The organism is Streptomyces vilmorinianum, from assembly GCF_005517195.1.
Classification (GTDB): Bacteria; Actinomycetota; Actinomycetes; order Streptomycetales; family Streptomycetaceae; genus Streptomyces; species Streptomyces vilmorinianum.
This window is the reverse complement of record NZ_CP040244.1, coordinates 7,355,340-7,413,010: the sequence shown is the minus strand read 5'-3', so window position 1 is coordinate 7,413,010 and position 57,671 is coordinate 7,355,340. Positions and strand designations below refer to the sequence as shown.

47 protein-coding genes, 3 rRNA genes and 1 riboswitch (2 of these 51 cut by a window edge) are annotated in these 57,671 nt (G+C 70.6%); of the genes, 19 read left to right on the top strand and 31 right to left on the bottom strand.

What is annotated here, in order from left to right; translation table 11 throughout:
* On the top strand, positions 1-412 hold the final stretch of the coding sequence (locus FDM97_RS34475) for a PP2C family protein-serine/threonine phosphatase (RefSeq protein ID WP_137994389.1). 794 nt of this gene lie to the left of the window's left edge; only the last 412 of its 1,206 coding nucleotides appear in the window; its start codon lies off the left edge, out of view; it ends in the stop codon at positions 410-412.
* Positions 413-632: 220 nt separating this feature from the next.
* Positions 633-780: riboswitch (cyclic di-AMP (ydaO/yuaA leader) on the top strand.
* A gap of 11 nt (positions 781-791) precedes the next feature.
* Positions 792-1,892 carry a M23 family metallopeptidase gene (locus FDM97_RS34470; RefSeq protein ID WP_137994388.1) on the top strand — a complete coding sequence of 367 codons (1,101 nt, stop codon included), beginning with the start codon at positions 792-794 and terminating at the stop codon, positions 1,890-1,892.
* A gap of 229 nt (positions 1,893-2,121) precedes the next feature.
* On the opposite strand, the gene FDM97_RS34465 is transcribed toward FDM97_RS34470, so the two are convergent.
* From FDM97_RS34465 to FDM97_RS34450, 4 genes are all read right to left on the bottom strand, one after another.
* The gene (locus FDM97_RS34465) at positions 2,122-3,435 is read right to left on the bottom strand and encodes a PrsW family intramembrane metalloprotease (RefSeq protein ID WP_137994387.1); all 1,314 of its coding nucleotides are present in this window, start codon (positions 3,433-3,435) and stop codon (positions 2,122-2,124) included.
* 44 nt (positions 3,436-3,479) lie between these two features.
* The gene (gene trmB / locus FDM97_RS34460; RefSeq protein WP_254706000.1) at positions 3,480-4,199 is read right to left on the bottom strand and encodes a tRNA (guanosine(46)-N7)-methyltransferase TrmB; all 720 of its coding nucleotides are present in this window, start codon (positions 4,197-4,199) and stop codon (positions 3,480-3,482) included.
* A 192-nt stretch (positions 4,200-4,391) separates the two neighbouring features.
* Positions 4,392-5,582 (bottom strand): L-2-hydroxyglutarate oxidase, encoded by a 1,191-nt coding sequence (gene lhgO / locus FDM97_RS34455; RefSeq protein WP_137995201.1) that lies wholly within the window; start codon positions 5,580-5,582, stop codon positions 4,392-4,394.
* 75 nt (positions 5,583-5,657) lie between these two features.
* Positions 5,658-7,115, bottom strand: a complete 1,458-nt coding sequence (locus FDM97_RS34450; protein ID WP_137994385.1) for an MFS transporter — start codon at positions 7,113-7,115, stop codon at positions 5,658-5,660.
* Between the two features lie 602 nt (positions 7,116-7,717).
* Here FDM97_RS34450 and FDM97_RS34445 point away from each other — a divergent pair.
* The 3 genes from FDM97_RS34445 to FDM97_RS34435 all read left to right on the top strand — a co-directional run bounded on the left by FDM97_RS34445 (position 7,718) and on the right by FDM97_RS34435 (position 13,789).
* A complete protein-coding gene (locus tag FDM97_RS34445; protein ID WP_137994384.1) occupies positions 7,718-9,829 on the top strand; it encodes an asparagine synthase-related protein in 2,112 nt (703 codons plus the stop codon).
* Between the two features lie 120 nt (positions 9,830-9,949).
* Positions 9,950-10,540, top strand: coding sequence for a Uma2 family endonuclease (locus tag FDM97_RS34440; RefSeq protein WP_432816293.1), 591 nt, complete (start codon positions 9,950-9,952; stop codon positions 10,538-10,540).
* A gap of 60 nt (positions 10,541-10,600) precedes the next feature.
* On the top strand, positions 10,601-13,789 hold the full coding sequence (locus tag FDM97_RS34435; protein ID WP_137994382.1) for an ATP-binding protein: 3,189 nt from the start codon (positions 10,601-10,603) through the stop codon (positions 13,787-13,789).
* Positions 13,790-13,828: 39 nt separating this feature from the next.
* Here the strand turns inward: FDM97_RS34435 and FDM97_RS34430 are convergent, their stop codons facing one another.
* Positions 13,829-15,820, bottom strand: coding sequence for a sigma-70 family RNA polymerase sigma factor (locus tag FDM97_RS34430; protein ID WP_137994381.1), 1,992 nt, complete (start codon positions 15,818-15,820; stop codon positions 13,829-13,831).
* 215 nt (positions 15,821-16,035) lie between these two features.
* Positions 16,036-16,800 carry a TetR/AcrR family transcriptional regulator gene (locus tag FDM97_RS34425; RefSeq protein ID WP_137994380.1) on the bottom strand — a complete coding sequence of 255 codons (765 nt, stop codon included), beginning with the start codon at positions 16,798-16,800 and terminating at the stop codon, positions 16,036-16,038.
* Between the two features lie 354 nt (positions 16,801-17,154).
* Here FDM97_RS34425 and FDM97_RS34420 point away from each other — a divergent pair, with 354 nt between their 5' ends.
* Both FDM97_RS34420 and FDM97_RS34415 read left to right on the top strand, forming a co-directional pair.
* Positions 17,155-18,519: an NAD(P)/FAD-dependent oxidoreductase gene (locus FDM97_RS34420; protein ID WP_137994379.1), complete on the top strand. Its 1,365-nt coding sequence runs from the start codon at positions 17,155-17,157 to the stop codon at positions 18,517-18,519.
* A 107-nt stretch (positions 18,520-18,626) separates the two neighbouring features.
* The gene (locus FDM97_RS34415; protein WP_137994378.1) at positions 18,627-20,264 is read left to right on the top strand and encodes an ATP-binding SpoIIE family protein phosphatase; all 1,638 of its coding nucleotides are present in this window, start codon (positions 18,627-18,629) and stop codon (positions 20,262-20,264) included.
* On the opposite strand, the gene FDM97_RS34410 is transcribed toward FDM97_RS34415, so the two are convergent.
* Positions 20,261-21,523 carry an MFS transporter gene (locus FDM97_RS34410; RefSeq protein ID WP_175439343.1) on the bottom strand — a complete coding sequence of 421 codons (1,263 nt, stop codon included), beginning with the start codon at positions 21,521-21,523 and terminating at the stop codon, positions 20,261-20,263. The two genes, FDM97_RS34415 and FDM97_RS34410, sit on opposite strands and share 4 nt — an antisense overlap.
* 156 nt (positions 21,524-21,679) lie before the next feature.
* Here FDM97_RS34410 and FDM97_RS34405 point away from each other — a divergent pair, with 156 nt between their 5' ends.
* The 5 genes from FDM97_RS34405 to FDM97_RS34385 all read left to right on the top strand — a co-directional run bounded on the left by FDM97_RS34405 (position 21,680) and on the right by FDM97_RS34385 (position 28,654).
* Complete coding sequence (locus FDM97_RS34405; RefSeq protein ID WP_137994376.1) at positions 21,680-22,219, top strand: MarR family winged helix-turn-helix transcriptional regulator; 540 nt, start codon at positions 21,680-21,682, stop codon at positions 22,217-22,219.
* Between the two features lie 664 nt (positions 22,220-22,883).
* Positions 22,884-24,409 (top strand): 16S ribosomal RNA (locus FDM97_RS34400).
* 286 nt (positions 24,410-24,695) lie between these two features.
* Positions 24,696-27,817, top strand: a 23S ribosomal RNA gene (locus FDM97_RS34395).
* Positions 27,818-27,896: 79 nt separating this feature from the next.
* Positions 27,897-28,013 (top strand): 5S ribosomal RNA (gene rrf, locus FDM97_RS34390).
* The 16S, 23S and 5S rRNA genes sit together here, the layout of an rRNA operon.
* Positions 28,014-28,099: 86 nt before the next feature.
* Positions 28,100-28,654, top strand: coding sequence for a Uma2 family endonuclease (locus FDM97_RS34385; RefSeq protein WP_254705861.1), 555 nt, complete (start codon positions 28,100-28,102; stop codon positions 28,652-28,654).
* On the opposite strand, the gene FDM97_RS34380 is transcribed toward FDM97_RS34385, so the two are convergent.
* From FDM97_RS34380 to FDM97_RS34365, 4 genes are read right to left on the bottom strand one after another with little or no spacing between them, the layout of a single operon-like run.
* Positions 28,648-29,313 carry a response regulator gene (locus tag FDM97_RS34380; protein ID WP_137994375.1) on the bottom strand — a complete coding sequence of 222 codons (666 nt, stop codon included), beginning with the start codon at positions 29,311-29,313 and terminating at the stop codon, positions 28,648-28,650. The two genes, FDM97_RS34385 and FDM97_RS34380, sit on opposite strands and share 7 nt — an antisense overlap.
* Entirely contained in the window at positions 29,310-30,536 is a 1,227-nt protein-coding gene (locus FDM97_RS34375; protein ID WP_137994374.1) for a sensor histidine kinase, read from the bottom strand. The genes FDM97_RS34380 and FDM97_RS34375 overlap by 4 nt, the downstream gene beginning before the upstream one ends.
* A gap of 10 nt (positions 30,537-30,546) precedes the next feature.
* A complete protein-coding gene (locus tag FDM97_RS34370; RefSeq protein ID WP_137994373.1) occupies positions 30,547-31,320 on the bottom strand; it encodes an ABC transporter permease in 774 nt (257 codons plus the stop codon).
* Positions 31,317-32,219 (bottom strand): ATP-binding cassette domain-containing protein, encoded by a 903-nt coding sequence (locus FDM97_RS34365; protein WP_137994372.1) that lies wholly within the window; start codon positions 32,217-32,219, stop codon positions 31,317-31,319. Before FDM97_RS34365 ends, FDM97_RS34370 begins: the two co-directional genes overlap by 4 nt.
* 134 nt (positions 32,220-32,353) lie before the next feature.
* Here FDM97_RS34365 and FDM97_RS34360 point away from each other — a divergent pair, with 134 nt between their 5' ends.
* Positions 32,354-32,911 carry a GNAT family N-acetyltransferase gene (locus FDM97_RS34360; RefSeq protein ID WP_137994371.1) on the top strand — a complete coding sequence of 186 codons (558 nt, stop codon included), beginning with the start codon at positions 32,354-32,356 and terminating at the stop codon, positions 32,909-32,911.
* Between the two features lie 22 nt (positions 32,912-32,933).
* Here FDM97_RS34360 and FDM97_RS34355 read toward each other — a convergent pair whose 3' ends face one another.
* The 7 genes from FDM97_RS34355 to FDM97_RS34325 form a co-directional block, all read right to left on the bottom strand.
* The gene (locus FDM97_RS34355; RefSeq protein WP_137994370.1) at positions 32,934-34,433 is read right to left on the bottom strand and encodes a P-loop NTPase family protein; all 1,500 of its coding nucleotides are present in this window, start codon (positions 34,431-34,433) and stop codon (positions 32,934-32,936) included.
* 1 nt (position 34,434) lies between these two features.
* Positions 34,435-35,829 carry an ATP-binding protein gene (locus FDM97_RS34350; RefSeq protein WP_137994369.1) on the bottom strand — a complete coding sequence of 465 codons (1,395 nt, stop codon included), beginning with the start codon at positions 35,827-35,829 and terminating at the stop codon, positions 34,435-34,437.
* Between the two features lie 20 nt (positions 35,830-35,849).
* The gene (locus FDM97_RS34345; protein ID WP_137994368.1) at positions 35,850-37,403 is read right to left on the bottom strand and encodes an SCO6880 family protein; all 1,554 of its coding nucleotides are present in this window, start codon (positions 37,401-37,403) and stop codon (positions 35,850-35,852) included.
* On the bottom strand, positions 37,400-38,740 hold the full coding sequence (locus FDM97_RS34340) for a hypothetical protein (RefSeq protein ID WP_137994367.1): 1,341 nt from the start codon (positions 38,738-38,740) through the stop codon (positions 37,400-37,402). Before FDM97_RS34340 ends, FDM97_RS34345 begins: the two co-directional genes overlap by 4 nt.
* A complete protein-coding gene (locus tag FDM97_RS34335; RefSeq protein ID WP_137994366.1) occupies positions 38,730-39,581 on the bottom strand; it encodes a hypothetical protein in 852 nt (283 codons plus the stop codon). The genes FDM97_RS34340 and FDM97_RS34335 overlap by 11 nt, the downstream gene beginning before the upstream one ends.
* A gap of 104 nt (positions 39,582-39,685) precedes the next feature.
* A complete protein-coding gene (locus FDM97_RS34330; protein ID WP_024757447.1) occupies positions 39,686-39,994 on the bottom strand; it encodes a hypothetical protein in 309 nt (102 codons plus the stop codon).
* A 315-nt stretch (positions 39,995-40,309) separates the two neighbouring features.
* Positions 40,310-40,993 carry a hypothetical protein gene (locus tag FDM97_RS34325; RefSeq protein WP_137994365.1) on the bottom strand — a complete coding sequence of 228 codons (684 nt, stop codon included), beginning with the start codon at positions 40,991-40,993 and terminating at the stop codon, positions 40,310-40,312.
* Between the two features lie 171 nt (positions 40,994-41,164).
* Between FDM97_RS34325 and FDM97_RS34320 the strand changes: the two genes are divergently transcribed.
* Both FDM97_RS34320 and FDM97_RS34315 read left to right on the top strand, forming a co-directional pair.
* The gene (locus FDM97_RS34320) at positions 41,165-42,193 is read left to right on the top strand and encodes a C40 family peptidase (RefSeq protein WP_137994364.1); all 1,029 of its coding nucleotides are present in this window, start codon (positions 41,165-41,167) and stop codon (positions 42,191-42,193) included.
* Between the two features lie 193 nt (positions 42,194-42,386).
* Positions 42,387-43,109, top strand: a complete 723-nt coding sequence (locus tag FDM97_RS34315) for a phosphatase PAP2 family protein (protein WP_137994363.1) — start codon at positions 42,387-42,389, stop codon at positions 43,107-43,109.
* 15 nt (positions 43,110-43,124) lie between these two features.
* Here FDM97_RS34315 and FDM97_RS36120 read toward each other — a convergent pair whose 3' ends face one another.
* Positions 43,125-43,274, bottom strand: coding sequence for a hypothetical protein (locus FDM97_RS36120; RefSeq protein WP_175439341.1), 150 nt, complete (start codon positions 43,272-43,274; stop codon positions 43,125-43,127).
* 100 nt (positions 43,275-43,374) lie between these two features.
* Between FDM97_RS36120 and FDM97_RS34310 the strand changes: the two genes are divergently transcribed.
* Both FDM97_RS34310 and FDM97_RS34305 read left to right on the top strand, forming a co-directional pair.
* The gene (locus FDM97_RS34310; protein ID WP_137994362.1) at positions 43,375-44,196 is read left to right on the top strand and encodes an SCO4651 family lipoprotein; all 822 of its coding nucleotides are present in this window, start codon (positions 43,375-43,377) and stop codon (positions 44,194-44,196) included.
* 98 nt (positions 44,197-44,294) lie between these two features.
* Positions 44,295-44,489, top strand: coding sequence for a hypothetical protein (locus FDM97_RS34305; protein ID WP_137994361.1), 195 nt, complete (start codon positions 44,295-44,297; stop codon positions 44,487-44,489).
* Positions 44,490-44,491: 2 nt separating this feature from the next.
* Here the strand turns inward: FDM97_RS34305 and FDM97_RS34300 are convergent, their stop codons facing one another.
* The gene (locus tag FDM97_RS34300) at positions 44,492-44,842 is read right to left on the bottom strand and encodes a metal-sensitive transcriptional regulator (RefSeq protein WP_137994360.1); all 351 of its coding nucleotides are present in this window, start codon (positions 44,840-44,842) and stop codon (positions 44,492-44,494) included.
* A gap of 192 nt (positions 44,843-45,034) precedes the next feature.
* Here FDM97_RS34300 and FDM97_RS34295 point away from each other — a divergent pair, with 192 nt between their 5' ends.
* Positions 45,035-45,655: a DUF47 domain-containing protein gene (locus FDM97_RS34295; protein ID WP_137994359.1), complete on the top strand. Its 621-nt coding sequence runs from the start codon at positions 45,035-45,037 to the stop codon at positions 45,653-45,655.
* A gap of 5 nt (positions 45,656-45,660) precedes the next feature.
* Positions 45,661-46,659 (top strand): inorganic phosphate transporter, encoded by a 999-nt coding sequence (locus FDM97_RS34290; RefSeq protein ID WP_137994358.1) that lies wholly within the window; start codon positions 45,661-45,663, stop codon positions 46,657-46,659.
* A gap of 228 nt (positions 46,660-46,887) precedes the next feature.
* Here FDM97_RS34290 and pstB read toward each other — a convergent pair whose 3' ends face one another.
* From pstB to mshD, 11 genes are all read right to left on the bottom strand, one after another.
* On the bottom strand, positions 46,888-47,664 hold the full coding sequence (gene pstB, locus FDM97_RS34285) for a phosphate ABC transporter ATP-binding protein PstB (protein WP_137994357.1): 777 nt from the start codon (positions 47,662-47,664) through the stop codon (positions 46,888-46,890).
* Between the two features lie 27 nt (positions 47,665-47,691).
* Positions 47,692-48,768, bottom strand: a complete 1,077-nt coding sequence (gene pstA / locus FDM97_RS34280) for a phosphate ABC transporter permease PstA (RefSeq protein ID WP_137995199.1) — start codon at positions 48,766-48,768, stop codon at positions 47,692-47,694.
* Positions 48,768-49,745 (bottom strand): phosphate ABC transporter permease subunit PstC, encoded by a 978-nt coding sequence (gene pstC / locus FDM97_RS34275; RefSeq protein ID WP_137994356.1) that lies wholly within the window; start codon positions 49,743-49,745, stop codon positions 48,768-48,770. Before pstC ends, pstA begins: the two co-directional genes overlap by 1 nt.
* Before the next feature lie 112 nt (positions 49,746-49,857).
* Positions 49,858-50,997: a phosphate ABC transporter substrate-binding protein PstS gene (gene pstS, locus FDM97_RS34270; RefSeq protein ID WP_137994355.1), complete on the bottom strand. Its 1,140-nt coding sequence runs from the start codon at positions 50,995-50,997 to the stop codon at positions 49,858-49,860.
* A 251-nt stretch (positions 50,998-51,248) separates the two neighbouring features.
* Positions 51,249-51,632: an NUDIX hydrolase gene (locus FDM97_RS34265; RefSeq protein ID WP_137995198.1), complete on the bottom strand. Its 384-nt coding sequence runs from the start codon at positions 51,630-51,632 to the stop codon at positions 51,249-51,251.
* Between the two features lie 65 nt (positions 51,633-51,697).
* Positions 51,698-52,729, bottom strand: coding sequence for a CHAD domain-containing protein (locus FDM97_RS34260; RefSeq protein ID WP_137994354.1), 1,032 nt, complete (start codon positions 52,727-52,729; stop codon positions 51,698-51,700).
* Positions 52,716-55,043, bottom strand: coding sequence for an RNA degradosome polyphosphate kinase (locus tag FDM97_RS34255; RefSeq protein ID WP_175439339.1), 2,328 nt, complete (start codon positions 55,041-55,043; stop codon positions 52,716-52,718). Before FDM97_RS34255 ends, FDM97_RS34260 begins: the two co-directional genes overlap by 14 nt.
* A 227-nt stretch (positions 55,044-55,270) precedes the next feature.
* A complete protein-coding gene (locus tag FDM97_RS34250; RefSeq protein WP_137994353.1) occupies positions 55,271-56,191 on the bottom strand; it encodes an ABC transporter permease in 921 nt (306 codons plus the stop codon).
* Positions 56,188-57,045 (bottom strand): ABC transporter ATP-binding protein, encoded by an 858-nt coding sequence (locus tag FDM97_RS34245; protein WP_137994352.1) that lies wholly within the window; start codon positions 57,043-57,045, stop codon positions 56,188-56,190. Before FDM97_RS34245 ends, FDM97_RS34250 begins: the two co-directional genes overlap by 4 nt.
* Positions 57,042-57,428, bottom strand: a complete 387-nt coding sequence (locus FDM97_RS34240; protein WP_137994351.1) for a GntR family transcriptional regulator — start codon at positions 57,426-57,428, stop codon at positions 57,042-57,044. Before FDM97_RS34240 ends, FDM97_RS34245 begins: the two co-directional genes overlap by 4 nt.
* Before the next feature lie 112 nt (positions 57,429-57,540).
* Positions 57,541-57,671, bottom strand: partial view of a mycothiol synthase gene (gene mshD, locus FDM97_RS34235; protein ID WP_137994350.1) — the 3' portion only. Its footprint extends 796 nt past the window's final position; 131 of the gene's 927 nt are visible here — the last part of the coding sequence; its start codon lies beyond the right edge, outside the window — the gene reads right to left on this strand; the stop codon is at positions 57,541-57,543.

The window sequence follows — 57,671 nt, the reverse complement described above, 5'->3', positions numbered from 1 at the left end:
CGACGGGCTCGTACGGGTGGTCAACCGCGGCCACCCCGAGCCGCTGCTGCTGTACGCGGACGGGGGCCTGGAGCTCCTGGAGCCGAGCGAGCCGGCGCTGCCGCTCGGCATGGGCGAGCTGGCCGCGTGGCCGGACCGGGCCGACGAGACGCCGTACCCGCCGGGCGCCACGCTGCTCCTCTACACCGACGGGCTCTCCGAGGCGCGCGACGCCGAGGGCACCTTCTACGATCCCGGCGAGCGGCTCTCGGGGCGGATCTTCCCCGGGCCCGAGGAGCTCCTCGACGCGCTCGTCGACGACGTCCGCCGGTACACGGGCGGGGGTTCGACGGACGACATGGCGCTGCTCGCGGTGAGCCGGCCGGCGGCGGGGCAGCCGCCGCGGCGCCGGACGATGCCCGTGGTGCCGTAGCCATCGTCACCATCTGTAGTGGAGGTATACCGCTCCGATAACAATTGATCCGCCGTCAGTTCTGGAGGGATGGAAAGGTCTGTACTGAAGCGGGATCAAATCGGGCTGTAGTGGCGCAATTTTGCGAATGATCAACGGGAACAGCTTGGAATCGGGCCCTCGTGTCTATTAACGTTCGATAACGCAGCGCGGTCGTCCCAGCCGTCGCAAGAGACGGCACCGTGCGCACGCGCCGAATCCTGAAAAGGAACCGGGGAACCACTACTTGGGGTGAATCGGGCACTTTCGCACCTGTGCGACAGCGCCCGTAGGAGACCTTCCTGCTCCGAACCCGTCAGCTAACCCGGTAGGCGAGAAGGAAGGAAAGGAGTACGCCTCCGTGGCGTCCAACACCCCTGCCGCCGAAGGTACTTTCGACGGGTTCAACGCGTTCGGTGCTTCGGGCGCCGCCGGGACGGATGACGACGCGACGGCGTGGGGTGAGTGGAACCCCACCGAGGACTCCCTTCGCCAGCAGGCCCGTTCCGGTGGCCGCCACCGGGTCGTGAAGCAGCGCTCGGGCTTCGCCCGCTCCTCCACCGTCCTCGGTGTCGGTGTCATCGCGGCCGTCGGCGCGGGAGGCATGGCCACCGCCAAGGACAAGCCCCCGGTCTCGATCTCCCTCCCCGACCTCAACCTTCCGGACGCCTCCGAACTGCCGGGCGTCGGCGAGCTCATCTCGGGCGAGGACGAGGACGCGAACGGCACGGGCTCCGGGACCAACAACCTGCAGCCGCTCACCGCCTCGCTCACGCTTCCGGCCGACGCGGCCGGGAAGTCCGACGGCGACTCCGCGTCGGCGGCCACCGCCGACGCCGGCGAGGCGCTGCGCGCCCGCATTCTCCAGCAGGCCGAGCAGCAGCAGGCCTCCGCCGACGCCGCCGAGAAGGCCGCGGCGGAGAAGGCGGCCGCCGAGAAGGCCGCGGCCGAGGCTGCGGCCCAGGCGGAAGCGGCCGAGCAGGCGGCGGCCGAGGCGAAGCGGAAGGCCGAGGAGGAGGCCGCGGCGAAGGCCGAGGCCGAGCGCCTGGCCAAGCTCGCCGCGAGCTACGCGCTGCCCACCTCCTCGTACACCCTCACCTCGACGTACGGCCAGTCCGGCTCCATGTGGTCCTCCGGCTACCACACCGGCCTCGACTTCGCGGCGCCCACCGGCACCCCGGTCAAGGCGGTGCACGGCGGCACGATCACGTCGGCGGGCTGGTCCGGCTCCTACGGCTACCGGATCGTCCTGGAGCTGGAGGACGGTACGGAGGTCTGGTACGCGCACCTGTCCTCGATGACGGCGAGCGTGGGCCAGACGGTGGGCACCGGCGACACGATCGGCCGCGTCGGCGCGACCGGCAACGTGACCGGCCCGCACCTGCACCTGGAGGTCCACACCCCGGGCGGCGACGGCATCGACCCGGCGGCCTGGCTGGCCGGCAAGGGCCTGTCGGTCTGAGTTCCCCCGCTGTGGGCCGGCTTGGCCCGGCTTGGCCCGCCGTGGCCCGCAGTGGCCCGGCTTGGCGTGGCCGACTTGGCATGGCCGCAGGGCCTGCCCGGCCCGGACCGCAGTCGATCCATGGCGCACACCCCTGACTCCGGCAGTCCTGTCGACACCCCCCCCGACGCCAGGGCTGCCGGACCGGCCTGCTCACCGCGGCCGCATGTCCAGCGGCGGCTAGCGGCGGCTAGCTGCGGTACGGGTTGTAGCCGCCGTAGTCCAGATACTGCGGCGGCGCCCACACCCGGCCGGTCGCCCGCGCCGCGTACGTCAGCGCGGGCGAGGCGACCGCCTTGCGCTGCCAGAGATGGTGGAGCAGCTCCTGCTCGCGCGCGGTGAAGTCCGGGCCGGCCGCGCCGCGCTGGGCGCGGTGGCGCAGAAAGGCCAGGGTCGTCGCGAACGCCTCGTACTCCCCGACCGTCGCGGCGGCCGGCCGCCCGTACGTGCGGGCGGCGAAGTCGCGGGCCATCGAGCGGGCCCGCATCGAGGAGAGCGCGAGCGGTTCGGCGGGCGAGAGCCAGCCGGCCGCCGCGTACGCCGGGAGCTGCCCGGATATCGTGCGCAGTTCCCGCTGCCGGCTCCATATCGCCAGCCAGGTCAGCAGGCCGAAGGCGGGCACCATGAACAGCCCGTACACGGCGATGAAGCCGAGCGGGCCGAAGGTCGTCGAGCCGTTCCACAGGGCGTGCATGCCCATGGCGAGGACGAGTCCGGCCACGGGGAACAGGATCCGCCGGACCCGCGCGCGGCGGGCGGCGAGCGCGGCGAAGCCGAAGCCGAGGCCGGTGAGCACGGTGAAGAGCGGATGCGCGAACGGCGACATCACGATGCGTACGAAGAAGGTGCCGGCGGTCACGGAGCCGAGACCGGACGAGCCGAACTCCTGGTCCTCGCCGAAGGCGTTGCCGAGGTAGAGGATGTTCTCGGTGAAGGCGAAGCCGGTGGCGGTGAAACCGGCGACGACGACTCCGTCGACCAGGCCGGTGAAGTCCCGTCTGCGGAAGAGGAAGAGCAGGAGAACCGCCGCCGCCTTCGCGCTCTCCTCGACGACGGGCGCGACGACGGTGGCGCCGAGGGTGTCGGCGGAAGCCGGGTCGGCGGTGGCGGTCGCGATCCAGCGGACCGCGAAGGAGTTGGCGAGGATCGCGACGAGCGCGGCGGCGAAGGCGCCCCAGGCGAAGGCGAAGATCAGATTCCGCCAGGGGCCCGGCTCGACGCGGTCGAGCCAGCGGAACGCGGCCATCAGCAGCGGGACGGGCAGGACGGCAAGGCCCAGTCCGACGAGGAAGCCCTCGGTGCCGGTCTGCTCCCGTACCAGCGCGAGGATCACCAGCGCGCAGAGCGCGAGCAGCGTGATCACGGCGACGGCCCGGACCACCTTGCTGCGCCAGAAGGCGCGACGAGGCCGGTAGCGCCAATGGGCGCGGTCCGGGACGCCCGCGAAGGCCGGCTCCTCGGTGTCCCGGGCCGGGACGGGGACGTCGTTCGACACGTTCGACACGTCAGCGACCCTAACGAGGAGGACTGACACCCCGCGAGGGAGTTCTACTTCCTGTGGAAAAGCAGGTCGTGCACGAGGTGGCCCTTGTCGAGACCCTGCCCCTCGAAGCGGGTGAGGGGGCGGAAGGCCGGGCGGGGCGCGTAGCCGCCGTCGGCCTGGGTGTTCTCGAAGTCGGGGTGCGCGGAGAGCACCTCGAGCATCTGCTCGGCGTACTCCTCCCAGTCCGTGGCGCAGTGCAGGACGGCACCGGGCTTCATCCGGGTCGCGAGGAGGGTGAGGAACTCGGGCTGGATGAGGCGCCGCTTGTGGTGGCGCTTCTTGGGCCAGGGGTCCGGGAAGTAGACGCGGCAGCCGTCGAGGGCGTCGGAGGCGAGCATCTCGCGGAGCAGGATGATCGCGTCGCCGTTGGCGACCCGGACGTTCTCGAGGCCGTTCCGGTCGGCGAGACCGAGGAGATTGCCCTGGCCGGGGGTGTGTACGTCGACGGCTAGGATGCCGGTGCCGGCGTCGGCGGCGGCCATCTGGGCCGTGGCCTCGCCCATGCCGAAGCCGATCTCCAGGACGACGGGCAGACCGCCGAACATCTCGTTCAGATCGAGGATCCGCTTGCCGTCGATGTCCAGGCCCCAGTCGGGCCACCGCTTGAGCATGGCCTCGGCCTGACCGGCGGTGACGCGGCTGCGACGCGGCTGGAAACTGCGGATCCGCCGCTCGTGGTGCGACCCGGCGGGATCGGGCAGGGGCCCTTCCCCGGCGGCGAACATCCGGCTTCCGCGCCGGGCGGGCTGCGTGGCGGTTTCTCGAGACTCAGACACAATGCCCCGATTCTACGGCGTCCCCCCGAGCCCCTGCGGGGCCCGCAGGGGGAAGGCCCCCGACGCCCGGCGGGGCCCGGGGCGCAGCCCCGGGGCAGCAAGCCCCCGCCAGCCCCCCGGGCAGAGTTGCGGGGGTGGGGGCTACAACAGGGCCAGGGCCCTTCGGGCCACCTCGCGGCCGATGGGGAGCGATGCCGTCGCCGCCGGGCTCGGCGCGTTCAGGACGTGCACCGTCCTCGGCGCCTCGCGGATCAGGAAGTCGTCCACCAGCGTCCCGTCCCGCAGCACCGCCTGCGCCCGCACCCCCGCCGGTGCCCGCCGCAGGCCCTTCTCCTCCACCGCCGGCAGCAGCCTGCGCACCGCCTCCGTGAAGGCCCGCTTCGACAGCGACCGGCGCAGCTCACCCGCTCCGTACCGCCAGTGCTCCCGCGCGATCTGCCACGACCCCGGCCAGGCCAGCGTCCCCGCCACCTCGCCGGGCCGCACGACCGACCAGCCGTATCCCTCCCGTGCCAGCGCCGGCACCGCGTTCGGTCCGACATGCACGCCGCCGTCGACGCCCCGCGTCAGATGGACCCCCAGGAAGGGGAAGGCCGGGTCCGGCACCGGGTACACCAGGCCGCGGACCAGCGAAGGGTCCGCCAGCTCGTAGTACTCACCGCGGAACGGGACGATCCGCATGCCCGGGTCGTCGCCCGCGAGCCGGGCGACCCGGTCGCAGTGCAGCCCCGCGCAGTTCACCAGGGCCCGCCCCCGCACCACCGTCCCGGCGGCCGTGCGGACGGCGACACCCCACGGCCGCCGGTCGACCGCGGTGACCTCGGAGCCGTACAGGATCCGCGCCCCGGAGGCCTCGGCGAGCTGCGCCGCCACCGCCCCGTAGTCGCAGATCCCGGTCGTGCCGACGTGGATCGCGGCCAGGCCCCGCACCCTCGGCTCGTACGCGGTGATCTGCGCGGGCCCCAGCTCCCGCACCGGGATGCCGTTCTCCCGGCCGCGCTGCACGAGCGCGTGGAGCCGGGGCAGCTCGTCGCGCCCGGTGGCGACGATGAGCTTGCCCGTGACCTCGTACGGGAGGCCGTACTCGGCGCAGAACTTGACCATCTCGGCCGCGCCCGCGACCGCGAACCGTGCCTTCAGGGACCCCGGGCGGTAGTAGATCCCGCTGTGGATCACCCCGCTGTTCCGCCCGGTCTGGTGGCGGGCCGGGCCTGGCTCCTTCTCCAGGACCGTGACGCGGGTGCCGGGCGCGGCGCGTGTCAGGGCGTACGCCGTCGACAGACCGACGATCCCGCCGCCGATCACGAGCACGTCACAGTCCACGTCCCGCACGGACACCTGCACCACCTCCCACCCCGATAGTGCACTGGCCCACTGACAAAGCCGTTAAACCCGGTGGGACACGCGTCACGCCGGGGCCACGAGCAGCGGACGCGCCCGCTCGCGCAGCTCCATGACCCGCGGCTCGTCCCCGTACGGTTCGAGCCGGTGGAGCAGGTCCCGTACGTACTCGGTGGTGCGGGCCGACGAGATCCGGCCCGCGACCTCCACCGCGCGCGTGCCGGCCGCGCACGCCGCGTCCAGATTGCCCGACTCCAGCTCGGCGACCGCCGACACCACGAGCCGCAGCCCGTGTGAGCGGACGAACTCCTCCGTGGGCCGGGACAGCGCCTGCTCGGTGAAGCGGCGCACCTGGCGCGGGGCCTTCAGGTCCCGGTAGCACTCGGCGGCGTCCGCGCAGAACCGGTCGTACGAGTAGAAGCCCAGCCAGGTCGGGTCCGGGTCGCCGTCGCGCGAGCGCTCCAGCCAGCCCTCGGCGGCCTTGAGCGCGGCCGCCGCGGCCGTCCCGTCGTTGGCCTTCGCGTGTGCACGGGCCTCGACGAGCCGGAAGAAGGACATGGTGCGGGCGGTGGCGAGCCCGCGGTTGCGCTCAAGGGCGGCCTGGGCGAGGTCCACGCCCTCGTCGGCGAAGCCCCGGTAGGTGGCCTGGAGCGACATGGAGGCGAGGACGTATCCGCCGAGCGGCACGTCGGCGGCGGCGCGGGCCAGGCGCAGCGCCTGGATGTAGTAGCGCTGGGCGGCCTCCTGCTGGCCGGTGTCGAAGGCCATCCAGCCGGCCAGCCGGGTCAGCTCCGCGGTCGCGCCGAACAGGGCCCTGCCGACCTCGTCCGAGTACGAGCCGAGCAGCAGCGGCGCGGCGTCGACACGTAAGCACTCCGGCACCATCGAGGAACGCCAGTCGCCGCCCCCGTACTTGGAGTCCCAGCGGCGCGCGTCCTCGGCGGCCTCGCGGAGCTTGGCGACGTCGCTGTGCCCCACGCGCGGGTGGGGGCCGGTCTCGGGCCCGTCGGCCGCCGGGGCGGCGTCTGGTCCGTCGGCGGGTTCCAGCAGGCGCTCCACGGAGGAGTCGGCGGGCGTGATCAGCCAGCGGGAGGCGGGGGTCGCGTACGCGCTCACCGCGAAGGAGCCGGCCAGCGACTGCCAGATCCCGCCACCGCCGGCCCGTCGCCCGGCGAGATCAAGCCGGTACAGGTCGGTCGCCGAGCGGACGGCCTCGCCCACGTCGCGCGGGAAGGCGAGACCCACCTCGGGCGCCGGGTCGGCGTCCGCGAGGCCGATCTCGTGCAGCGGCACGGGGCGGCCGAGCTTCTGGCCGATCGCGGCGGCGATCAGGTGCGGGGCGGCGCCCTGCGGCACCATGCCCTTCGACACCCACCGGGCCACCGACGTCTTGTCGTAACGAAGTGTCAGACCACGCTGCGCGCCGAGGTCGTTGACGCGCCGGGCGAGGCCGGCGTTGCTGATTCCCGCGAGGGCGAGAACCGTGCCGAGCTTTTCGTTCGGCCCGCGTTGCTCCCTGGACATGACGCCACCCCTCGACACCCAGACGGCCGCCACGACGCCGGGCATAGGCGTGCGGCATTCGTAAACACAGCGTAGTTCGCCGCATCCCGACCGTTAAGGGGCGGAGTTCCGTATGGCGGGATTGTTGTGGGAACAGACGGATGGCCGACAGATGGCGTAGCGGCGTCGGCGGATCGGGCGCCGCCCGGCGCCCGTGGGGCGGCTTGGGGCGCGTGCTCCGGGTGTGTGGCCGTGCGCCCACTCGTGCGCTCTCGCCCGGTCGCCGGGGGAGCGCTTCCATGAGTGCTGCGTGGGTCGGCCCATCCGGCTGTGGACCGGTGGGCTGGGGGACACCGTCGCCCCAATCCCCGCGGGCGGCGGACGGCTCCGGGAGGCGGAAAGCGCCTCCCGGACTGCCGGGAGACCCGCACTCTTCGGGGCGTTTGAGTCGCCTGAGGCGCCGGGGCGCCGCCGAGAATGGCCGAATGACGACGGTGGTCGCGGCGGTGCCAACTGTCCCATGCCAGGGGCGCATTCGCCTTTTCGCGTGCGACCCCGGAGCCCCTCCTGTGCGCCGTTGTCGTGGCAGCATGTTCCTCCACTGAACTGACGTGGAGGCGCCGATGCGATGGCTGGTGGGCTGGAGCAGTGTCGCCGCGAGCTTCGGAACGGTCGGTGCCGTGGGGGGCGCGGCATCCGAGGGGCGCACCGTGCACCCCGTGGGCGCACAGCTTCTGTGGGGTGACCCCGATCCGTTGTGGGCGGTCGGCGACTGGCGCCCCGACGAGGTGCGGGTGGTCCGTGTCGACGAGCACACCCGCCTTGCCGTCCTGGGGTGTTGCGCCGCGAGCGACGAGGAGCTGAGGGTCGGCCTGCTCACCGCGCGCGGTGGCGCGCTGCGCCATCTCACCGCCTGGGCCGGCAGCTACACCGCCGTCGTCCAGGTCGGCCGGCGGGTCACCGTCACCGGCGATCTCGCGGGCGCGCGGCCCGTGTTCCACACCCCGTGGGCGAACGGCACGGCGTACGCCACCGCCGCCCTGCCCCTCGCGGACCTCATCGAGGCCCAGCTCGACATCGGTCACCTGGCCGCGCTGCTGGCCTGCCCCGAGACCCCGGAGGCGCTGCGCGACTCCACACCGTACGAAGGGGTGAAGCGCGTCCCGCCCGGGCACGCGCTGATCCTGCGCGAGGGGTCGCGCGAGATCACCGGGTACGAGCCGGTGGCCTCGCTCGCGGTCGCCGCGGCCCAGATCGAGCCGCGCCGGGCGGTGGAGGGCGTACGGGACGCGCTGGTCGACGCCGTACGGGCCCGGCTCACCGCGCCCCGGCACGCGCCGGAGTCGCCGCTGCCGGACCCCGGGCCCGTCCCCGGCATGGGGCCCGCCGAGCGGCGGGCGGCCCGGGGCGGCGGACCCGCGCCCGGGATCGGCGCGGATCTGTCCGGAGGCAGCGCGTCCGGAACGCTGGCCCTGCTGGCGGCCGGGCTCCCCGGGGTGCCCGGGACGATCCTCGGCCATGGCACGGGCGCGGGCGAACGGCTGCTGGCCGTCACCTTCAACGACCTGACGGCCCACGGCGGTCCGGGCGGCGAGGAGGAGCTGGAGCGGGCCCGGGTGATCGCGGCGAACCCCCGGCTGCACCACGTCGTCGTGGCGGCGGGCGAGGAGGCCCTGCCCTACGCGGAGCTGGACGGCCCGCTGACCGACGAGCCCGGTCCCTCGCTCGTCGTCGCCGGCCGGCACCGGAGGCGCCTCGCGGGCGGCAGCGCGGACCACTTCACGGGTCTGGGGGCCCGTCAGGTCCTGGACGCGCATCCGGCGCGCCTCGCCGACCTGCTGATGGACCGGCGGCGCAGGTCGCTGGTGCGTCCGGTGACGGCGCTCGCCAAGGCCACGGGCCCCTCCGCCGGCTCGCTCCTCGTCCCGCTGACGGTCTACCGGGCGGCGCGCCGCCTCGCCCGTACGCCCTACCGCTCGGGCCTGGAGGAGGCGGCGACGCGGCTCCTCGACGCGAACCGTCCGGGCCCCGGGGCAGTCGGCCCCCTGGAGGCGTCCCTCTCCGCCCTGACCTGGTCGCGCCCCGGTCCGGCGGCGCGGTGGCTGACGGGTGAGGCGCTGGCTGAAGTATCGGTTCGCCTGACGCGGGCGGCGACGCTGCCGACGTCGGTGCAGCGGCCGGGGGAGGCACGCGCGCGTGCGGCGCTCGCCCGTGCCGCGGGTGACCAGCGGGTCCTGGAACAGGCGGCCGAGATCCGCAGCCAGCGGCTGCACGCGCCGTTCCTCGACAACCAGGTGGTACGGGCCTGCCGGGCCCTGCCCGAGTCGCTGCGGGTCCAGCCGGGGGCCCGGGCGTCCGTCCTGCGCACGGTCCTCGCGGGGGCGGGCATCCACGACCTGCCGCCCGGCTGGGGCGCGCCGAACCCCGCCGTGCCGTCCTCGGCCGCCCGCGCGGGCCTGCGCACGGCGCTCCCGGACCTGATGGCCCTCTTCGACGCCCCGCTCCTCGCCGACGCGGGCCTGATCGAGGCCCGCGTGGTCCGCAAGGCGCTGCGCGCGGCCTCCGAAGGCGAACCGGTCCCGCTGGACGGCCTCGCCGACCTCGTCTCCACCGAACTCTGGCTCCGCCGCCTCCTCGCCCGCCGCGGCACCTGCTGGACAGGCACGGCGGCCCCACGCCAACGCGCGGTGGTGGGCCCTCTGGTGCCGTCGGCACGGCGGTCGTTGCTGGCCTGAGGCGCAGGGGTGGCGAAACGTACCAGCACGCTCGTTCGAGTGAACGTCATCCGGATCCGCGCCTGCGGATGGGCCTACGCTGGGAATGTCGTGCCCGAGCGAAGGAGGTCCGTCATGGCGATGCCGCTGCCGGTTCCGGGGGACGAGTTCCCCGACGACGTGCCCGACAATGAGGGCGCGAGTGTCCAGGAGACCTTCGAGCTGTTCAGTGCGCTGGCTCCCAAGGGCTGGCGCGTGGAGCTGATCGAAGGGGAGATCTGCGTGGTACCTCCGGCTAACGGGCAGCACGAGGAGATCGTGTCGGAACTCAGCGGACAGTTCCGGGACCACGACAAGGGCCTCGGCCGCTACACCGGCATCGGCCTGTACCTGCCAGGTGCCTCCGACACGATCCGTGTCATCCCCGACCTCGTCATCGCTCCCAAGGGCAGTTTCGACGACCAGCAGGAGTGGCACGCACCGGACCCCGTCCTCCTCGTCGGCGAGGTGACGTCCTCCTCCACCGCAGGCCGCGACCGTGTCCAGAAGATCCGCGGGTACGCCCGCGCCGGAATTCCCCTCTACCTGCTGATCGACCGTGAGGCCGGTGAGGCCGTCGTCTGCTCCGAGGCGGAGGGTGACGACTACGCGCACAAGGACATGTACAAGCTGGGGGCGAAGGTTCGACTTCCGTACCCCCTCGGCTTCGAGCTCGACACGGCGGAGTTCTGACCTGGCACCCTCCGGGGAAACCCTGAGGCGCCTCGCACCGCCCCCAGGGACAATGACCGCGTGCGGTACCTCATCCTCGGCGTCACCCAGGTCCTCGATCTCCACGGCACCCCCCTTCCCCTCGGCGGCGCACGTCTGCGCGCGCTGCTCGCCGCGCTCGCGCTCCGGGCCGGACGCCCCGTCCCGGTCACCGAGCTCGTCGCCGACGTGTACGGCGAGGAGCCCCCGCACGACGCCCCCGCCGCCCTCCAGGCCCTCGTCGGGCGGCTGCGCCGCGTGCTCGGCAAGGACGCGGTCGGCTCGACGCCCGGCCCCGGGTACCGCCTCCACGCCGGACCGGACGACATCGACCTGTACGTCTTCGAGCGGCACGTCCGGGACGCAGGCGCCCACCTCGCCGCCGGCGACCCCGACACCGCCGCCGCCCTCCTCCGTACCGCCCTCGCCCTCTTCCGCGGCCCCGTCCTCGCCGATCTGCCCGACCACGCGCGCGTGCGCCCCGAGGCACAGCGGCTCGCCGCCCTGCGCCAGCGCGTCGAGGCGGACCTCAGGCGCGGCGCCGTCGCCGGACTCGTACCGGAGCTGTCCGAGCTGACCGACGCGTACCCGTACGACGAAGGCTTCCGCGCCCAACTCATCCGCGCCCTGCGGGCCGAGGGCCGCCAGGCCGACGCCCTCGCCGCCTACGAGGACGCCCGCCGCGCCCTCGCCGACGGCCTCGGCAGCGACCCGGGCGCCGAGCTCGCCGCACTCCACCAGGAGCTCCTCCGGCCGCCACCGCCCCCGCAGCCGCGGGAGACCGGCAACATCCGCCCCCGCCTCACCTCCTTCGTCGGCCGCGAACCCGAACTCGCCGCGCTCCGCGCCGACCTCACCCACTCCCGCCTCGTCACGCTCACCGGCCCCGGCGGCTCCGGCAAGACCCGCCTCGCCGAGGAGGCCGCCCGCCGCTCGGGCGCCTGGCTCGTCGAACTCGCCCCGCTCGACGACCCCGACGCCGTACCCGGCGCCGTCCTCTCCGCCCTCCGCCTGCGCGAGACCCACCTGATCACCCGGGACGGCCAGCCCCTCCACGACGACCCCACCGGGCGCCTCGTCGAGCACCTCGCCCCCCGCTCGCACCCCCTCCTCCTCGTCCTCGACAACTGCGAGCACGTCATCGGCGCGGCCGCCGCCCTCGCCGAGACCCTCCTCACCCACTGCCCCGACCTTCGCGTCCTCGCCACCAGCCGTGAACCGCTCGGCGTCCCCGGCGAGACCGTCCGCCCGGTCGAGCCGCTGCCGCCCGGCCCCGCCCACCGCCTCTTCGCCGAACGCGCCCGCGCCGTACGCCCCGGGTTCCGGATCGAGGACGACCTCCCCACCGTCGACGAGATCTGCCGCCGCCTCGACGGACTCCCGCTCGCCATCGAACTCGCCGCCGCCCGCCTCCGGCTCCTCACCCCGCGCCAGATCGCCGACCGCCTCGACGACCGGTTCCTTCTCCTCACCTCCGGCAGCCGGACGGCCCTGCCCCGCCAGCAGACCCTCCGCGCCGTCGTCGACTGGTCCTGGGACCTCCTCGAACCCGCCGAGCGCACCCTGCTGCGCCAGGTCTCCGTCTTCACCGGCGGCTGGGACCTCGCCGCCGCCGAGGCCCTCGCCCCGGACGCCGCCCACACCCTCGGCGCCCTGGTCGACAAGTCCCTGGTCGTCGCCGCCCCGACCGACGAGGGCGCGATGCGCTACCGGCTCCTGGAGACCATCCACGAGTACGCCGCCGAGCGCGCCGCCGAGACCCCCGTCCTCCTCGCCGCCGCCGAGGCCGCCCACACCGCCCACTTCACCGCCCTCGCCGAGGAGGCCGAGCCCAAGCTCCGCTCCGGCGAGCAGATGCCCTGGATCCGGCGGATCGAGACCGACCTCGACAACATCCGCGCCGCCCTCCACCGCACGGTCGTCACCGCCCCCGACGAGCCCGCGGCCCACCGGCTGATCTTCGCCATGGGCTGGTTCTGGTGGCTGCGCAACTACCGCCCCGAGGGCCTGACCTGGGTCGACCGCACGCTCCTCCTCGGCACGGACCCCGACGACCCGGCCGACCCGCGGCACTGGCCGCGCATGCGGCTGCGCATGCTGCAGTTCTTCCTCGTCGCCGAGAGCCACACGGTCAGCGACTTCTGCGACGACCCCGAACTCGCCGCACTGGTGGTCCGGGTGCGCACCGCCTTCAGCCGGAACGCCGGTCCGGAGTCGGCCCGTTTCCCGGGGCTCCTGTGGCCGTTCACCGCCTACCTCACCGAGGAGCCGGCGGTCGTCCGCGCGATGCTGGACGACTGTGTCGCCAACTGCCGCCGCCACGGCGGCGAGTGGGAGGTCGGCGTCAGCCTGATGTTCCGTGCCCACATGGTGGTCGACATGCCCGGCGGGATGCCCGGCATCGACGAGGACCTGGCCGAGCTGCGCGCGCTCTCCCGCCGGGTCGGCGACCGCTGGATGCGGGCGCAGGTGGCGAGCGCGGCGGCCGAGGCGAACATGATCCGCGGCCGGTACGAGGACGCGGGCGAGGCGTACACCGAGGCGCTCGAACTGGCCCGCGAGGTCGGCGCCCACGCCGAGGCGCCCTTCCTGCTCGCCCGCCTCGCCGAACTGGAGTACCGCGCGGGGGACATGGAGGCCGCCGAGGCGAGTCTCGGCGAGGCGCTGGCGGAGGCCGAGCGGTACCGCGTCAACGACGCCGGGACGTTCATCTGTTTCCTGCACGCCGCGATCGCGATCCACCGCGGCCGGATCCCGGAGGCCCGCGCTCACCTGGAGGAGGCGGGCCGGCTGCATCTCACCACCGCGCCCCCGCACTTCGAGGCGGCCCTGGCCGGGCTCGACGCCCGTATCAGGGCGTACGAGGGCGGGGGCGCCGAGGCCGTCGCGCAGGCGGCCGAGGCGCTGCGGATGGCGGGGGAGGCGCAGACCTCCGACTTCATCGCCGTGCACCTGGCGGAGGGCACGGCGATCGCGCTCCACCTCGACGGCGCGTCCCTGCTCGCCGTACGGGCCCTGGCGGCCGCGGACACCTGGCGGGCCGGGGTTCCGCGCTCGGTGCCGGAGCTCCGGGAGACGGAGGCCCTGACCGCTCGGGCGCGCGCGGAACTGGGCGAGTCCGGCTACGCCGCCGCGTACGCCTCCGGTGCCGGCCTCACCCTCGACGAGGTCGTCGCACTGGCGCAGGCGTACGCGCGAGCGCCCGCGGGCGAGGGCGTCGGGCGCGGCTGATCCGCGACGGCGCCTCGTCGGCGACCGTGACCCGGGGCGTCAGGCGCAGCTGATCCGCGACTGCGCCCAGTCGGCGATCGCGACCCGGCCGAACGGCGTGTGCTCCTCCACCACCAGGCGGATCGTCTCGCGACCGGCGATCCCGATGTGCACCGGGACCGCGGGGTCGCCCGGCCGGACCACCTCCGAGCGCCACAGCCGCTCACCGTCTCCGTAGACGGAGAAACGGACGCCGCCGACCCCGAGGGGCGCGCTCAGGTCGTCGATGCCGACGAGCGCGTCGTAGCCGGCGCACTGCCGGTTGAGGTCGATGGTGAGCGAGGACGGCGCGTGCACGCTCACCCCGTGCGCGTACCGGGTGCCGCCCATCGACAGACCGTCACGCGCCCACATCCAGCTGCTGTCGCCGAGCCGTACCTCGGGCTTGGTGCCGTCGCCGAAGATGCCGTAGTCCAGCTGGTTGACCTGGTAGACGGCCTGCGGGGCGGGCGGCGGGGGCTCGGGGGTGGTCACCTTCGGGCTGGGCGTCGGCGTCGGCGTCGGGCTCGGCTTCGGCGGTGGCGGGGTCGGCGTGGGGCTGGGCTCGGCCGACGGGGTCGGCGTGGGCGTCGGGGTCGGCGGCGGCTCGGGCGCCTGCACGCGCGGGGCCGGCGGCGGGGTGGGCTTGGGTGTCGGCTTCGGCGGCGGCGTCGGCTCCGGTGGTACGAGGGGCGCGACGGCGGGCGGCGACGGTGCGGGCTTCGCGACCGGCTGCGGGTCCCCGGACAGCGCCCACACCAGGCCGGCGGCCGCGGCGACGGCCACCGCGGCGGCGATACCGGCCTTCGCGGGGGCGCCGAGCCCCTCGGCCACGGCGGCGGACGACGCCCCGGCCGTGCTCGACGAACCGGCTCCCGTGGCGGCGGCTCCCGTGGCGGCGGCGGCCGCACCGGCCCCGGCGGCACCGGCGACCCCGCCGGCCACGACACCGGCGGCCTTGAGCGAGAACCCGGCGGCGAACCAACCGATGACGGCGACCGGCAGCAGCGCGGGGATCCCGGCGTTGACGTGCGCCAGCTCACCGGCCGCGAGCCGGCACTTGGCGCACTCCTCCAGGTGCTTGCGCAGCCCGCGTTCCGCGCGCATCCGCAGCCCGCCGCGCGCGTAGGCGCCGAGCCGGTCGGCATAGCGGGCGCAGTCCCCGCCGGAGGTGAGGGACTGGCTGACATGCGCCTGGAGGTAGGCCTGCTTGAGTCCCTCGCGGGCCCTGCTGGCCAGGACGGCCGTCGCGTTGGCGGTCAGTCCGAACAGCGGAGCGACCTCGCTCGGCGACTCCTCCTCGACGGTGGTGTGCCACAGCACGGCCTGCCACCGCTCGGGCAGCGACCGGAACGCCTGCATGGCCAGCGACTGCTCGGCCTCGTGCATGGCCCGGACGTCGGCGCCGAGGTCCAGTGTGTCCTGGTCGGAGACCTCGGAGGTGCGGGTGGCCTGCGCCGCGAACACCGCGAAGTCCTCGACAAGATGTTCCCGCTTCTGCGTCCTCGTCCAGTTCGCGGCCACCCGCCGGACCGTGGTCAGCAGATAGGCGCGGACGGCCTGCTCGGGCCCGGCCCCGCCCCGTACCGCCTGCAGTGTGCGGGCGAACACCTCCGCCGTCAGGTCGTCGGCGGTGTGCGCGTCGCGGCAGCACGTCTTGGCGTAGCGCCGCACGGCCTCGGAGTGGCGACGGAACAGCTCTTCGTACGCGCTGTCGTCGCCGTCCCGCATCAGCTGGATGAGATCGGCGTCGGAGGGCGGCAGTTCGACGGGCGGCGGCAGTACGGAGTCGCGCTCGCGCTGCTGGGGCACGCTGGGCTCGTCGGCCCCGGGCGCCGTGCTCGGAACCGCGCTCGGAAACGGGCCCGGAACCGCCGCCGGCGCCGGTGGGCCGGCGGGCGCACCGGAGAGACCTCCGGGCCCGCCCTGGCTCGGCACCTGCCGGGAGGACAGGCCTCCGGTCTCCGTGGCACCGCCGTTGCCCAGCGGCTCGTCCCGACCGTCACCGCTCATCGCGGAAGCCCCCGTATGCACGCTCAGACCCGAACACCGGCCAAGAGTGCCACAGAGCGGAGGCGCGCCGAACCCTCCCGTCCACTTACCACTCGTCCGGGGCGACTTCCTGTATCCGGGCGTAACCGCTCACGCGTTCGTGGAAGGCTCAACGGACCGCCCGGACCGCCCGGACCGTCCGGCGACCAGGCCCCGCCCGGCCCGACCCGCGCCCGCTACCGCGAACGCAGGCCCTCCAGAAGGATGTCCAGGAGCCTGGCCGAGGCCGCCGCCTGCTGCGCCGCGTCCGGCAGCGCGGGCGCCGCCGTGGCTATGACGAGAAGGACGTCCGCCACGGTCACGTCCGCCCGCAGCTCGCCCGCCTCACGGGCCCGGTCGACCAGCCGCCCCACGACCTCCAGGAGCTCCGCAGCGCCGGAATCGTCCTGCTCCGCCGGCGGCACCGCACGCGGCGCGACGACCCGCGGCTCGCCCTGGTCCGCGAAACCCCGCTGGTGCGGCACCCGAGCCTCGTCCCCCGCGGACCGCGCCGGAAGCACCAGGTCGTCACCGTCCACGCCCACCCGCAGGACCTGCGGCGGCAGCAGCCGCCCCGCGCCCGAGGCCACCGAGGTCCGCAGGAACCGGGAGAGCGCCGACCACGGCTCGTCCTCCTGCCCGAGGGCCGCGCGGGCCTGCTCGGTCAGCCGGGAGGTCTCCTCCTCGGCTATCCGGCGCACCAGCACGTCCTTGCTCGGGAAGCGGCGGTAGACCGTGCCCACACCGACCCGAGCGCGGCGCGCCACGTCCTCCATCGGCGCCCCGTAACCGAGCTCGCCGAACACCTCGCGCGCGGCGCGCAGGACATGCTCCAGATTCCGCTGCGCGTCCACGCGCAGCGGCGCCGACCGGCCGATCGGCCCCGACACTCCCGTACGTCCGTCGACCTGGCCGTCCGCCGAGCCGACGACAGCCTGCCAACGCGCATCCTGCATGTGCATAAGCGTTCCCCCGCTCATGATGTCTCCCCCCGGAGACTCCCCGCCCTGACACGGGATCGACGGACCTCCCACGCTCTGGTCCCACGCGCTGCGATCCGACACCCCGACGAGGTACGAACATAGTTGAGTCGAGGTCAATTCAGAAGGGGCAGTTCCGCACGGTGCGCCCCCCGATCGGAGCAAGGACCCCAACTCTCCCGATTCTGACCCCCCACACCACCCCGCGCGCCCACCCTGACCTGGGCAGTTCACGCTGTGCCCACTCGGTGCGCCACCCCGCGCCTCCGCGCCCCTCCGGTCACACAATTTGCCGGGCCTGTGGACAAACCCCGAACGGCGTTGCGTCATGGGACAGTGACCGAACCTGCGCGCATTCTCGTTGTCGGCGGTGGCTACGTCGGCATGTACACCGCGCTGCGCCTGCAGCGGCAGCTGAAGGCCGAGCTCAGAAGCGGTGCGGCCGAGATCGTGGTGGTCACGCCGGCGCCGTACATGACGTACCAGCCGTTCCTCCCCGAGGCGGCGGCCGGGAACATCTCCCCGCGCCATGTCGTCGTCCCGCTCCGCCGCGTCCTCGGCAAATGCCGCATCGTCATCGGCGAGGTCCACGCCGTCGACCACGCCAAGCGGACCGCGACGCTCTCCACCCTCGCCACCGAGGAGGAGGGCACCGGGAACATCCAGCTCACCTACGACGAACTGGTCATCGCGCCCGGCTCGATCTCCCGCACGCTCCCGATCCCCGGCCTCGCCGACTACGCCATCGGCTTCAAGACGGTCGAAGAGGCCATCGGGCTGCGCAACCACGTCATCGAGCAGATGGACATCGCCTCCTCCACCCGCGACCCGGCCCTGCGCGACGCCGCCCTCACCTTCGTCTTCGTCGGCGGCGGCTACGCGGGCGTCGAGGCGCTCGCCGAGCTGGAGGACATGGCCCGCTACACCGCGCGGTACTACCACAACATCAAGCCGGAGGACCTGAAATGGGTCCTGGTCGAGGCGTCGAACCGGATCCTGCCCGAGGTCGGCGAGGAGATGGGCACGTACGCGATCCGCGAGCTGCGCGGCCGCAACATCGACGTCCGCCTGGAGACCCGTCTCGAGTCCTGCGAGGACCGCGTCGCCGTCCTCAGCGACGGCACCCGCTTCCCCACCCGTACGGTCGTGTGGACGGCCGGCGTGAAGCCCGCACCGATCCTCGCCGCCACCGACCTGCCGCTCAACGGCCGCGGCCGGCTCAAGTGCACGGCACGGCTGACCGTCGACGGCGTCGAACACGCCTGGGCGGCCGGCGACGCCGCCGCCGTCCCCGACATCACGGCGGACGAGCCGGGCAAGGAGTGCGCGCCGAACGCGCAGCACGCCGTACGCCAGACCAAGGTGCTCGCCGAGAACATCGCCGCCTCCCTGCGCGGAAGGCCGCTCAAGGAGTACGCCCACACGTACGCGGGCTCGGTCGCCTCCCTCGGCCTCCACAAGGGCGTGGCGCACGTCTACGGCCGCAAACTCAAGGGCTACCCGGCCTGGTTCATGCACCGCACGTACCACCTCAGCCGCATCCCCACCTTCAACCGCAAGGCGCGTGTCATGGCCGAATGGACCCTCGCCGGCCTGTTCAAGCGCGAGATCGTCTCGCTCGGCTCCCTGGAACACCCCCGCGCCGAATTCGAAGCCGCCGCAGCGCCCCCACCCCCCAAGAACGGCCCCACACCCGGCTGACACCGATGTCAGTGCGGTCGGTCACACTGGACGTGTGACCATAGGTGGGCTCACACCTGCACAGAGTGACTCAGCACGGCCAACGACACCTCGAGGCATACAGATCCGTGAACTTCACCCGTTGGAGCGCCCGACTCCCCGGCACGCAGCGCCGCACGGCGGCGCGGGGGACCGAAGGCTCCGTGCCCGCGGCCCGCGGTGAGTACGGGCAGCAGCAGTCTGAGCCCCTCCCCGACGAGGTCCCCGCGCTCGAGGACTTCTCCGTACGGGAGGTCATCGGCCGGCTCCCCGGCCTGGTCGCGCTCGTGCACGGCCCCGAGCACCGCATCGCGTACGTCAACGACGCGTACGCCGCCGCCTTCGGCCCCCGCCCCGCCGGGGCCACCGTCGCCGACGCCTGCCCCGAGGCCCACGAGCTGGGCCTGCTGCCGCTCATGGACCAGGTCCTGCGCAGCGGCAAGCCCCGCACGGTCAAGTCCCGCAAGACCCAGGACGGCGGCTCGTACACGGTCACCTGCCTGCCCGTGGAGTCCCCGCGCTTCGAGGGCGGCGGCGTCCTCGTGCACGCCGCCGACGTCACCGACCACGCCGAGGCGGCCGAGCGGCTGCGCGCCAGCGAGCGCCGGCACCGCGAGACCGCCGTCACGCTGCAGCGCTCCCTGCTCCCGCAGGAGCTGGAGCAGCCCGACGACCTGCGGATCGCCGCCACGTACCAGCCCGGCGGCACCGACGCGGCGGTCGGCGGCGACTGGTACGACGTCATCACCCTGGGAGCCGGGCGCACGGCACTCGTCATCGGCGACGTCATGGGCCGCGGCGTGCGCGCCGCCGCCGTGATGGGCCAGCTCCGCACCGCCGTCCGGGCCTACGCGCGCCTGGACCTGCCCCCGCACGAAGTGCTCCAGCTGCTCGACGGCCTCGCCGCCGAGATCGACGCGAGCCAGATCGCCACCTGCGTCTACGCGGTCCACGACCCCAACGAGGGCAAGCTCGTCTACGCCTCCGCCGGCCACCTCCCGATCCTCGTCAGGGACGAGGACGGCACGGTCCGCCGCGCCGAGGACCCCACCGGGCCCCCGCTGGGCACCGGCGGCTGGCTGCACACCTCCGGCTCGATCGCCCTGCCCCCGGGCTCCACCGCCGTCCTCTACACCGACGGCCTGGTCGAACGGCGCCGCGAGGACATCGACGAGGGCGTCGCCGCCCTGGGGCGCGCCCTGTCCGGCGCCGTCGGCACCCCGCAGGTCGTCTGCGACCGGCTGCTGCGCTCGCTCGGCGTCACCGCGGAGCACGACGACGACGTGGCCGTCCTGGTCGTCCAGCACCCTGCCCGCCAGGGATCGGACGCGGAGCTCTTCCACAACGCCGCCCTGGAGCTCCTCGGCGGAGTGGAGGCCGCCCCGCGCGCGCGTGCCTTCGCGTCGGGCGTGCTCTCCAGCTGGCGCTTCCCGGTCGAGCTGCGCGACCTCGGCGTCCTCGCCACCAGCGAGCTGGTGGCGAACTCCCTCAAGCACGGCACCCCGCCCATGCGCCTGCGTCTGCGCCGGACCGACCGGCGCCTGATCATCGAGGTCACGGACGGGGACGACCATCTGCCGCGCCGCCGCAGGGCGGAGACGGAGGACGAGGCGGGTCGCGGAATCTCGATCATCGCGACGATCGCCTCGTCCTGGGGTAGCCGCCGCACGCCGGGCGGCGGCAAGGCGGTCTGGTGCGAGTTCGCCCTGCCGGACCAGCCGGACTAGGCGGCGGCGGTCTCCCGCTCCGGCAGGTGCTGGGCCACCACCCGCGAGGTCTTCGCGGCCAGTGAGGGCTGGTCCTGCACCGGCGTGAGCCGCTTGCCGAGCCGCAGCGCCAGGAACGTGATCCCGAGCGAGAAGAGCACGAACGTCACGATGTACGGCCCGTGCAGCGCGGCGCCCATGGGACCGCCCACGGCGGGACCGACGGCCAGCGCGAGCTGCTTGACCAGAGCGAACGCCGAGTTGTACTGCCCGACCATCGACTCCGGCGCGAGGTCCGCCACCAGCGGCGCCACGGTCGGCGACAGCATCGCTTCGCCGAGCCCGAAGAGGGCGTACGTGGAGACGAAGGCCGCGGTCGCCATCGCCTGGCTGCCGTGCCCGAGCCCCGCGTACCCGGCGATGACCCACGCCACGGTCCAGATCAGACCGACGGCCGCGATCACCCGGCTCCGCCTGCGGCGCTCGACGAACTTCAGCACCACGAACTGGGCGACGACGATGACGGCCGTGTTGGCGGCCAGCGCGATCCCGAGCGTCGACGGCTCAATGCCCGCGGCCTCGGTGCCGTACGCCGCGAGGCCCGACTCGAACTGCCCGTAGCAGGCGAAGAAGAGCACGAAGCCGAGGACGCACAGCTGCACCATGGCCTTGTGCCCGAGCAGCGCCCGGACGCCGCCGCCCTTGGCGGCGGGCCGCGTGCCCTGCAGGGCGGGGGAGCCCGGCATCCGCACGGTCAGCACGATCCCGGCGAGCACGAGGAACATCGCCGCTTCGATCGAGAAGAGAAGGAGGAAGCTGCCCGGCCGGCTCACGTCGACGAGCTGCCCCCCGATCAGACCGCCGACGCCGAGCCCCAGGTTCTGCAGAAAGAACTGCATGGCGAAGGACCGGGTCCGGGTGGACGGGTCCGAGCACCAGACGATCATCGTCGCGAGCGCCGGCTGCATCACAGCCGTACCGGCCCCGAGGAGCGCGGCCGAGCCGACGGCGGCCGGCACGCTGTCCGCGAGCCCCATCCCCAGGGCACCGGCCGACGCCAGGAGGGCGGCGACCAGAAGGACGGGCACGGGACCGCGCCGGTCGATGGCGCGCCCGCTGAAGGGCAGGACGACGAGTGCGGCCATGGCGAAGACGGCGAGCACGCTGCCCGCCGTGGTCGCGCCCAGATCCCGCACCTGAGCGACGTACACATAGAGGTACGGAACGGTGAAGCCGAGTCCGAACGCGCTCAGCGCGCTGCCTGCCTGGATCCGGCGCATCGCTGCACCCTTCGCCTTGGTCACACTCACCCACTTCGAGAAGAGGGCTTCAGCCCTGTAGGACTGAGCCCTAAAGACTTCAACACTAAAATTCGATCCTTAACAATACACATGGAAGGACTTCAACGCCAACGACGCTCGTGGGATACTCCCCGCATGTCCGACACCCCCGAGCCGAGCCTCGACGAACAGATCGCGGCCTATCAGCGCGAGTACCGCGACCTCGACCCCCAGGTCGAGAAGGTGGTCTCCGCCCTCGGCCGGCTGAACCGCCGGATGAACGTGGCCTACGGCCGCCAGCTCGCCGACCTCGGCATCAGCAACGCGGAGTGGGAGGTCCTCAAGACCCTCGTCCTCGCCGGCGCCCCCTACCGCCTGGGCCCGGGCGAGCTGGCCAAGCGCCTCGGCCTCACCCCGGCCGCGATGACCCACCGCATCGACCGCATGGCGGGCGAGGGCCTCGTCACCCGCGACCGCGACGAGAGCAACCGCGTACGGGTGATCGTGGAGCTGACGGACGAGGGCCGCTCGAAGTGGCTCGAGGCGATGCGCATGGCGACGGACTTCGAGGAGGAGCTCCTCCAGGACCTGTCGAGCGAGGAGCGCGGCGGCCTCGGCGAGATGCTGATCCGCCTGCTCCGCAGGGTCGAACACACCCAGCCGGACGCGGGTGGCCGACTCACGGACCTCGACTGAGACGGCCTCCGGCCGCCCGTCAGGCCGGGGTTGACACGCCCCGGCCGTATCCGTAGTGTTCTCCGAGTTGTCACGGGGCCGGAACGGTTCTGCGACAGCCACTCCCGCCGCTGATGCGGCAACTCAACTCAGCACGATCTCCCCACCGGGACGAATTTCGGCATGCCGAAATTCATTTCGAACGACTCGATTATGAGTCGCCCGGGGAATCCGCTAGAGTTTGAGCGTCGGAACGGCCCAACAGCCGCAAAGACAACCCCCTCTGACTGGGAATCAGGCCCGAAAGGATCTGATAGAGTCGGAACCGCCGGAAAGGGAAACGCGAAAGCGAAGAACGGCCCGGCAGCCCGCTCCAGCGGGTGGCGGAAACGGAAAACGGATCTGCTAAGCTGGAAACACGAAAGACCGAAGGGAAAAGCCCGGAGGAAAGCCCGAGAGGGTGAGTACGAAGGAAGCGTCCGTTCCTTGAGAACTCAACAGCGTGCCAAAAATCAACGCCAGATTAGTTGATACCCCGTCCATCTTCGGATGGCGAGGTTCCTTTGAAAGTCCTACCGGCCCATGCGGCGGGTAGGCAACAACACAGCGAGGACGCTGTGAACGACTGGTCCTATTCCGACCGGTCGTTCCGCTCTCGTGGTGTGCACCGGATAACCGGTAAACATTCACGGAGAGTTTGATCCTGGCTCAGGACGAACGCTGGCGGCGTGCTTAACACATGCAAGTCGAACGATGAAGCCCTTCGGGGTGGATTAGTGGCGAACGGGTGAGTAACACGTGGGCAATCTGCCCTTCACTCTGGGACAAGCCCTGGAAACGGGGTCTAATACCGGATAACACCGGCTTCCGCATGGAAGCTGGTTGAAAGCTCCGGCGGTGAAGGATGAGCCCGCGGCCTATCAGCTTGTTGGTGGGGTAATGGCCCACCAAGGCGACGACGGGTAGCCGGCCTGAGAGGGCGACCGGCCACACTGGGACTGAGACACGGCCCAGACTCCTACGGGAGGCAGCAGTGGGGAATATTGCACAATGGGCGAAAGCCTGATGCAGCGACGCCGCGTGAGGGATGACGGCCTTCGGGTTGTAAACCTCTTTCAGCAGGGAAGAAGCGAAAGTGACGGTACCTGCAGAAGAAGCGCCGGCTAACTACGTGCCAGCAGCCGCGGTAATACGTAGGGCGCAAGCGTTGTCCGGAATTATTGGGCGTAAAGAGCTCGTAGGCGGCTTGTCACGTCGGGTGTGAAAGCCCGGGGCTTAACCCCGGGTCTGCATCCGATACGGGCAGGCTAGAGTGTGGTAGGGGAGATCGGAATTCCTGGTGTAGCGGTGAAATGCGCAGATATCAGGAGGAACACCGGTGGCGAAGGCGGATCTCTGGGCCATTACTGACGCTGAGGAGCGAAAGCGTGGGGAGCGAACAGGATTAGATACCCTGGTAGTCCACGCCGTAAACGTTGGGAACTAGGTGTTGGCGACATTCCACGTCGTCGGTGCCGCAGCTAACGCATTAAGTTCCCCGCCTGGGGAGTACGGCCGCAAGGCTAAAACTCAAAGGAATTGACGGGGGCCCGCACAAGCAGCGGAGCATGTGGCTTAATTCGACGCAACGCGAAGAACCTTACCAAGGCTTGACATATACCGGAAAGCATTAGAGATAGTGCCCCCCTTGTGGTCGGTATACAGGTGGTGCATGGCTGTCGTCAGCTCGTGTCGTGAGATGTTGGGTTAAGTCCCGCAACGAGCGCAACCCTTGTCCTGTGTTGCCAGCATGCCCTTCGGGGTGATGGGGACTCACAGGAGACCGCCGGGGTCAACTCGGAGGAAGGTGGGGACGACGTCAAGTCATCATGCCCCTTATGTCTTGGGCTGCACACGTGCTACAATGGCCGGTACAAAGAGCTGCGATGCCGCGAGGCGGAGCGAATCTCAAAAAGCCGGTCTCAGTTCGGATTGGGGTCTGCAACTCGACCCCATGAAGTCGGAGTTGCTAGTAATCGCAGATCAGCATTGCTGCGGTGAATACGTTCCCGGGCCTTGTACACACCGCCCGTCACGTCACGAAAGTCGGTAACACCCGAAGCCGGTGGCCCAACCCCTTGTGGGAGGGAGCTGTCGAAGGTGGGACTGGCGATTGGGACGAAGTCGTAACAAGGTAGCCGTACCGGAAGGTGCGGCTGGATCACCTCCTTTCTAAGGAGCACAGTACCGATTGCGAGCAAACGTCTCGCACGGTCAGCTCATGGGTGGAACGTTGATTAGTTGGCACGATCACGAGGTTCACCTCACCAGTACCGCTTCGGCGTGGAACGTGGGGATGATCCGAGGGATCGTGCTTGGCACGTTGTTGGGTATCTGAGGGTACGGCCGTAAGGTTTGTATCTTCGCGATGCCGGCCCCAGTGAACCTGGTTCTTTGGATCAGGGTGATGGGTGGCTGGTCGTTGCTTGAGAACTACACAGTGGACGCGAGCATCTGTGGCCAAGTTTTTAAGGGCGCACGGTGGATGCCTTGGCACCAGGAACCGATGAAGGACGTGGGAGGCCACGATAGTCCCCGGGGAGCCGTCAACCAGGCTTTGATCCGGGGGTTTCCGAATGGGGAAACCCGGCAGTCGTCATGGGCTGTCACCCATGCCTGAACACATAGGGCATGTGGAGGGAACGAGGGGAAGTGAAACATCTCAGTACCCTCAGGAAGAGAAAACAACCGTGATTCCGGGAGTAGTGGCGAGCGAAACCGGATGAGGCCAAACCGTATGCGTGTGATACCCGGCAGGGGTTGCGCATACGGGGTTGTGGGATCTCTCTTTCACAGTCTGCCGGCTGTGAGACGAGTCAGAAACCGTATGGATAGGCGAAGGACATGCGAAAGGTCCGGCGTAGAGGGTAAGACCCCCGTAGCTGAAATTCATACGGCTCGTTTGAGAGACACCCAAGTAGCACGGGGCCCGAGAAATCCCGTGTGAATCTGGCGGGACCACCCGCTAAGCCTAAATATTCCCTGGTGACCGATAGCGGATAGTACCGTGAGGGAATGGTGAAAAGTACCGCGGGAGCGGAGTGAAATAGTACCTGAAACCGTGTGCCTACAAGCCGTGGGAGCGTCGCTCACATCTTCGGATGTGGGTCGTGACTGCGTGCCTTTTGAAGAATGAGCCTGCGAGTTTGCGGTGTGTTGCGAGGTTAACCCGTGTGGGGAAGCCGTAGCGAAAGCGAGTCCGAATAGGGCGATTCAGTAGCACGCTCAAGACCCGAAGCGGAGTGATCTAGCCATGGGCAGGTTGAAGCGGAGGTAAGACTTCGTGGAGGACCGAACCCACCAGGGTTGAAAACCTGGGGGATGACCTGTGGTTAGGGGTGAAAGGCCAATCAAACTCCGTGATAGCTGGTTCTCCCCGAAATGCATTTAGGTGCAGCGTCGTGTGTTTCTTGCCGGAGGTAGAGCACTGGATAGGCGATGGGCCCTACCGGGTTACTGACCTTAGCCAAACTCCGAATGCCGGTAAGTGAGAGCGCGGCAGTGAGACTGTGGGGGATAAGCTCCATGGTCGAGAGGGAAACAGCCCAGAGCATCGACTAAGGCCCCTAAGCGTACGCTAAGTGGGAAAGGATGTGGAGTCGCAGAGACAACCAGGAGGTTGGCTTAGAAGCAGCCACCCTTGAAAGAGTGCGTAATAGCTCACTGGTCAAGTGATTCCGCGCCGACAATGTAGCGGGGCTCAAGCGTACCGCCGAAGTCGTGTCATTGCAGTACATACCCCCAACGGGGACTGTGATGGGTAGGGGAGCGTCGTGTGCCGGGTGAAGCAGCCGCGGAAGCGAGTTGTGGACGGTTCACGAGTGAGAATGCAGGCATGAGTAGCGATACACACGTGAGAAACGTGTGCGCCGATTGACTAAGGGTTCCTGGGTCAAGCTGATCTGCCCAGGGTAAGTCGGGACCTAAGGCGAGGCCGACAGGCGTAGTCGATGGACAACCGGTTGATATTCCGGTACCCGCTTTGAAACGCCCAATATCGAGCCCATTAATGCTAAGGCCGTGAAGCCGCCCCGGAGCCTTCGGGCAAAGGGGAGTGGTGGAGCCGCTGACCCAAGGTGGTAGTAGGTAAGCGATGGGGTGACGCAGGAAGGTAGTCCAGCCCGGGCGGTGGTTGTCCCGGGGTAAGGGTGTAGGCCGTGTGATAGGCAAATCCGTCACACATTAAGGCTGAGACCTGATGCCGAGCCGATTGTGGTGAAGTGGATGATCCTATGCTGTCGAGAAAAGCCTCTAGCGAGTTTCATGGCGGCCCGTACCCTAAACCGACTCAGGTGGTCAGGTAGAGAATACCGAGGCGTTCGGGTGAACTATGGTTAAGGAACTCGGCAAAATGCCCCCGTAACTTCGGGAGAAGGGGGGCCATCACTGGTGATCGGATTTACTCCGTGAGCTGGGGGTGGCCGCAGAGACCAGCGAGAAGCGACTGTTTACTAAAAACACAGGTCCGTGCGAAGCCGTAAGGCGATGTATACGGACTGACGCCTGCCCGGTGCTGGAACGTTAAGGGGACCGGTTAGCTCTGTTTCGACAGGGCGAAGCTGAGAACTTAAGCGCCAGTAAACGGCGGTGGTAACTATAACCATCCTAAGGTAGCGAAATTCCTTGTCGGGTAAGTTCCGACCTGCACGAATGGCGTAACGACTTCTCGACTGTCTCAACCATAGGCCCGGTGAAATTGCACTACGAGTAAAGATGCTCGTTTCGCGCAGCAGGACGGAAAGACCCCGGGACCTTTACTACAGTTTGATATTGGTGTTCGGTTCGGCTTGTGTAGGATAGGTGGGAGACTTTGAAGCCGTGACGCCAGTCATGGTGGAGTCGCCGTTGAAATACCACTCTGGTCGTGCTGGATGTCTAACCTCGGTCCGTGATCCGGATCAGGGACAGTGTCTGATGGGTAGTTTAACTGGGGCGGTTGCCTCCCAAAGGGTAACGGAGGCGCCCAAAGGTTCCCTCAGCCTGGTTGGCAATCAGGTGTTGAGTGTAAGTGCACAAGGGAGCTTGACTGTGAGACCGACGGGTCGAGCAGGGACGAAAGTCGGGACTAGTGATCCGGCGGTGGCTTGTGGAAGCGCCGTCGCTCAACGGATAAAAGGTACCCCGGGGATAACAGGCTGATCTTCCCCAAGAGTCCATATCGACGGGATGGTTTGGCACCTCGATGTCGGCTCGTCGCATCCTGGGGCTGGAGTCGGTCCCAAGGGTTGGGCTGTTCGCCCATTAAAGCGGTACGCGAGCTGGGTTTAGAACGTCGTGAGACAGTTCGGTCCCTATCCGCTGTGCGCGTAGGAATATTGAGAAGGGCTGTCCCTAGTACGAGAGGACCGGGACGGACGAACCTCTGGTGTGCCAGTTGTCCTGCCAAGGGCATGGCTGGTTGGCTACGTTCGGGAGGGATAACCGCTGAAAGCATCTAAGCGGGAAGCCTGCTTCGAGATGAGTATTCCCACCTCCTTGAGAGGGTAAGGCTCCCAGTAGACGACTGGGTTGATAGGCCGGATGTGGAAGCCCAGTAATGGGTGGAGCTGACCGGTACTAATAGGCCGAGGGCTTGTCCTCAGTTGCTCGCGTCCACTGTGTTAGTTCTGAAGTAACGAACACGCCCCCTGCGGGGTGCGGCGGTTCAACTTCATAGAGTTTCGGTGGTCATAGCGTTAGGGAAACGCCCGGTTACATTCCGAACCCGGAAGCTAAGCCTTTCAGCGCCGATGGTACTGCAGGGGGGACCCTGTGGGAGAGTAGGACGCCGCCGAACAATCATTGTGGGAAAGCCCCGCACCTTCTGGTGCGGGGCTTTTCTGCGTTTGGGTACTCTGGTCGGGCCACCCTCTGGAGGACACCGTGACGATCGACCCGCAGCACCTGCCCCTCCTCGAAGAAGCTCAGCGGATCGCCCCCAAGGGGGTGAAGGTGGAGTACACCGACGGCACGATCATCATGCAGGCCGCGCCCACGATGATCCACCAGCGCAACCTGTTCCATCTGCGCCGCCAGTTCGACGCGCATTGCCCGGCCGGCTACGTACCGACCGAGAACACCGACCTCGGATCGCCCTACGCGGCGAAGCTCCGGAACCCGGATCTCAGTTACCTGCCCGACGAGGTCATGGAGGGGGAAGGGAACACCGCTGCGGCGGATCTCGCTCTCATCGCCGTCGAGATCGTCTCGCCCTCGAACCCGGAGAACGACTGGGTGGCCAAGCTCTCCGACTACGCGGTCATGAGGATTCCTCTGTACCTGATCGTCGACGCCCGCGACTCCACAGTCACGTTGTTCTCCGAGCCGAACCACGACAAGTACCACACCCGCACCGACCGGAAGTTCGGGGAGACCATCCGTATCCCCGGACCCTTCGGGTTCGATCTCGACCTGACGCCGCTGAACCCGTATCACTGACCCGGGGTCACCAGTTGGGTGTCGTACGCCAGGATCACCGCCTGGACGCGGTCCCGGGCGCCCGTCTTCGCCAGGATGCGACTCACGTGGGTCTTCACCGTCGACTCGGCCAGGTGGAGGCGTTCCGCGATCTCCGTGTTGGTCCAGCCCTGGCCGATGACCGTGAGGATCTCGCGTTCCCGGTCCGTGAGGGCCGACAGGCGGTGGTCCTCCGGTGGTGGGCCCGAGGTCGCCGGGAGGTGGTGGATGTACGCGTCCAGGAGCCGGCGGGTGAGGCTCGGGGCCACCACCGCGTCGCCGCTCGCGACCGCGCGGATGCCCGAAAGGAGTTCCTCGGGCTGGGCGTCCTTCACCAGGAAGCCGCTGGCGCCCGCGCGCAGGCCGTCGTACGCGTACTCGTCGAGGTCGAAGGTGGTGACGATCAGGACGCGGGTGCGGGCGCCGGCCGCGATGATGCGGCGGGTGGCCTCGATGCCGTCGAGGCCGGGCATCCGGACGTCCATCAGGACGACGTCGGGATGGTGACGGTCCACCAGGCGGACGGCCTCGGTGCCGTTCGCCGCCTCTGCGACGACCGTCATGTCGTCCTGGCTCTCCAGCAGCATGCGGAAGCCGAAGCGTTGCATTGGCTGGTCGTCCGCGATGAGCACCGTCGTCACGAGAGGGAGTCCTCCAGGGGGAGTCGGAGTCGTACGCGCCAGCCGCCGGTCGGCAGCGGGCCGGCTTCGAGTGTGCCGTCATAGAGGGCGGCGCGCTCGCGCATACCCGTCACTCCCTGGCCGGTGCCGATGACGTCGTTCCCCGGGCCGCCCGTGTCCGTCACCTCGAGCGTCATTTCCTCGGGGCCGTAGGACAGGACGACGGAGGACTCGGCCCCGGGGCCCGCGTGCTTGAGCGTGTTCGTCAGGGCTTCCTGGGCGACCCGGTAGACCGTCAGCTGTGCGCCTGCCGCCAGGGGTTGGGCCTCGGGTGCGGGCTCGTCGCGGATCTCCAGCCGTACCGGCAGACCGGCCGTCCGTACGCCGGCGACCAGTGCGCCCAGGTCGGCCAGTGTGGGCTGCGGATCGCGTACGGCCTCGCCGCGCAGGAGGCGGCGGAGTTCGGCGAGTGCCTGGCGGCTGGTGGTGCCGATGGCGTCGAGGGCGCGGGCGGCCTGTTCGGGGCTCTTGGCCGCCGCGTATCGGCCGCCGTCCGCGAGGCCCGTGATGACGGAGAGGTTGTGGCCGATGATGTCGTGCATCTCCCGGGCGATCCGGGTGCGTTCGGCGGCCGCGGCGAGCTGTGCCTGCTGGTCGCGCTCAACTTCGAGGCGGCGGGCCCGGTCGACGAGGGCGGCGGTGTGGTCCTTGCGGGAGCGGACCGCGATGCCGAGCAGCGCCGCCATCGCGTACGCCCACAGGGTCGGGACGACTTGTTGGTCCCAGCTTCCCTGCGGGAAGCGGATCGCACCGACCACCAGGGGTGGGGTGATCAGTGCGAGCGTCCACCAGAGGGTGCGGAGGGGCAGCCGCAGTGTGATGTGGAAGACGACGAGCAGCTGGAGGAACGCGGCCTGGAGGAAGGCGCCGGTCCAGTTGCTGAGGAGGGACGCGCACGTCATCACGGAGAGGACGGCGATCGGGTGGCGCCGGCGCCAGAGCAGAGGGACCGAGAAGGCCAGGCTCATGGCCAGGACCAGCCAGACCGGTACGGACGGGTCCGGGGCGATGTTCCGCCAGCCGCCCGCCGCGTCGGTGACGGCGGCGGTCGTCCAGCAGAGGGTGAGGAGACCGTCCCAGACCCAGGGCCGGCGGGTGTCGAAGGCCTGCGCCCGCCGGGTCTGCCGCTGAACGTACCGGCTGAGGGGCTCCTCCTGAGCGCCGGGCTGCTTCTCCGTGATCACGCGCTCATCCTCATACGTCCCGGCGCTTGAGCAACAGGGCGGGGACGATCAGGGCCGCCGCGGCCCACAGGCACAGGGCGAGGAGCGCGGCGCCGGGGGAGGCCGCGTTCGGCATCGGGTCGGCGGAGCCGAGGGCGCCGGCGGTCTGGGTGGGGAAGTACCGGACGGCCGTGTCCACGGCGTCGTACGGGAGCATCCCGAGCACCTCCGGCAGCACCATCACCCCGCCGATGAAGGCGCCGATCCCGCCCGGTACCGAACGCAGCGCGGCGCCGAGGCCGAGGGCGATGAGGCTGAGGAGGGTGACGCCGGCGGCGTTGCCCGCGACGGCGGCGAGGACGCCGTCGTCGGTGAGGGAGGCGGCCTGGTCGGTGTCGTGGAGGAAGAGCTGGGCGGTGAGGAAGGTGATGAGGGCGGTCACGAAGGAGACGGTGAAGACGGCTGCCGTGAAGACCGCGGCCTTCGCCCACAGCACCGGCGATCGACGCGGTACGGCGGTCAGGGAGGCTCTGATCAGGCCGGTGGAGTACTCGCCCGCGGTGACCAGGATGCCGAGGACGGCCAGGCAGATCCCGCCGAGCTGGGAGCCGTAGAGGGTGAGGACGACGGTGTCGACGTCGGAGTCGCCGCCGTCGGAGGTGTAGGTGGCGCCCATGAGGATGCCGACGCCGAGGAGGCACCCGACCGAGGCGAGGACGGTGATCCAGGTGGAGCGGACCGTCCACAGCTTGTGCCATTCGGAGCGCAGGACGCGGGTGGGGGTGACGTGGTACGCGGTGGTCATGCTGCGGCTCCCTGGTATTCGACCGAGTCGTGGGTGAGGTCCATGAACGCCTGCTCCAGGGAGGCGGTCTGCGGGGTGAGTTCGTACAGCGGTACGCCGTGGGCGGCGGCGGTCCTGCCGATGTCGGCGGCGTCCCGGCCGGTGACGCGGAGGGTGTCGGGGGCCTCCGTGACGATCCGCGCGCCGGGGAGGAGTGCGCCGAGGCGGTCCGGTTCGGGGGTGACGACCTTGACCGAGGCGCCGCCGGAGTCGCGTACGAGGGCCTCGACGGTGGTGTCGGCGAGGAGCCGGCCCTTGCCGATGACGATCAGGCGGTCGGCGGTCAGGGCCATCTCGCTCATCAGGTGGGAGGAGACGAGGACGGTACGGCCCTCGGCGGCCAGGGACTTGAGCAGCGTACGGATCCACAGCACGCCCTCGGGGTCGAGTCCGTTGACCGGCTCGTCCAGGACGACCGTGGCCGGGTCGCCGAGGAGCGCGGCGGCGATGCCGAGCCGCTGGCCCATGCCGAGCGAGAAGCCCTTGACCCTGCGGCGGGCGACCTCGGTCAGGCCCGTGAGGCCGAGGACGTGCTCGACGCGCGAGCGCGGGATGCCGTAGGTGTGCGCGAGCGCCATGAGGTGGTGGTGGGCGGAGCGGCCCGGGTGGACCGAGCGGGCCTCCAGGAGCGCGCCGACCTGGGTGAGGGGCGCGGGGTGGGCGGCGTAGGCGCGGCCGCCGATCGTGGCGCGGCCGCGGGTGGGGGCGTCCAGGCCGAGGAGCATGCGCAGGGTGGTGGACTTTCCGGCTCCGTTGGGGCCGAGGAAGCCGGTGACCGTACCGGGGCGGACGGTGAAGCTGAGGTCCTGGACGACGGTCCTGGCCCCGTACCGCTTGGTGAGTTCGTGAGCTCGGATCATGTCCACGACGCTACGGAGCGGGCGGTGGGGGATCGTCCGACCGTGGGCGGGAGCGGGGCGGCGGACGTAGTACCGGGGTACGACGGCGGATAAGGATTTGTCGGAGGCGGCGGACGACGGTGAAGATCAGGGCCATGGACTACCTGATACGCACGATCCGCGCCGACGAGTGGGAGCGGGCTCGCGAGATACGGCTCGCCGCCCTGCAGGACCCGGTGGCGCACCTCGCCTTCCTGGAGACGTACGAGGTCGCCGTCGCGCGGCCCGACGCCTTCTGGCAGGAGCGGACGGAGGGGGCGTCCGAGAGTGGGACGCGCGTGCGGCAGTTCGTGGCGGAGGGCCCCGACGGGAGCTGGGCGGGCACCATCTCGGTGCTGGTGGAGCGGCCGGCGGACGAGGTGCGGTTCGGGGAGCCGGCGAAGATCGACCAGACGCACATCGTGGGCGTGTACGTACGGCCGGAGGCGCGCGGCAGCGGGGTGACCGAGGCGCTGTTCCGGGCGGGTGTGGAGTGGTCCTGGTCGCTTCCGGCGCCGGAGATCCAGCGGGTGCGGCTGTACGTGCACGAGGAGAACGCGCGGGCCGGCGCCTTCTACCGGCGGTTCGGGTTCGTGGCGACGGGGGAGACCGTGCCCATGCCGGGGGACGAGACGGCGCGCGAGGTGGAGTACGAGATCCGGCGGGATGCCTAGGCGGGCTGTCCAAGCGGGATGCCTAGGCGGGCGTGAGCGGCTCCGGCCAGCGCGCGCGGGCCTGCTCCCGGGAGCGGAGCAGGACCAAGGTCGGCAGGCCCTGGTCCTGACCGCCTGCCAGCAGCTCCGGGAGCCGGGGAAGGGGAGCCACAGCGGCGACGTCGTCGAGGACGAGCGTCATTGGTGGGTCGAGCCGACCGTCGGATGACCGTGCGGCCATGCGGCGGCCGTGCTCGACCACGCTTGCGGTGAGAGCGGTGAGCAGAGGCATCGCGCCGGGGCGGGTGCGCGGGTCCTCGATCGGTTCACCCACCACATAGAGCGTGCCCCCCTCGGCGACGAAAGATTCCAGCGTGAGCGAATCCGTTCGATTCGGGGTGCAGGCGTCCCTGATGTGGATCGAGGAGAGCGAGGAGAGCGCCCGCGCGGTCAACTCCTGTGCGATCTCGCGCCGTTCCGGGTGCGCGGTGAGCGCGGACTCCAGGAGTCCGGCGTGTCCCGCGGCGGCCTTGGGGTGCGTACGGAGGATCCGTACGGGCTCATGGGCGCCCGTGCCCTGGGCCCAGCGGTGGACCTGCTTGAAGGGGCGGCCGTCGAGGGCGGCGGCGTGCAGCCAGCAGCGCAGGAGCGTTTCGGCGGTGTCGGCGACGGCGGCGTCGAGCCGGCTCGGGGGGCGTACGGGGGCGAGTAGCGCGACCGCCCGTTCCTGCGCCGTGGCCGGGTCCTCGCAGTTGTCGGACGGGGACCAGTGGAGGCGGGCGGGGGTGTCGCAGAGGTGCCCGGGGTCGTAGACGAGGACGGGGCCGAGCTTGCCGCGGGCGTCCTTGGTCTCGGCCCAGACGGTGGGGTCGGAGGTGACGACGAGGACGGGGCCCTCGGCGTCGTGGACGGCCTGGAGCGCGGCGGGGCGGCGGGTGGCGGGGGTGCCGTAGACGACGGTGGGGGCGGTGGGCGCGGGAGCAGGGGCGGGCGCGGGCGCGGGGGCGGGGGCGGGAGCTGGGGTCGGGGTCGAGGCCGCGCCCGAGGGTCCCGCCTCGAGTGGGTAGGGGGCCTCGCCCTGGTGGTCCTCCGGCTTCCGGGGCGCGGGCGGCTGGGCCGCGGCGTCCGGCGCGTACGAGCGGGGACCGGTGGCGTGGCCCGCGCCCTGCTCCGTACCGTACGAGCCGACCCGCCGACTCGCCCGTACCGCTCTCCAGCGCGCCAGCGTCCCCACCACGAACACCGTGAGAACCACCAGCACCATCAGCTCGCCGATGAGCAGGCCCCAGAACAGCCCGTACCCCGACAGTTCGCCCGCCGGGGTGTCCGGCCAGGCGCCCGGCAGGTCCTGAGGCCGGCCGATCAGGGAGCGGACGGCCATCGGGGTCCTGGTGAAGGTGACCCCGGCCGGCCAGGCGCCCTTCGAGAGCAGGGCGGCCAGGCCGGTCGCCGTCCACACCAGCAGGGTCAGGCCGAGCATGAAGCCGACGAGGCCCACCACCAGCCCGTCCGGAATCCCCCCTTGCCGTTGGTCCTTCGACATCTCATGCCACCGTCGACTGGGAGGGGTCGTTCAGCTGCTGCTCGATGAGAGAGGCCCGCTGCTCCGCCTCCCACTCCAGCTCCGGGTCGACGGCCGACGACTCCGTCATGGCGCGGTCGGTGTAGACGAGCGGGCGTTCCCTCTCGGTGATGAGGTGTTTGACCACCTGTACGTTGCCGTTGACGTCCCAGACGGCGATGCCGGGGGTGAGGGTCGGGATGATCTCGACCGCCCACCGTGGCAGGCCGAGCACGCGCCCGGTGGCCCGGGCCTCGTCGGCTTTCTGGGCATAAATGGTGCGTGTGGAGGCCATCTTGAGGATGGCCGCGGCCTCCCGCGCCGCAGCCCCGTCGACGACGTCCGACAGGTGGTGGACGACGGCCACGAAGGACAGGCCGAGGCGGCGCCCGAACTTGAGCAGCCGCTGGAACAGCTGGGCCACGAACGGGCTGTTGATGATGTGCCAGGCCTCCTCGACCAGGAAGATGCGCTTCTTCCGGTCGGGGCGGATCCAGGTGTGCTCCAGCCACACGCCGACGATCGCCATGAGGATCGGCATGGCGATGGAGTTCCGGTCGATGTGGGACAGGTCGAAGACGATGAGCGGCGCGTCGAGGTCGATGCCGACCGTGGTCGGGCCGTCGAACATGCCGCGCAGGTCGCCGTCGACCAGCCGGTCCAGGACGAGGGCGACGTCCAGGCCCCAGGCGCGTACGTCGTCTATGTCGACGTTCATGGCCTCGGCCGATTCCGCCTTCGGGTGGCGCAGTTGCTCGACGATGTCGGTGAGGATCGGCTGGCGGTCGGTGATGTGCTCGTTGACGTAGGCGTGGGCGACCTTGAGCGCGAAGCCGGAGCGCTCGTCGAGGCCGTGCCCCATGGCGACCTCGATGATCGTACGGAGCAGGGCGAGCTGCCCGGTCGTGGTGATCGACGGGTCGAGGGGGTTGAGCCGGATGCCGGCGTCGACGGCGACCATCGGGTCGAGGCGGATGGGAGTTATCCCCAGCTCCTGGGCGATGAGGTTCCACTCGCCGACGCCGTCCTCACCCTGGGCGTCGAGGACGACGACCTGGCGGTCGCGGAACCTCAACTGCCGCAGGACGTACGTCTTCTCCAGCGCGGACTTGCCGTTGCCGGACTCGCCGAGCACCAGCCAGTGGGGGGCCGGGAGCTGCTGGCCGTACAGCTGGAACGGGTCGTAGATGTAGCCCTTGCCGCTGTAGACCTCGCGGCCGATGATCACGCCGGAGTCGCCGAGGCCGGGCGCGGCCGTCGGCAGGTAGACGGCCTGGGCCTGGCCGGTGGAGGTGCGGACGGGCAGGCGGGTCGTCTCGACCTTTCCGAAGAGGAAGGAGGTGAAGGCCTCGGTGACGGCGGACAGCGGATCTCGCATCGGTCTGTGCCCCTTCGGCGCTAGCGGCGGATGCCGGTCGCGAACGGCAAGGTGTTCACAAAGGCCCGGTGGTGCTCGCGGTCGCACCACTCCAGCTTCAGATACGACTTTCCGGCGGAGGCCCTGATCGTGCGCTTGTCCCTGGCCAGGGCCTCGGGCGAGCGCGACGACACAGTGATGTACCCGACGAGGTTGACGCCGGCCGCGCCGCTGGCGAGATCTTCACCCCGCTGGTCGAGCCGGCCGTGCGCGGCGATGTCGCGCGGGTCGACGGTGCGGTTCATCTTGGCCTGGCGGGAGGCCTCGGCCTCGTCGTTGGTCTTCTCGGTGAGCATGCGCTCGATGGCGACCTCGGTGGGTTCGAGGTCCATGGTCACGGCGACCGTGCGGATCACGTCCGGGGTGTGGACGAGGAGCGGGGCGAGGAAGTTGACGCCGACGGGGGTCATCGGCCACTCCTTCACCCAGGCCGTGGAGTGGCACCAGGGCGCCCGGGTGGAGGATTCGCGGGTCTTGGCCTGGAGGTAGGTGGGTTCCATCGCGTCGAGTTCGGCGGGCCAAGCGTTTCGTTTCGTCATGGCCTGGATGTGGTCGATGGGGTGGTCCGGGTCGTACATGGAGTGCACGAGGGAGGCGAGCCGGGACTGGCCGAGGGGCTGGCGTACGCGGATGTCGGCCTCGGCGAGACGGGCGCAGATGTCGGTGAGCTCGCGGGCCATGACGACGGCGAGGCCGCCGTCGCGGTCGAGCTTGCGGGCGCCGGAGGTGTGGCGGGCGGCGCGGGCCATCGCGTTGGCCTCGGCGGCGAGTTCGCGGGTGTAGTGCATGCACGCCACGAGGTAGGCGCGGTGCTGCTCGCTGGAGGTGGAGACCATCGACTGGAGCTGCTCGTACGAGTCCTGGAGCCAGGCCGGGGCGTTCGGGTCGCCGCGCTGGCCGACGTCCTTGGCGTGTGCGTCGGGGTCGGCGGGGAGGGTGCGGGCGAGCATCTGGATGCGGGTGACGAAGCCGTCCCCGTTGGCGACATGCTTCAGGAGCGTGCCGAAACGGTCCACCAGCGCTTCCTGGTCCTCGCTGTCGCGCAGGCCGACGCCGGGGCCCTCGATCTCGATGGCGGCGGTGACCGTGCGCCGGTCGGCGTGCAGGAGCACGGCGATCTCGTCGGGGCCGAAGGGCGCGGAGAGCCAGCTGATCCGGCCGATGCCGGGCGGCGGGCCGACCTCGACCTCGCGACCGTCGAGGCGGGTGCCGGCCTCGACGGCGGTGGAGCGGTAGGCGGTGCCGCGGCGGAGCATCCTCTTGTAACTACGGTTGATTTCGAACCATTTGTAGAAGGTGCGGTGCTTGTACGGGACGTACACGGCAGCGAGCGCGAGCATCGGGAAGCCGGTGAGCAGCACGATCCGCAGGGTGAGGACGGGGACGAGGAGTCCGCTCATCATGCCGAGGAACGCGCCGGCGATGATCAGGGCGATCTCGCCGGACTCGCGGTTCTTGCCGACGATCGCGTTCGGCCGGGCACGGCCGATGAGATACGTACGGCGGGGCGTGACCGGCTGGGACTGGGTCGTCAACGCCCTCCACCTCCAGTGCTTCCTGTGTTCTTGCGATTGCTGTGCGGGGTGCCCGATGTGGGGCCGGCGCCGGTGCCGGTGCCGCTACGCGGCGGGGGTGCGGCGGAGGGGACAGATCCGCCGCCGCCCCCGCGGCTGCTGTGGGCGGCGACGCCGCCGGCCAGGGGGTTGGCGGGTCGTGCGGCGCCGCCTCCGCTGTTCTGGGACTGGTTTCCGCCGCCGTCGCCGCGGGCGCTGTGGGTCTTGATGCCCTGGGAGACGAGGGAGGCGGGGGAGGAGATGACGGCGGCGGCCGCGTTCTCGCCGGCGCGGTGGAGGCGGTTGTTGCGGGAGGCGACGATCTCGTCGCCGAAGCCGGGGACGAAGCGGTAGATCATCGCGGAGGCGAAGATGGCGAGCAGGATGATCGCGAGCCCGGAGACGACGGCCGAGAACGAGTCGGGCCCGGTCCCGGAGGAGAGCGCTCCGGCGAGTCCGAGCACGATGACGATGACCGGCTTGACGAGGATCACCGCGATCATGATCCCGGCCCAGCGGCGGACGTGGCCCCACATGTTCTTGTCGACGAGCCCGGAGTAGACGACGACGCCGAGGAGGGCGCCGACGTAGAGCAGGACGGCGCGCAGGAACAACTCGAGGTAGAGCACTCCCGCGGCGAGGACGCTCACGAGGGACACGATGATCAGCATGATGGGCCCGCCGCCCATGCTGTCGCCGTTCTGGAGCGCTTGCTTGAAGCTGCCGAAGAAGACGTCGGTCTGCTGGCCGGTGCCGGAGGCGATGACCTCGGTGACGGCGTCGGTGGCGTTGACGACGGTGTAGAGGATGAGCGGGGTGAAGGCGGAGGCGAGGACGGTCAGCCAGAGGAAGCCGATGGCCTCGGAGATGGCGGTGGTGAGGGGGACGCCGCGGATGGCGCGCTTGGCGACGGCGAGGAGCCAGAGGAGGAGGGTGAGGAAGGTGGCGGCGGCGAAGACGATGGCGTAGCGGCCGAGGAACTCGAGGTTGGTGAAGTCGACGTCGGCGGTCTCTTTGACGGCGGCGGAGAGCTTGTCGACGATGGCGACGGCGGCGTCGGCGCAGCCGCGGGCGAGGGAGGAGAGGGGGTCGAGGGCGGAGGTGGGGTCTTCGACGCGGGGGGTACGGGAGCCGGGCTCGCCGTTCTCGCAGTAGTCCCGGGCCGGGCCACGGATCAGGTCGCAGGGGTTGTTGCTGCTGCTCGGGCTGGGCGTGGGCGTCGGTGCAGCGAAGGCGTGGGTGTGCACGGCCGCGAATGTCTGGACCGCCGCCGCAGCAGCGACGACGGTGAGAGCGCGGCGGGGGCGCTTATCGGGCATAGGTGAACCCTCCGAACTGATCGACAGCGCCCGCCATTTCCTCTGCGCTGGAAGCGGCCTGGTCGCGGCCGACCGGGACGGGACCGTCCTTCTGATCGAAGTCCGTCACCTTCCAGTCGCCGTTGACCCATCGAAGCTGGTACGTCGTCGTGTACCAGCTCTCGGACACCGGGTTCTGGGACCCTTCGCCTGCCAGACCGAACAGCGACGCGTACCAAACGGCGACGGTTGCCTGGTCGCTGCTGTAGTTCTCGATCTTCGAGCCCACGGGGATGACACGTGAGATGAAGGTCAGCCCGCTCGGCGCCTTGCCGTCCTCCTGGAGACCGATGCGAGTCAGGAATCCCTTGTCCGAGTACACCTTGTCGAGGTCACCTTGGCGCGCGGCGGCGATGTCGGGGTCGTACACGGTGTCGACGATCTCGTGGCGACGGGACGTGTCGAACATCTCGGCAGAACCGAGGGGGACCGCATAGTTCGACGCCGCGCTCTGCGCCCCCTGCTCGTCCCGCGCGAAGCCCGTCGGGATGCCGCCGTTGTTGCCCGTCACCGGGCGGACGCCCGTCGCCGCCGTCGGGGCCGGTTTGCCCGGGGTGTTGGAGGAGGTGCCCGTCGTGTCCGCGTCGGCCGATGTGCCGCCTCTGTTGGCGAAGGCGATCGCGGCGATCAGCAGGACCACCACGCCCACCACCGTGATGAGCGAGCGCGAGCTGCGGGCGGGTGGGCGGCGGGCGCCGCCGTAGATGTCGCCGCTGCCGCCCTCGGGGAGCCGCGTGCGGGTCTGGCCGGAGCCGCCCACGCCGCCGCCGCCGAAGCCGTCGTTGTCGTCGCCGAGGCTCATGACGGGTACGCCCCCTCAACCGTTCGCGGGTACGACAGAAGCCGTGCTGGTTTCCGCGCGGGCGCGGTGTGGTGACTGGACATCAGGGAACGTGACCTCGGTGGTTAGACGGCCATCCCGTACACGATCGTGAACAACGTCCCCAGTGAACCGATGATGAAGACTCCGGTCAGACCGGCCACGATGAGGCCCTTGCCCTGCTCGGCGCTGAACGTGTCCCGGAGGGCGGTCGCGCCGATGCGCTGCTTGGCCGCTCCCCAGATGGCGATGCCGAGGCAGAGCAGGATGGCCACGGCCATCACGACCTCGATCATCACCTTGGCTTCATTGCCCAGGCTCCCGAAAGGCCCCCAGTTCGGGGCGATTCCACCGATGATGGTGGTGATGTCGCCCTTCTCGGCCGCCAGGTACATGTAACTCACCGCCCCTGTTGGGTAGTTCGTCGCCCCTGCCTGATGGCATGGGTCATCGCCCTATCTTCGCTGATGAAACCGCTCGCGTGTGACGGCTTGACGGCTCTCTTTACCCGATCCCCGCACACTTGACCGATCCGACCGCCTTGACCTGCGGCAGAGTGGCCGGTTTCTATGCGAAGAAGCGTATGGTCACTCTGTGTATCACGGAGGGTGACTCCGGGCAATGACTGTCGTTGTTGCACTCTTGGGGTGGTGGCGGGGCGTCAGCCGACGCCGACGCCACCCCCTTCCGTGCCGATCCCGACCGGTCCGTCACCCGCCGGCATAGGGCGTGTCGACGTGGCTGACCTCGTACAGGCCCGCTCCGGCCACGCGGTAGACGGCGGTACGGGTCAGGGTGACGACCGCCGGCGGCTCCGTGTCGCGGCGGGTCCGGTAGACCACGGTCACGGCGGGGCCGGTCACCGTGACGGAGACCACCGGGTTGCGGTCGCCGAGGGACTCGGTGGCGAACGGGACCGGGGTGCCGTGGTGGTTGCGCCAGACGACCAGGGTGGAGAAGCGGCCCGTGCCCTGGGGGGTGACCTTCACGACGCCCACGGCGTCGGCCGCGCGGTCTCCGACGATGTGTCCGATCGCGCACGGCGTCTGCAGATCGACCTGGACGCCGTCCTCGCCCTCCCAGTGGCCGTCGGTCAGCCTCATCGAGTCGAGGGGGTAGTCGGGCAGCTTGACGACGGCGGTCTGCACGGCGGCGTTGCGGAGCTGGTCGCACGTCAGCGCGGCTGCGGTGTCAGGCCGGCGGCTGGGCGTGGGGGTGGGCGTGGGGGTGGGCGTGGACGTGGCCGAAGGCGTGGGTGCGCTTCGCGTCGGCCGCCCCGGCCCCGGTGCGCCGTCGCCGCTGCCGTCGTCCGGGCCGCAGCCGGCCAACAGCCCCACGGACAGTGCGGCGGTCAGGCTCGCGGCGGCCAGTCTTGCCGTTCGTGTGTGTCTCATGTCCATCCCCCTGTGTGGCCGAATCCCGGTGTGCGCCGAGAGACGCGCCGGCGGGCCGCCGGGGTTGCAGGACTTTGTCCGAAACGGGTAACAGCACGCCTGCCCGCGGGACGGGCGTCGCACCTAGACTTGTCGCTCGATGGACTGCCAGGACCCCAGGGGTGGTTGACGGTGCGTAAGGCGCGCAAGGCATGGCTGGTGGCCGGTGGGGTCTTCGGGGTGTGCCTCAGCTTCGTCGCGCTGCTCGTCGTCGGCACGTACTCCGCCGCCGCTGGCCTCATCGGCGGCGCGGGCGACGCAAAGAACGGCACCGTGGGCCTCGCCAAGGGGGCCGTGCCGGCCGCGTATCAGGGTCTCGTGCAGAAGTGGGGGAACCTCTGCCCCGCCATCAACCCCGCGCTGCTCGCCGCCCAGCTCTACCAGGAGAGCGGCTGGAACCCGAGGATCGTCTCGCCCGCCAACGCCCAGGGCATCGCCCAGTTCATCCCCGGCACCTGGGCCGGGCACGGCATCGACGGGGACGGGGACGGGGACCGGGACGTCTGGGATCCCAAGGACGCGATTCCGTCGGCCGCTTCGTACGACTGCGAGCTCGCCGGTTATGTGCGGGACGTGCCCGGCGATCCGACGAACAACATGCTCGCCGCCTACAACGCGGGCGCCTATCGGGTCATCAAGTCCGGCGGTGTGCCGCGGATCAGCGAGACCCAGAACTACGTACGGATCATCCGCTCCCTGGAGAAGAGCTTCGCGCGGCCCGTCGGCCGGGTCGAGCCCTCGAAGCAGGCCGCCGGGGCGATCTACTACGCGCAGCAGAAGCTCGGCACGCCCTATCTCTGGGGCGGTACGGGAACGGCCGCGCAGAACGGCCGGTTCGACTGCTCCGGGCTGACCCAGGCCGCGTACCGCAGCGTCGGGATCGAACTGCCGCGCGTCGCCAACGACCAGTACAACGCGGGACCGCACCCCGGCAGGGACGAACTGCTCCCGGGCGACCTGGTCTTCTTCTCCGACGACCTGACGAACTCGCGCGCCATCAGGCACGTCGGCATCTACGTCGGCGGCGGCTACATGATCGACGCCCCGCGCACGGGCGCCGTCATCCGCTTCGACAGGATCGACACCCCGGACTACTTCGGCGCCACGCGGGTCACCCGGGAGGGCGCGGCGGCGCTTCCCACCCACCTGCCGCAGACCTGACGTTCCGTTGGCATATCGACGGCGATGGCCGGAACTCTCCGTAATGCACAGGCCCTGAGCTGCGATGACGTGTCACTCTTCGGTAACGTCAGGGTGATCGTCGAGGAAGAGCGGAACGCACGCCTCAGGCGGTTCGTTCCCTGATCCGACCGCCCATGGTCGACTCACGTGACAAGGCAAGGGGCCGCAGCAGATGGCTGGACTCGCATCGGACGGTTCGAACCCCGATGTCAGCCTGCTCTACGACATCAACGGACTGGCGCGGGAAGCACCGCCGTGGTTCGACCGTGTCATGGGGTTCGTCGGCGAGTACGGCATCATGCTCGGCCTCGTCCTGGTCGCGCTCTGGTGCTGGTGGAGCATCCGCCGCCGCGCCGGCCTCGCCGACTCCGTCTCCGGGGTCGTGGGCCTCGTGTGGGCGCCTCTGGCCGCCGGTCTCGCCCTGCTCGTCAACGTCCCCATCCGCGGGTTCGTCGAGCGGCCCCGGCCCTTCAAGGACCACCAGGGGCTCGAGGTCCTCGTCGCCGGCAAGACCGACTTCTCCTTCGTCAGCGACCACGCGACCCTGGCGATGGCCATCGGCGTCGGACTCTTCGTCGCCCACCGCAAGCTCGGCCTCGCCGCCATCGCCCTCGCCTTCGCGGAGGGCTTCTGCCGCGTCTACATGGGCGTGCACTACCCGACCGACGTCATCGGCGGGTTCGCCCTCGGTACGGCGGTGGCGCTGCTGCTCGCGCCGCCGGCCCACGCCCTGCTGACCCCGGTCGTCTCCGCGATCGCCCGCTCGAAGCACGGCGCCCGGCTCGTCCGCTCCCGGCGCACCGCGGGGCGCGGCCCGCGGCCCGAGACGCTCGACATCCCCGAGCCCCGCCTGGGATCGGGACCCGGCTCCGGCGAGAGCGACCTCGCCGCCTAGCGCCGCTCGGCGCCCCTAGCCGTTCTCGGCGGTGTGCGCCGCCGCGTCCGTACGGGCCCGCTCCCGCGATCTCCGGGCCGGGCCCGTCCACCCACAACTGCACCGGGCTATCGCGAAGGAACCGCGTTCCGTCGTGGTCGTGTGATGCGGGGCCTGCTGCTGCACGGATCCACCGTACTGCGCGTGACGGGTCGCCCAGGCCGTCGTTATGCGGGTCGGGCGGGTCCCGGACAAGCAGTGGTACGGCGTTGGGGGTTGGCAGGCGATGGTGGTGCAGGGGTACGGGCGCGGGGGTGGCTCTCTCGCCGCCGCCGCGGCCCTGGTCGGGGTGATCGTGACCACGGGCGGGTGCTCCGCCCCCGAGGACGCCGAGCCGGGCGGGGATCCGACGAGGACCGTGCGGGACGCGGCCGCGGTACTGACCCGGGCGGGCAGCTCCAAGGCGAGCACGAGCATGGAGATGGCGGCCGGCGGGACCCGGGTGACCATCCGCGGCGAGGGCGGCTACGACTTCCGGCGGCGCACCGGGCACCTGCGGGTCGTCCTGCCCCCGGACGCCGCCGGGACCAGCGAGCACCGGCCCATCACCGAGCTCCTCGCCCCGGGCGCGCTCTACATGAAGAACCGCGGCGCCGGCGTCCCGGACGACAAGTGGGTCCGCGTGGACACCACCACCCTCGACGACGGCAATCTCGTCACCGGCGGGGCCACCGACCCGGCCGCCGCCGCCGAGCTGCTGCGCGGCGCGCAGCAGGTGACGTACGTCGGCGAGGTCGATCTGGCGGGGGCGAAAGTCAGCCACTACCGCGGGGTCGCGGACATCGCCGTGGCCGCCCGGGCCGCGTCGCCGCAGGTGCGCGGGGCACTGGCCGCGGCGGCGAAAGGGTTCACCAAGGACACCGTGCCCTTCGACGCGTACCTGGACCGCGAGGGCCGGCTCCGCAAGGTGCGCCACCAGTTCAGCTTCACCAACCAGGGGCGCACGGTCGCGGTCGCCTCGACGACGCTGCTGTACGCGTTCGGCACCCCCGTCGACGTACGGCTGCCGAGCCGGAAGGACATCTACGCCGGGAAGATCAAGGTGTAGCGGCCGCGGGAGGCCACCCTCAAATGGTCCGGACGTGTCATGCGCGGTGCGTGGCCCGCTCCCTACGCTGGGAGACCGACGCCGGCAGGAAGAGGTGAATGCGCGTGGCTCCGCCCAGTACCGCGACAATGCCCACCGAGCAGGACTGCGTCGCTCTCGCCGAGATCGAGCTGTGTGGTGAGCTGATCATCGCGGCATCGGCGGCCGACGGCGAGCGGCTCAGCGCGGACCGCATCGACGAGGTGCTGAGGGTCGCCACCACGGGTGCGGACCGGGCCGGGCGGGGCTGCTGACCTCAGGTGCGCATCATCCGCGCGATGGCCTTCGTGGCCTCCTCGACCTTCGCCTCGATCTCGTCGCCGCCCTTCAGCGCGGCGTCGGCGACGCAGTGGCGCAGGTGCTCCTCCAGGAGCTGGAGCGCGAAGGACTGCAGGGCCTTCGTGGAGGCCGAGACCTGGGTGAGTATGTCGATGCAGTACGTGTCCTCGTCGACCATCCGCTGCAGACCGCGGATCTGGCCCTCGATCCGGCGCAGCCGCTTGAGGTGCTCGTCCTTCTGCTTGTGGTAGCCGTGCACGCCGTGGTCGTGGTCCGTGACGGGTGCGGGCGTCTCGGGGGTGACCTCGGCCGCCTCGGTGGTCGTCATCGTGTCCTCCCGTTGTCCATAAAGGGTGTGTATACCCCTCGTGGGTATATGGTACCGATCCTCGCCGATCCGGGCGGGGGCCCGTGCGGTTCACTGTGCCTGATGGGCGACACTGAGGGGACGCCGGTTAGCCGTGGCCGGATGATGCGCCTAGCATCAGCCTGACCCAACCCAGCACCCCGAGGACCCCACGTGCGATTTCGTCTGACCCCCAGGGAGACGAGCTTCTACGACATGTTCGCCGCGTCCGCGGACAACATCGTCACGGGCTCGAAGCTCCTGATGGAACTGCTCGGAGCGGAGCCTTCCGCCCGGGCCGAGATCGCGGAGCGGATGCGGGCAGCGGAACACGCCGGTGACGACGCGACCCATGCCATCTTCCACCAGCTGAACTCCTCCTTCATCACGCCGTTCGACCGTGAGGACATCTACTCCCTCGCGTCCTCCCTCGACGACATCATGGACTTCATGGAGGAGGCCGTCGACCTGGTCGTCCTCTACAACGTCGACGAACTGCCCAAGGGTGTCGAGCAGCAGATCGAGGTCCTGGCCCGGGCGGCCGAGCTGACCGCAGAGGCCATGCCGAACCTGCGGACGATGAAGGACCTCACCGAGTACTGGATCGAGGTCAACCGGCTGGAGAACCAGGCGGACCAGATCCACCGCAAGCTCCTCGCCCATCTCTTCAACGGCAAGTACGACGCCATCGAGGTGCTCAAGCTCAAGCAGATCGTGGATGTGCTGGAAGAGGCGGCCGACGCCTTCGAGCACGTGGCGAACACCGTGGAGACCATCGCGGTCAAGGAGTCCTGAGCTTCGTGGACACCTTTGCGCTGATCGTGACCATCGGTGTCGCGCTCGGCTTCACGTATACGAACGGCTTCCACGACTCCGCCAACGCCATCGCCACCTCCGTCTCGACCCGGGCGCTGACCCCGCGGGCGGCGCTGGCGATGGCGGCGGTCATGAACCTGGCAGGCGCTTTCCTCGGCAGCGGTGTCGCCAAGACGGTGAGCGAGGGCCTGATCGAGACGCCCACGGGCGACAAGGGGATGGGCATCCTCTTCGCCGCGCTCGTCGGCGCGATCATCTGGAACCTGGTGACCTGGTACTTCGGTCTGCCGTCCTCGTCCTCCCACGCGCTGTTCGGCGGCATGGTGGGCGCGGCGCTGGCCGGCGGGACCGAGGTGATCTGGTCGGGCGTGCTCGACAAGGTCGTCATCCCGATGTTCGTCTCGCCGGTCGTCGGCCTGATCGTCGGCTACCTGGTCATGTGCCTGATCATGTGGATCTTCCGCAAGACCAACCCGCACAAGACGAAGCGCGGCTTCCGTATCGCCCAGACGGTGTCGGCGGCCGGTATGGCGCTCGGTCACGGTCTGCAGGACGCCCAGAAGACGATGGGCATCGTGGTGATGGCCCTGGTCATCGCCGATGTGCAGCAGGCGGGCGACGACATCCCGGTGTGGGTGAAGGTCGCGTGCGCCGTGATGCTCTCGCTGGGCACGTACGCGGGCGGCTGGCGGATCATGCGGACGCTGGGCCGGAAGATCATCGAGCTGGACCCGCCGCAGGGCTTCGCGGCGGAGACGACGGGCGCGTCGATCATGTTCGGCTCGGCGTTCCTGTTCCACGCGCCGATCTCGACGACGCACGTCATCACGTCCGCGATCATGGGCGTGGGGGCGACGAAGCGGGTGAACGCGGTGCGGTGGGGCGTCGCGAAGAACATCATCCTGGGGTGGTTCATCACGATGCCGGCCGCGGCGATCATGGCGGCCGCCAGTTACTACGTGGTGCGGCTGTTCTTCGGGTAGCCGCGGGCCCCCGGGGCGGACGGGCCTGAAAGGGCGCCGGCCCCGTGGGTGTGCCCACAACGGTCGTACGGAAATGGGCCCGCCCCCTCGGTAGAGGGGGCGGGCCCTTCGTCTTGCGGTGGCACCGCCATGCAGCACCGCAGACGTGGCACCCGGAACCGTGGTGACCCTGGGCCGGGGGCGTTGGTGGTCGCCCCCGGTGGTGGGTACACACGGGCCGGACGTCTGTTATCCGAAGCGGCCGGAGATGTAGTCCTCGGTCGCCTGGACGCTCGGGTTGGAGAAGATGCGCTCGGTGTCGTCCAGCTCGACCAGCTTGCCCGGCTGGCCCACGGCCGCCAGGTTGAAGAAGGCCGTGCGGTCCGAGACGCGGGCCGCCTGCTGCATGTTGTGCGTCACGATGACGATCGTGAAGCGCTCCTTCAGCTCGCCGATCAGGTCCTCGATCGCCAGCGTCGAGATCGGGTCGAGGGCCGAGCAGGGCTCGTCCATCAGCAGGACGTCCGGCTCGACCGCGATCGCGCGGGCGATGCACAGACGCTGCTGCTGACCGCCGGAGAGGCCGGAGCCCGGCTTGTTCAGGCGGTCCTTGACCTCGTTCCAGAGGTTCGCGCCCTTGAGGGAGCGCTCGACGATGTCGCTGAGCTCGGACTTCTTGTACCGGCCGTTCAGGCGCAGGCCCGCCGCCACGTTGTCGAAGATCGACATGGTGGGGAACGGGTTCGGGCGCTGGAAGACCATGCCGACCGTGCGGCGCACGGCGACCGGGTCGACGTGGGAGCCGTACAGGTTCTCGTCGTCCAGCATCACCTTGCCCTCGACGCGGCCACCGGGGGTGACCTCGTGCATGCGGTTCAGGGTGCGCAGGAAGGTGGACTTGCCGCAGCCGGAGGGGCCGATGAAGGCCGTCACCGAGCGGGGCTCGACCGTCATGGAGATGTCGTCGATCGCCTTGTGGGCGCCGTAGTACGCGGAGAGGCCGCTGACGTCGATTCGCTTGGCCATATCAGTTCACTTCCAAGGTGGCCGCGGTCAGCGGCCGGTCTTCGGGGCCTTCCAGCGGGCGATGCCGCGGGCCACCAGGTTGAGGATCATGACGAAGGCGATCAGGACGAGCGCGGCGGCCCAGGCGCGGGCCACGGCGGCGTCGGTGCCGACCGCGTACTGCTCGTACACGTAGAGCGGCAGGGAGGACTGGGCGCCTTCGAAGGGGTTCGGGTTGATGAGCTTCGTACCGAACACGAGGAGCAGGACGGGGGCCGTCTCACCGGTGATGCGGGCGACCGCGAGCATGACGCCCGTGGTGATGCCGCCGATCGCGGTGGGCAGGACCACCTTCAGGATCGTGCGCCACTTCGGGATGCCGAGGGCCAGGGAGGCCTCGCGCAGCTCGTTCGGGACGAGCTTGAGCATCTCCTCGGTGGAGCGGACCACGACCGGCATCATCAGGATCGCGAGGGCCATCGCGCCGGCGAATCCGGAGGGCCCGAAGCCCAGCATCAGATTCCAGGTGGCGAGGATGAACAGACCCGCGACGATCGACGGGATGCCCGTCATGACGTCGACGAAGAAGGTGACGGCCTGGGCGAGCTTCCCGCCGCCGTACTCGACGAGGTAGACCGCGGTCAGCAGGCCGATCGGCGCGGCGATCAGGGTCGCGATGCCGACCTGCTCGATCGTGCCGAGCAGCGCGTGGTAGACGCCGCCGCCGGCCTCGGCGTCGAGGACGCCGTTCATCGAGTGGGTGAGGAAGTACGGGTCGAGGACTTCGAGGCCCTTGCTGATCGTGACCCAGGCGAGGGAGAACAGCGGGACGACGGCCAGGATGAAGCAGACCCAGACGAGGCTGGTCGCGACCCGGTCCTTGGCCTGGCGGGAGCCCTCCACCTTGGAGGTGATCGCGTACGTCGCGAGGACGAAGAACAGCGCGGCGATCAGGCCCCACTGGATGCGGCTGTGCCAGCCGGCCGCCAGTCCGAGGCCGACGGCCGCGGCGATCGACCCTATGGCGACGGCGAGGGGGGTCCAGCGGGGGAGCCGGGCGTGCTTCAGCGGGTCGTGCTGGACGGTGGCGGTGGTCACCGGGCGGTCCTGTATGGCGTTGCTCATCATGCGTTGGCCCCCGAGTACTCCTTGCGGCGGGCGATGATCCACCGGGCCGCGCCGTTGACCAGCAGGGTGATGACGAAGAGGACGAGACCGGAGGCGATCAGCGCGTCACGGCCGAACTCGTTGGCCTCGTTGAACTTCGCGGCGATGTTCTGGGCGAAGGTGCCGCCGCCCGGGTCGAGGAGGTGGCCCGAGAGGACGAAGCTGGGCGAGAGCACGACGGCGACGGCCATCGTCTCGCCGAGCGCGCGGCCGAGGCCCAGCATCGAGGCGGAGATGATGCCCGAGCGGCCGAAGGGGAGGACCGACATCCGGATGACCTCCCAGCGCGTGGCGCCGAGGGCGAGGGCGGCCTCTTCGTGCATCTTCGGGACCTGGAGGAAGACCTCACGGGTCACGTTGGTGATGATCGGCAGGATCATGATCGCCAGCAGGATGCCCACGGTGAAGAGGTTGCGGGCGACGCCGTCGCTGGACTTGTCGAAGATGTACGTCCAGCCCATGTACGCGTCGAGCCACTGGTTCAGGCCGTCCAGGTACGGGACGAGGAAGATCGCGCCCCAGAGGCCGTAGATGATGCTGGGGACGGCGGCGAGCAGGTCGACCACGTACGCGAGCGGCTTGGCCAGCTTGCGCGGGGCGTAGTGCGAGATGAACAGCGCGATGCCGATCGCGACCGGCACCGCGATCACCATGGCGACGATCGACGAGACGATCGTGCCGAAGGCGAGGACGGCGATGCCGAAGACCGGCGGGCTGCCCGCCGGGTTCCACTCGAAGGTGGTGAAGAAGTTCGTGGAGTCCTGGGAGATCGCGAGGACGGCGCGGTAGGTGAGGAAGCCCGCGATGGCGGCCATGATCACCAGCAGGGTGATGCCGGAACCGCGGGACAGACCGAGGAAGACCCGGTCGCCGGGGCGGGTCGCGCCCTTGGCGCGCCCGTCTTCTATGGGTGGTGTGGTGGTTGTCGTAGCCATTCTGACTCTCCGGTCTGCGGAGCCTGTACGGGTGTACGGGGCTCCTGGCGGCGGTGCACCGGATGCCGGGCCGGTCCGTCGGTGGTGGTGACGGACCGGACCCGGCCGGGGATCAGGACAGGGTGGGGACGATCTGGCGGACCTTGGCCGCGATCTCGGCCGGCATCGGGGCGTAGCCGGCGTCCGAGAGGACCTTCTGGCCGTCCTCGCTGATCGCGTAGTTGAGGAACGCCTTCAGGGTCGGCAGGGTCTCCGCCTTGTTGCCCTTGTCGCAGGCGATCTCGTACGTGACCAGGACGAGCGGGTAGGCGCCCTCGGCCTTGGTGGCGTAGTCGAGGGAGAGGGCCAGGTCGGAGCCGGTGCCCTTGACCTTGGCGGCGGCGATGGCCTTGGAGGCGTTCTCCGTGGTGGCCGCGACCGGGGCGGAGGCGCCGGTGTTCACGGAGACCGTGGAGATCTTGTTGGCGGTCGCGTAGGAGAGCTCGAAGTAGCCGATGGAGCCCTCGGCGTCCTTGACCGCGGTGGCGACACCGGAGGAGCCGTTGGCGGCCTGGCCACCGGGGGCGGGCCACGACTTCGACTTCGGGTCGTACTTCCAGTCGGCCGCGGCGGCGGTGGAGAGGTACTTGCCCAGGTTCTGGGTGGTGCCCGACTCGTCGGAGCGGTGGAAGGCCTGGATCGTGCTGTCCGGGAGCTTGGCGCCCGGGTTCAGCTTGGCGATCGCCGGGTCGTTCCACTTCGTGATCTTCGTGTCGAAGATCTTGGCGATGGTGGAGGCGTCCAGGACCAGGTTGTCCACGCCGCTCAGCTTGTAGCCGATGGCGATGGGGCCACCGACCATGGGCAGGTTGATGCCCTTGCCGCCGCCCGTGCAGATCTTCTGCGACTCGGCGACCTCTTCGTCCTTCAGGGCGGAGTCGGAGCCGGCGAAGGCGACCTGGCCCTGGTTGAACTTGGTGATACCGCCGCCGGAGCCGATGGACTGGTAGTTCACCTCGACGCCGGAACAGGCGGCCTGGAAGTTCTTGACCCACAGGTCCATGGCGTTCTTCTGCGCGGAGGAGCCCGCGGCGAGGAGCTGGCCCTTGGCGTCGTCGCACTTGATGTTCGAGGCGGCGGCCGAGGTCTTCTCGCCGTCCGGCGTGGTGCCGGTGTTGTTGTCCGAACCACACGCCGAGAGGACCAGGGCGCCAGAGACGACGAGGGCACCGATCGCGGAGGCGCGAAGCCCGTTCTTGCGCGAAAGCTTCACTTTCGGGTGTTCCTTCCAGAAGCCGCCAGCCGCGGACCGGGTGTCCTCAACGTTGTACGGCGGCGTGTGTCGGGGTGGTGGGTGCAGCGCTGTGCCTGTGCACCTTGTACGGCCGAAATTAGGCAGATCAGGTGAAGCGGCCGACGGGGGAGAGTGAACGGAAAGTGAACCGTGCCGGAAGGCGTGGTGTGGGGCCGTGTCGTCCGTTGCGGGCGCGTCCGCCCCGGGGACCCGGGCAGCCACGGGGGCGGTCAGCCCACGAGGGCGTCCAGGAGCTCGCGGTCCCTCGGCTGGGTCAGGCGGGCGCGGGCCTGGTCCGGGGGGAGCCAGGCGAGGCGGGTGACCTCCTTGCCCGGTTCGAACGTGCCGCCGAGCGCCTCGGCGGACCAGTACGTGACCTCTTTCGCGCGGCCGTTCGCCACGTAGTGGGCCGTCGGCAGCCGCCGCCCCAGGGCGCAGGACTGGCCGGTCTCCTCCAGGACCTCCCGTACCGCGCACTCCTCGGCCGACTCGCCGCGCTTCAGCTTCCCCTTCGGGTGCGACCAGTCGTCGTACTTCGGCCGGTAGACCAGGGCGATCTCGATGCCCCGGCCCGACGGCGCCGGGCGCCACAGGACGCACCCCGCCGCGAGAATCGCGGGCTCGGGCTCGGGCTCGGGCTCGGGCGCGGGCTCGGGCTCGGGCGCGGGCTCGGGCTCGGTCACGGCACCGGCGCCGTGGCGTGCTGCCAGGCGCGCTGGAAGGCGAACCGGGACGCCTCGACCTCGTGGCGCTGGTCCGCGTGGAGGACGCCCAGGGCATACGCGGTGGCCGGGGCGATCCGCGGGGTGCGGGCCGCCGTGGCCGCCGCGGCGGCCGCCTCGGAGGCGTCGCGGTGGCGATCGAGGGCGCGCCCGGCCTCGTAGAGGACCGGGTCCGGGGCGGCGGCGTGCAGGACCTCGCGGGCGTACCGGTGGAGGCGCAGCAGCAGCCGGGTCTGGTGCCAGGGCGCGTCCTGGGACTCGCCGGCCGCCAGGGCGAGGGCGTCGGCGTTGTACGGGTGGGCCGCGCGGGCCAGCGGCAGGCCGGCGACCGCCTCCGCCAGGCGGCGCTCGACGACCATGGCCGGCGCGTCGAGGACCTCGAGCGCCGGGGCCGCCCCCGCGGGCCCCAGCGGTACGTCGGAGGCCAGGAGCGCGACCGCGTCCGCGACCGCGTGGAAGCGGGAGGAGCCGAGCGCCTGGAGCGCCGCCGAGTGGGCCCGCGTACGGGCGAGGGTGAGCTGGCGGTCGAGCAGCGCGCCGGCGCGGGCGGCGCCGACCGTCAGGCCCGGCCCTTCGGAGCCGCGCGCGGCGGGCACCGGCCCGCCGTGACCGCCGCCGCTCGACAGGCGGGACAGCGCGTCCATCAGCCGGACGAGCCGGGAGGTGCAGGCGTGCTCCAGGGCGAGCGTCCCCGACAGCCAGGCCAGCTCCGTGCGCAGCGGATCGGCCCAGGTCGCGTCGAGGAGCGGCCGGAAGGTGTGCAGCGTGCCGCTGATACGGCGGGCGGCGGACCGCAGCGAGCGGGCCGCCTCCTCCGCGCCCGCCGTGTCCGCGCCGCTCTCCGTGTGCAGGCGCAGGCCGCGCAGGAAGTCCGCGGCCCGCGCCTGGAGGTAGGGGGAGAGGACCTCTCCCGCCGTGACCCCCGTGGAGATCTCCGTGGCCCTCTCGGGGGCCGTCTCCGTGGTGACGTCGTGGTCAGGGTTGTGCACGCCGGCGCCTCCGCGCGTCGATGAGCATCTCCTGGACGTGCCGCAGCGGCTGGCCCTCCGGGTCGGTCGCGTGCCGCGTCCAGTTCCCGTCCGGGCCGAGGTGCCAGGAAGAGGTGGTGTCGGACATTCCGGTCTCCAGGAGCCGGCTGAGGGCCGCCCGGTGGGCCGGGTCGGAGACCCGGACGAGGGCCTCGATACGGCGGTCCAGGTTCCGGTGCATCATGTCGGCGCTGCCCAGCCAGACCTCGGGCTCGCCGCCGTTGCCGAAGGCGAAGATCCGGGAGTGCTCCAGGAAGCGGCCGAGGATCGAGCGGACCCGGATGTTCTCCGACAGCCCGGCGACGCCGGGGCGGATCGCGCAGATGCCGCGGACCCAGATGTCGACCGGGACGCCGGCCTGCGAGGCCCGGTAGCAGGCGTCGATGACGGCCTCGTCGACCATCGAGTTGACCTTGATCCGCACGTACGCGGGGCGGCCCGCCCGGTGGTGGGCGATCTCCTTGTGGATCCGGGAGACGAGACCGTCGCGCAGGGACTTCGGGGCGGTGAGCAGCCGGCGGTAGGTCTCGCGGCGGGAGTAGCCGGAGAGCCGGTTGAACAGGTCGGAGAGGTCGGCGCCGACCTGCGGGTCGGCGGTGAGCAGGCCGAGGTCCTCGTAGAGCCGGGCCGTCTTGGGGTGGTAGTTGCCGGTGCCGACGTGGGAGTACCGGCGCAGCACCTCGCCCTCCTGCCGGACGACGAGCGACAGCTTGCAGTGCGTCTTCAGGCCGACGAGACCGTAGACGACATGGCAGCCGGCCTCCTCCAGCTTGCGCGCCCACTTGATGTTGGCCTGCTCGTCGAAGCGGGCCTTGATCTCGACGAGGACGAGGACCTGCTTGCCGCTCTCGGCGGCGTCGATCAGGGCGTCGACGATGGGGGACTTGCCGGAGGTCCGGTACAGCGTCTGCTTGATGGCGAGGACGTCCGGGTCGGCGGCCGCCTGCTCCAGGAACGCCTGGACGGAGGTGGAGAACGAGTCGTACGGGTGGTGCAGCAGCACGTCCCGTTCGCGCAGCGCCATGAAGATGTCGGGCGCGGAGGCCGACTCGACCTCGGCGAGGTCCCGGTGGGTGCCGGCGACGAACTTGGGGTACTTCAGCTCGGGCCGGTCCAGCGAGGCGATCCCGAAGAGGCCGGTGAGGTCGAGCGGGCCGGGCAGCGGGTAGACCTCGGCGTCGGAGACCTTCAGCTCGCGGACGAGCAGGTCGAGGACGTACGGGTCGATGGACTCCTCGACCTCCAGGCGGACCGGCGGCCCGAAGCGGCGGCGCAGCAGCTCCTTCTCCAGGGCCTGGAGCAGGTTCTCGGCGTCGTCCTCCTCGACCTCCAGATCCTCGTTCCGGGTCACCCGGAACATGTGGTGGGCCAGCACCTCCATGCCGGGGAAGAGCTCCTCCAGGTGCGCCGCGATGACGTCCTCCAGGGGGACGTACCGCTCGGGGGAGGCCTCCAGGAAGCGGGAGAGCAGCGGCGGCACCTTCACGCGCGCGAAGTGGCGGTGGCCGCTGACCGGATTGCGCACGACGACGGCGAGGTTGAGCGAGAGTCCCGAGATGTACGGGAAGGGGTGCGCGGGGTCGACGGCCAGCGGGGTGAGGACCGGGAAGATCTGCTGCCGGAAGAGGGTGAAGAGCCGGGCCTGTTCCTTCTCGGTGAGTTCGGGCCAGCGGATCAGGTGGATGCCCTCGTCGGCGAGTGCCGGGGCCACGTCCTGCTGGTAGCAGGCGGCGTGCCGGGCCATGAGCTCGCGCGAGCGGGTCCAGATCAGTTCGAGGACCTCGCGGGGCTGCAGTCCGGAGGCGGAGCGCGTGGCGACTCCGGTGGCGATGCGGCGCTTGAGGCCGGCCACGCGGACCATGAAGAACTCGTCCAGGTTCGACGCGAAGATGGCGAGGAAGTTCGCTCGTTCGAGGAGGGGCGTGTTCGGGTCCTCGGCGAGTTCCAGGACGCGCTCGTTGAAGGCCAGCCAGCTGCGCTCGCGGTCCAGGAAGCGGCCCTGGGGGAGCTCGCCGGCGGCGCCGTCGTCCTCGTACGCGTCGAGGTCGGTGTCCAGCTCGGGGTCGAGGCCCGAGACCTGGTCCGCGTTGACGGCGTGGGGGCGGTGCGCGGCTATCGACCCGACGGACGGCTGCGCGGTGGGCTCACCGTTCTGGGCGCTGTTCGCGGGCGTCCGCTTGGACGGCTTGCCGTTCTTGGCGGACGGCTTGGCGGACGGCTTTGCGGACGGCGTGGCGGAGGACTGGACCGGGACCTCGGCGGGCTGCTGGCTCATGGCCCCATTCTTCCGCGCGAAGGGGTGGTCGGGCGCGTCGGAGCGGGCCGTGGGGGAGGGAAGTCTCCCTTTGGGGAGCCCCTTGGGGCGGCGAGGCACGGCGGGCTTCATTGCGTGAGCGTCGCAAGCGCGTCTGAATGGCCGGTAACAAAGACATGTCGTGCCGGAATCGGGGGCGGGGCCCGTGAAGGCCCCGCCGACCGGTTTTCGGTGGCTCGATCCGTACGTTACGCGTGCCGGGCGCGCAGGACCCGGAACGCGGCGAGGAGGGCGAGGGCCGCGAGGGCGAGGACGATGCCGGTCTCGATCAGCTGGAGCGGCCAGTAGTGCGAGGCGGGGTGGTAGTCCGCGTACTGGGAGACGATGCGCATGTCGGAGGGGCAGATGCCCTCCGGGGTCCTCTGGTGGCAGATCCAGGTGGGAAACCGCTCCCCGGTCTCGGAGATCAGCCCGGACGCGGTCTCCCGCGCGCTGGCGGGCGTGATCGCGACGACCCCGCCGTGCTGCGCGTAGGACACGGTGCCGGTCGTGACCGGCATCAGCGACCAGCGCAATGCGCCGACGAGCAGCATGAGGGTGCCGGTGGCGAGGCCGGTGACGGCCATCGCGACGACGGTACGGCGGATCAGCTGGCCGAGCAGGGCGCCGAGGGCGAGGGCGAGGAGGCTGTGCGCGACGAGGACGGGGCCTGTCGCCTCGTACACCCCTCGGTCGTGCCAGAGGAACTGGTACGTCCCGGCGACATTGCCCCAGCCGAGCCGGAAGGTCCCGATCATGACGAGCGTGGCGGCGACCGTCACCGCGCCCGCCACCAGCAGCTTCGAGCCGAGCCAGCGGGCCGGGGGCACGGACTGGGTCAGGGCGAGCTTGTACGTCCCCGATTCCAGCTCGCGGGCGAGCATGGGGCCCGCGAGGTACGCGCCGACGAGCAGCGGGACGAGGAAGATGCCCGTGGAGGCCCAGTCCATGGCGATGCGCAGCACCGCGTAGCCGTTGTCCTGGTTGGTGCCGACCGTGCGGGAGTCCCAGTGCCGGAGCCAGAGCATGGTCGCGAGGCCGAGGGTCACGGCGACGGCCGCGAAGGTCAGGGCGGGCTTGTGCTGGCGGACCGTCACCCAGTACGGCCCCTTGAGGGCGAGGGCGCTCATGCGGAGGCTCCTTCGGGGGCGCGGGCGGCGCGGAGGTGGGCGAGGAGGAGTTCTTCGAGGGTCGGCTCGGAGGTCTGCCACGGTCCCTCGATCGGGCCCTCACGCCGTACGAGGGCGGTGAGCTGACGGCCCGTCGTGCGGGAGTCGACGACCGTGTGCGGGGCGAGGTCGGCGACCGGTCCGGTGAGCAGGGCGTGCGCGGCGATGAGCTCGTCGATGGCGCCGTCGAGCTGGACCTGGCCTCCCTCGACGAGGATCAGGTGGTCGCAGGAGCCCTCCAGTTCGCCGAGGATGTGCGAGGACATGACGACCGTCGTGCCGTGTTCGGCGGCCTCGGCCATCAGGGCGCCCATGAGCTCGTGGCGGGCCAGCGGGTCGAGGTCGGCCATCGGCTCGTCCAGGAGCAGCAGTCCGGCCCGCTTGCCCAGTGCGAGGGCGAGGGCGACGCGGGTGCGCTGGCCTCCGGAGAGGGAGCGGACGCGGGTGTTCGGGTCCAGCGGCCCGGCGGCGACGATCCGTTCGGCGAGGGCGGCGTCCCAGCGGCCGGGGTTGAGCTCCCGGCCCATGGCCAGGGTCTCGGCGACGGTGAGCTGCGGGTAGAGGGGCTTGTCCTGGGCGACGTAGGCGAGTTCTTCGCGGGCGGGGGCGTGGATGGTGCCCTCGGTGGGCTTGATCAGCCCCGCGGCGAGGGCGAGGAGCGTGGACTTGCCGGCGCCGTTGGGGCCGACGAGGGCACAGATCCGGCCGGCGGGCAGCCGGAAGGAGCAGTCCCGCAGGGCCCGGTGCGGTCTGCCGCCTCCGTACCGTTTGCCCAGGCCTATGGCCTCCAGGGCCAGGGCGGTGTCGGTCGTCATGCGTCGTCCCCCTTGAATTGTTCGTCCAGTACGGAAGTGAAGAGCGCGGCCACGTCGTCCCTGTCCAGGCCGGACTCCCGCGCCCGGCGCGCCCAGGCGGCGAGTTCGCCGCGCAGGGGCGAGTCGGCGGGCGTGGTGCCGAGCGTCGCGCGGACGAAGGTGCCGAGGCCCCTGCGGGCCTCGACGAGGCCCTCGCGCTCCAGTTCGCGGTAGGCCTTGAGCACGGTGTTCGGGTTGATGGCCGTCGCCTCGACGACCTCGCGCGCGGTGGGCAGCTTGTCGCCGGGTTCCAGGACGCCCATGCGCAGGGCCTGTTTGGTCTGCTGGACGATCTGGAGGTAGGTGGCGACTCCGCTGCGCCGGTCGATGCGGTACTCGAGCACGTTCTTCCACCACCCTTTCACTAATCAAGTAGTGAAAGGGTGGTGGAAGAGAGGGGGCGATGTCAACCGCCCCCTGCTCAAACGCCGTTCACGACTCCGTCTGGACCCGTGTTCACGACTCCGTGCGGTACATCAGGTCCACCTCGTGCGTGACGAAGCCGAGGCGCTCGTACACCGTCAGCGCCGCCGTGTTGTCGGCGTCCACGTACAGCATCGCGGTCGGCAGCGCCTGCGCGGCCAGAT

What these genes read in the sequence shown, in the direction of transcription:
- trmB (WP_254706000.1), bottom strand. Translation starts at nt 4,199, where the DNA reads ATGTTCGCCGCCGGGGAAGGGCCCCTGCCCGATCCCGCCGGGTCGCAC.
- FDM97_RS34450 (WP_137994385.1), bottom strand. Translation starts at nt 7,115, where the DNA reads ATGTCCAGGGAGCAACGCGGGCCGAACGAAAAGCTCGGCACGGTTCTC.
- FDM97_RS34445 (WP_137994384.1), top strand. Translation starts at nt 7,718, where the DNA reads ATGCGATGGCTGGTGGGCTGGAGCAGTGTCGCCGCGAGCTTCGGAACG.
- FDM97_RS34440 (WP_432816293.1), top strand. Translation starts at nt 9,950, where the DNA reads ATGCCGCTGCCGGTTCCGGGGGACGAGTTCCCCGACGACGTGCCCGAC.
- FDM97_RS34430 (WP_137994381.1), bottom strand. Translation starts at nt 15,820, where the DNA reads ATGAGCGGTGACGGTCGGGACGAGCCGCTGGGCAACGGCGGTGCCACG.
- FDM97_RS34425 (WP_137994380.1), bottom strand. Translation starts at nt 16,800, where the DNA reads ATGCACATGCAGGATGCGCGTTGGCAGGCTGTCGTCGGCTCGGCGGAC.
- FDM97_RS34410 (WP_175439343.1), bottom strand. Translation starts at nt 21,523, where the DNA reads ATGCGCCGGATCCAGGCAGGCAGCGCGCTGAGCGCGTTCGGACTCGGC.
- FDM97_RS34405 (WP_137994376.1), top strand. Translation starts at nt 21,680, where the DNA reads ATGTCCGACACCCCCGAGCCGAGCCTCGACGAACAGATCGCGGCCTAT.
- FDM97_RS34370 (WP_137994373.1), bottom strand. Translation starts at nt 31,320, where the DNA reads ATGACCACCGCGTACCACGTCACCCCCACCCGCGTCCTGCGCTCCGAA.
- FDM97_RS34365 (WP_137994372.1), bottom strand. Translation starts at nt 32,219, where the DNA reads ATGATCCGAGCTCACGAACTCACCAAGCGGTACGGGGCCAGGACCGTC.
- FDM97_RS34360 (WP_137994371.1), top strand. Translation starts at nt 32,354, where the DNA reads ATGGACTACCTGATACGCACGATCCGCGCCGACGAGTGGGAGCGGGCT.
- FDM97_RS34355 (WP_137994370.1), bottom strand. Translation starts at nt 34,433, where the DNA reads ATGTCGAAGGACCAACGGCAAGGGGGGATTCCGGACGGGCTGGTGGTG.
- FDM97_RS34350 (WP_137994369.1), bottom strand. Translation starts at nt 35,829, where the DNA reads ATGCGAGATCCGCTGTCCGCCGTCACCGAGGCCTTCACCTCCTTCCTC.
- FDM97_RS34340 (WP_137994367.1), bottom strand. Translation starts at nt 38,740, where the DNA reads ATGCCCGATAAGCGCCCCCGCCGCGCTCTCACCGTCGTCGCTGCTGCG.
- FDM97_RS34335 (WP_137994366.1), bottom strand. Translation starts at nt 39,581, where the DNA reads ATGAGCCTCGGCGACGACAACGACGGCTTCGGCGGCGGCGGCGTGGGC.
- FDM97_RS34330 (WP_024757447.1), bottom strand. Translation starts at nt 39,994, where the DNA reads ATGTACCTGGCGGCCGAGAAGGGCGACATCACCACCATCATCGGTGGA.
- FDM97_RS34325 (WP_137994365.1), bottom strand. Translation starts at nt 40,993, where the DNA reads ATGAGACACACACGAACGGCAAGACTGGCCGCCGCGAGCCTGACCGCC.
- FDM97_RS34315 (WP_137994363.1), top strand. Translation starts at nt 42,387, where the DNA reads ATGGCTGGACTCGCATCGGACGGTTCGAACCCCGATGTCAGCCTGCTC.
- FDM97_RS34310 (WP_137994362.1), top strand. Translation starts at nt 43,375, where the DNA reads ATGGTGGTGCAGGGGTACGGGCGCGGGGGTGGCTCTCTCGCCGCCGCC.
- FDM97_RS34305 (WP_137994361.1), top strand. Translation starts at nt 44,295, where the DNA reads ATGCGCGTGGCTCCGCCCAGTACCGCGACAATGCCCACCGAGCAGGAC.
- FDM97_RS34300 (WP_137994360.1), bottom strand. Translation starts at nt 44,842, where the DNA reads ATGACGACCACCGAGGCGGCCGAGGTCACCCCCGAGACGCCCGCACCC.
- pstB (WP_137994357.1), bottom strand. Translation starts at nt 47,664, where the DNA reads ATGGCCAAGCGAATCGACGTCAGCGGCCTCTCCGCGTACTACGGCGCC.
- pstA (WP_137995199.1), bottom strand. Translation starts at nt 48,768, where the DNA reads ATGAGCAACGCCATACAGGACCGCCCGGTGACCACCGCCACCGTCCAG.
- pstC (WP_137994356.1), bottom strand. Translation starts at nt 49,745, where the DNA reads ATGGCTACGACAACCACCACACCACCCATAGAAGACGGGCGCGCCAAG.
- FDM97_RS34255 (WP_175439339.1), bottom strand. Translation starts at nt 55,043, where the DNA reads ATGAGCCAGCAGCCCGCCGAGGTCCCGGTCCAGTCCTCCGCCACGCCG.
- FDM97_RS34250 (WP_137994353.1), bottom strand. Translation starts at nt 56,191, where the DNA reads ATGAGCGCCCTCGCCCTCAAGGGGCCGTACTGGGTGACGGTCCGCCAG.
- FDM97_RS34245 (WP_137994352.1), bottom strand. Translation starts at nt 57,045, where the DNA reads ATGACGACCGACACCGCCCTGGCCCTGGAGGCCATAGGCCTGGGCAAA.